This is a genomic window from Pseudomonas sp. DF5 (assembly GCF_058148225.1).
Map to the genome: position 1 here is coordinate 57672 of NZ_JBYVYM010000017.1, position 57671 is coordinate 115342.

Consider the following 57671-nt stretch of genomic DNA (forward strand, 5'->3'; position numbering starts at 1 on the left):
AGGTACGGCAGGGTCTGGAAATAGTTGGCGTCCAGACGCTTCTGGTCGACCTGCACGTTCGGCTGAACGTAGTCGGTGAAGACTTTGATCTCCAGGTCCACGCCTTCTTTGGCGAGGGTTGGCTTGATCAGTTCAAGAATCTCGGCATGTGGAATCGGCGTCGCCGCAACCACCAGTTTCTCGCCGGCCTGGGCCAGGCCCGCGGTCAGGGCAGCCGCCAATGCGGTGAACAACAGAACCTTTTTCATGCAGTGTCCTTATCGAAAATCACGGTCGTCATCGACGACGGCTAAATGTTTAGGTGCCAGTGAAGTGCTATCGCTGGCGTGACGCGGACAATACCGGGATTTTTTATTCCCGAACAATATCTTTTATTCACTTTCATATTCCATTTTGTTCATACAGTCCAATCCACGAACGACCCTGTAGGAGCGAGGCTTGCCCGCGAAGAGGGAGTGTCAGCCGACATCAATATTGCCTGGCACACCGCTGTCGCGAGCAAGCTTCGCTCCTACAGAAGCCCCGTGGTTTTGAGCAGGTCTTTCAAGGCCTCTTTTTCGGCGGCGGAGCCGCTGCCGAGGATTTTTTTCAGTTGCTGCTCGATCTGTAGCAACGATGCCGGCGCCTCGGGCAGATTCAAATGCTCCGGCAAAATCTCATCGCCAGTACTCACTAACAGCGCAAAGTGAATGACGTTCTCCAGCTCCCGGGTGTTGCCCGGCCAACTGTGCTGTTCCAGCAGCTGCTGCGCGGCTTCGCTGATCAGTGGCACCGGCAGGTCGAGGCGTTGGCTGTAGATGCCAAGAAAATATTCAGCCAGCGACAAAATATCACCCACCCGTTCACGCAATGCCGGCAGTTCGAGCTGGCCCTCGCTGAGGTAGTGATAAAGCCGCTCATGGAATTTTCCGGCCGCCACCGCCTGGGCCAGATCGATGCTGGTGGCCGCCACCAGACGCACGTCCACCGGGCTCGGCTGGTGCGCACCGACACGAGTGACTTCGTGGTTTTCCAGGGCCGCGAGCAATTTGATCTGAATCGGCAGCGGCAAGTCGCCGATCTCGTCCAGGTACAGAGTGCCGCCGTTGGCCGAGCCGAACCAGCCGGCACGACTGCTGGCCGAACCGCTGTAACTGCCGGCGGCATAGCCGAACAATTCAGCATCGGCGTAAGTCGGGCTGATCGCCCCGCAATTGACAGACACGAACAACCCGCCACGATCACTGGCGCGATGGATGTGCCGTGCCAGCAGTTCCTTGCCGCTGCCGGTTTCACCGCGAATCAACACCGAGATCGACCGTGGCGCCAGTTGTTCCAGCTCCTGACGCAACTGCCGGGAACGTGGATCGACAAACACCAGCGCCTTGGCACGGATGCTCAGCGGGCTTTTTTCCGCGTCGGGAAAGGTCAGCAATGGCTGACCGAAAGTTTCATGCAAACTCATGGCAGACTCCCGCCCAAAACCGCCGGGAGACGGGGGGCGACTCTATGAAAGGAAAGGGTTCAAGCGCGACGCAGGGCGTGTTGTTCCATGCGATTCTGCAACCGATAAAGGTAGGCAAAACCCTGCTCCCAGCGCCGGTGACCGGACTTCACATTGATGTGCCCGGCCCCCGATAAAATCCCCGCCTCGGCGCCCCACTGACGCGCCAGTTCAAGCGCACGTGGCGCGCTGACGGCGGCGTCATTGTCGGAGCTGACGACCTGGCTCGGGAACGGCAGCAAATGGCTCGGGATCGGCGCAAAGTTGCGCAGGGCCGGCGCACAGGCCGGGCGCTCGACGTCCGCCGGCGCGACCAGCAAGGCGCCGCGCACTTGACGCAAGAATTGCAGCGGCGCAGTAGCTGCCCAATGCGCGACGGTGATGCAACCCAGGCTATGGGCGATCAGGATTACAGGCGTGCTGTCGGCGGCAATTGCCTCGGCCAACGCCGCGACCCAATCTTCACGACGGGGTGTCAGCCAGTCGGCCTGCTCCACCCGCGCGCTGTTTGGCAGGCTGTTCTGCCAGTGGGTTTGCCAATGATCTTCTGGCGATCCTTGCCAGCCCGGCACAATCAGATAGCGAATTGATTCGTTGCGCATGGGGAGCTCTCCTGCTGCGTGTCTGTTCGTGATCGAGTATAGGGAGGAGAGCTATGCACGTTAAGGAATAAGAAGCTATTTATTAAGATCTATATCGAATATAAAACAGATCCCCTGTGGGCGCGGGCTTGCTCACGAAGAGGGCCGCACATCCAACATCTATGTCGACTGCCACGCCGCCTTCGCGAGCAAGCCCGCTCCCACAGGGGATTGGTGTTTGACACCCGAAATAAAAAAGGAGCCGCACCCTGCCAAGGAGACGGCCCCGGAAACTCAAAATCTGTTTGCGCTGATCAACAATCCTGAAGCCGATGATTGGCGAAATCGGTTATCCAATAAAGGAATATTTAATTACTTTATTAGGCCTAAATCGCATATACGAATCATCTTCGACAATCGCCGAACCCTCGCTGCTTGCGTCACAACGTAGCGTCCCTTTGGGTCAAATTGATGACGAGCGTTTTTCACCTTTGAGTTTCCGGGTGCATTGCTCAAACCTGAGCGGCATGTACCTGTCGGGGTTCTGTGGTCGCCTTGTGCGCAAATCGGTTCGCCCGTGCAAACGTCCCGAAATCATTGAACCGAACCCCCATCTCACGCATCACCTCATGCGCCACCGGCACGGTCATCTGGCGGATGTAAAACGGTTCCTTCACCACAAAATGATGGATCCCGTGGCTGCTGCCGAAGTTGAAGCAGAACGCCTGCAACGGCCACATCCACCACGGGTTCAACACTTGGGTCTGCTGAATCACATTCCCCGGCTCGACGTCACCGTAGTAGTGCATGTTCGAGCTGACAAAGTGCAGGCAGAACGTGCGCAACACGTTCGGGCCGATGATCACCACGGCGGCGATGTCGATCACTTGCATCATCGCCAATGTCGTCGCCGACCATTCGATGGGCACCCCCGATAGATGCGCGATGCCGTTGGCGGCGTGAAAACCGAGGAACACATACCACGCCCCCCAATGCATCAGCGCCAGCGGTGCGTAAACTTTCAGGGAGCGCTTGAGGATGCTGAACTTGTGCGCCCAGGTCTTGGCACGCAGCATGCGGATAAGCGCCGACATCACGTTGTCGCCAACCATCAACAGCCGCGCAAAACCCCAGCGCTCACCGTTGGTGATCGCCCGTTCTTCCATGTCGGCTTCGGTGCCGGACACCTTATGGTGGTTGAGGTGCAAATGACGGCGGATCCACGGGTTGATCGTGCTCGGTCGCGCCAGCCACACCAGGCCCATCATCAGGTTGTGCGGCACTCGTTGTTTACGAAAGTACATGCTGTGGATCAGGTCGTGTTCGAGTTCATGGGTCAGCGAGGCGAAAAATGCGTTGAGCAACAGGCATACCCACCAAGCCATATAGCCGGTGATGTACAGCGCCGCCGAACCGATCATCCCGGCCAGGGCGAAGGCCAGAATGCCGGCGCCCAAGGCGTCCTGATGGTTGAGAATCGGGTAGCGCCGACGCAATTCAGCGCCCTTGGCCAATACCACTTGGCGAATATGCGCTGATCGCTGTGCTGCATTCAGTCGCTGGGGACTTGCAGAAGTACCGTCCATGCTTCCATCCTCTGGTTATTGATGTTCGCATCCTGCCCTGTGATGCTGCACACAGCGGTAGCCGTGAACGCCAACCTGTTGACCGGACGCGCCAATCGACATGACTGAACCGACCTCCCTCGCCAGCTGGACCCGCGCCCTGCGCAAGCAGCTCGATGCGCTGGGCCTCGACAGCACCGCCCTGTGCCAACAGGCGGGGCTCGACCCACGGTTGATGGACGACCCGAACGCCCGTTACCCGTTGTCCGCCACCACGCGCCTGTGGGAAATCGCGGTGCAGGTCAGCGGCGACCCGGCGATTGGCTTGCGGGTGTCGCGGTTTGTCAGCCCGACCACGTTTCATGCGCTCGGTTATGCGTTGGTGGCCAGCGGCAGCTTGCGGGAAGTGTTCGAGCGCATCGTGCGTTATCACCAGGTGGTCAGCGATGCGCTGGACCTGGAGTTGACCCGCGCCGAGGATCGCTACCGCTTCCGCCTGAAAATCCCCCAGGGCAACCCCGCGCCAGCCTTCGAAGCCATCGACGCCTTCGCGGCAATTTACGTGCGCACCTGCCGGAACCGGCTGGGCCGTGACTACGCGCCGCTGGCGGTTTATCTGCGCCGTCCGGAACCTGCCGACCCGCATCAATGGCACAAAGTGTTCCGTTCGCCGGTGTATTTCGCCGCCGAGGAAGATCGACTGGAATTCGCCCTGTCGGACTTCGACAGTCACCTGGACGACGCCAATCCGGAACTGGCCGAACACAACGAAACCGTGCTCAAACGCACCCTGGCGCAACTCAAGCCCCTGACCTGGGAGCGCAAGGTTCGCGACGCCATTGAAGAGCAACTGCCTGAGGGCGAACCGTCGGCCGATCGCATCGCCGAAGCCCTGCACTTGAGCTTGCGCAGCCTGCAACGGCACCTGGCGGACGAAGGTTGTCGGTTCGATACGCTGCTCAACGAAAGTCGGGAAAACCTGGCGCTGCTGCACCTGCGCGACCCGCAATGCTCGTTGAGCGAGGTCAGTTATCTATTGGGATTCGCCGACACCAGCAGCTTCAGCCGCGCGTTCAAGCGCTGGACGGGGATGACGCCGGGGCAGTTTCGGGATGGGTTGCGGTAATAGATCCGCAAGGAGCGTTGAGATTTCTGGCCCCATCGCAATTTCTCAAGCACCACTGAAACCGCTACTGCTACCGCCCCCGATCTCGCCGCAACAGCTTGCGCACCCGCTTCACCAGCTCGCTGACGGTAAACGGCTTGAGCAGGTAATCATCCTCATGCAGCTCCAACCCGCGCAGCCGGTCCTCGATGCCGTCCGTGGTGGTGAGCAACAGCACCGGCGTATCGCCGAGCTTGCGGATTTGCTGCAGCAACTGCCAGCCGTTGAGCCCCGGCAGCATCACATCGAGGATGATCAATTCATATTCGCCAGATTCGATAAAGCGCCGGCCGTCCATGCCATTGAGCGCTACATCCACCGCATAACTCGCTTCGCTCAGGCCTTTGGCCAGGAGGCTGGCGGTCTCGGGCTCGTCTTCCACTAACAGCACACGCATGGCACACCTCGATTGTCGTCTTCACAGGCTAGGCGCGTTCGTGGACAAAGCCCATCAATAAAATCGACAGCGCCTGCAGGTGCACGTCAAACAACCGCCAACGCCCGCAACCGCTGCGCATCCAGAATCTCGATCTCGCCATACCTGAGATTCAGAATCCCCTGCCCCTGCAAGTCCTTGAGGATCTGGTTGGTGGTCTGGCGCGACAGCGACAGCATCGACGCCAGTTGCTCCTGCGGCAGTTGCAGAACACGGCGCGGCAGGTCGATTTCACCATAGCCCTCGGCAATCATCAGCAAGCGATGGGCCAGGCGCGCCGGGGCCGGCATCAGGCTCAGCTGCTCGAGGTTGATAAAGGTCAGGCGCAATTTGTGGCTCATCAACAACGCCAGTTGCCGCCAGTACGCCGGGTGTTCGTCGAGCAATGCCAGCAGCGCCGTTTGCGGGATGTGCAACAGGATGCAATGACCTGTGCCGAACGCGTCGTGGGTTCGCGGCTGACCATCGAACAGGCAGATTTCGCCGAACCAGTGCGGCGGTTCCACCAGACTCAGCAGCGCCTCCTTGCCCTGCTCGCTCACTGCGCCAATGCGCACCGAACCTTCAAGCACCGCATACAACCCGCACGGCGGATCGCCGCGCTTGAACAGCCGCTGCCCCGGCGATAGGCGCCGAATCCGGGCGATTGCCAGCAGACTATCCTGTAAGGAAACAGGTACATGACTGAACCATTGCCCCGTATCCAGGCGCGAACGCCAAACCTGCATGTCCATGAAAACTCCTGGAGATTGTCGCCTGGCTGACAGAGCGAGAGATGAACCCGGGGCATCATCAATCACCCTACAGGAGGAATAACAATGAAAAGCCTCGTTGACCATCTCAGTCAATACGCCGCTTACCACCGCGACCCGCGCAATATCGCCAGCCACTTCGTGGGCATTCCGCTGATCGTGGTGGCGGTGGCCGTGCTGCTGTCGCGTCCGCAATGGGCCGGGGGCTGGCTGTCACCGGCAGTTCTGGTGTCACTGGTGTCGGCCTGGTTTTACCTGCGCCTGGAACTGCGGCTGGGGGTGCTGATGACGGTATTGCTGGGCCTGTCGGTCTGGCTGGGGCATGAGCTTGCACTGCAGAGCACCCTCGCCTGGCTTAGCACCGGCCTCGGGATGTTTGTGGTGGGCTGGGCGATTCAGTTTGTCGGTCATCATTACGAGGGGCGCAAACCGGCGTTTGTCGATGATGTGACGGGGTTGATTGTCGGGCCATTGTTTGTGGTGGCTGAGTTGGCGTTTTTGCTCGGGATGCGGCATGAACTCAAAGAACAGATCGAGGCGCGGGTGGGTGGTGTGCGTTTGCGTCAGAAAAACGCAGCAGCGTAGGACGCCATCGCGGGCGAGCCCGCTCCCACAGTGATCTGTGTCGTTCACAAATCCCCTGTGGGAGCGGGCTTGCCCGCGATGCTTTTGCTTTAGAGGTTGGCGACTTTCTGCCAGACCTTCGGTTTGAAGAACAACGTCTCACCCTTCGCCAATCCAACCAGGCTGTCGTGATCCTTCACCACTTCAGCTTCGATCAGTTCACTCTGGCCTTCGACTTTCAATGTCACCCGAGTCGTCGCGCCCAACGGACGAATATCCCGCACTTCAGCGGCGTGGTGGTCTTCCAGTTCATGCCGCGACAGCGACACTTCGTGTGGACGGAACAGTACGTGCCGGTCTTCGCCCAAATGCAGACGGTTCGAATCGCCGAGGAAGTGATAGACGAAATCGCTGGCCGGATTTTCGTAGACGTCGCCCGGTGAACCGATCTGCTCGATCACACCCTTGTTCATCACCACGATCCGGTCGGCAACTTCCATCGCCTCTTCCTGGTCGTGGGTCACGAATACCGAGGTCAGGTTGATGTCCTCGTGCAACCGCGCGAGCCAGCGACGCAGTTCTTTACGGACCTTGGCGTCGAGCGCGCCAAAAGGCTCGTCGAGCAGCAGCACTTTCGGCTCCACCGCCAGGGCGCGGGCCAACGCGATACGCTGACGCTGGCCGCCGGAGAGTTGTTCCGGGTAGCGATCGGCCAACCAGTCCAGTTGCACCATGTTCAGCAGTTCGTGGACTTTCGCCGCGATCTGGCTTTCGTTCGGACGCTGGTTTTTCGGCTTCATACGCAAGCCGAACGCAACGTTGTCGAACACCGTCATATGGCGGAACAAGGCGTAGTGCTGGAACACGAAACCGACGTTGCGATCACGCACGTCGTGGCCGGAAACGTCTTCGCCGTGGAACACGATGTTGCCCTGATCCGGGGTTTCCAGGCCGGCGATGATTCGCAGCAACGTGGTCTTGCCGCAGCCGGACGGCCCCAGCAGCGCCACGAGTTCGCCGCTTTGAATGTCCAGGCTGATGTTGTCCAGCGCCTTGAACGCGTGGAAGTTCTTGCTGACGTTACGCACTTCGATCGACATGACTTATTCCTCCGCGGCGCTGGCGCGCAGGCGGTTAATACGGTTTTCGCTCCACTGCTTGAGCAGCAGGATGAAGAGCGCCAGGATCAGCAACAGGCTCGCCACGGCGAACGCGGCCACGTGGTTGTATTCGTTGTAGAGAATCTCGACGTGCAGCGGCAAGGTGTTGGTCACCCCGCGAATGTGCCCGGACACCACCGACACCGCCCCGAACTCACCCATGGCCCGCGCGGTACACAGCACCACGCCGTAGATCAGGCCCCATTTGATATTGGGCACGGTGACGTGCCAGAACATCTGCCAACCATTGGCGCCGAGCAGGCGCGCGGCCTCCTCTTCCTGGGTGCCTTGTTCCTGCATCAGCGGGATCAGTTCACGGGCCACGAACGGCACAGTGACGAAAATCGTCGCCAACACGATGCCCGGCAACGCGAAGACGATCTGGATGTCGTGGTCCTGCAACCACGGGCCGAACAGCCCCTGGGCGCCGAACATCAGCACATAGACCAGACCTGCGATCACCGGCGACACCGAGAACGGCAGGTCGATCAGGGTCACCAGCATGCTCTTGCCACGGAACGAGTATTTGCTCACGCACCACGCTGCGCTGACACCGAACACCAGGTTCAGCGGCACCGAAATCAGCACTGCAATCACCGTGAGTTTCAGGGCCGACAACGCGTCCGGCTCAAAGATCGCGGTGAAGAACGCACCCAGGCCCAGCTTCAGACCCTGGGACACCACGATGAACAGCGGCAACAACAGAAACAGCGCAAAAATCAGCCAGCCGAGACCGATGAGGATTCGCCGCGAAGCGGCACTGCCACGGCGGGCAGCGTTCGAGGAGGCCGCTGCAATAGACGATTGGGACATTTTTCGCGCCTCCTTATGGGGTTTCGATGCGCCGCTGCAACAAGTTGATCAGCAGCAACAGGACAAAGGAAACCACCAGCATCAGTACACCAATGGAGGTGGCGCCGGTGTAATCGTACTGGTCGAGTTTGACCATGATCAGCAGCGGCAGAATTTCGGTTTTCATCGGCATATTGCCGGCGATGAAAATCACCGAACCGTACTCGCCGACCCCACGGGCAAAGGCCAAGGCGAAACCGGTCAACCAGGCCGGGAGCAGTGCCGGCATCAGAATATGGCGGAAAACCTGCAACGGATTTGCCCCCAGGCACGCCGCCGCCTCCTCCACTTCACGGGGGATATCGGCCAGTACAGGCTGTACCGTACGTACTACGAATGGAAGTGTTACAAAAGTCAGCGCCAGGGTGATGCCGAGGGGGGTATACGCGATCTTGAAACCCAGGTCCGCCGCGAACTGACCCACCAGGCCGGTGGGGGTGTACAGCGCGGTCAACGCGATACCGGCCACGGCAGTGGGCAATGCGAAGGGCAGATCGATCATCGCATCGATGACTTTGCGCCCCGGGAAGGTGTAGCGCACCAGCACCCAGGCCAGCAGCGTGCCGATCACGCCGTTGATGATCGCGGCGTACAACGCGGTGCCGAAGCTCAGCTTCAACGCGGCCAGCACCCGAGGTGCCGAGATGATTGCCCAGAACTGGTCCCAGGTCAGTTGAGCGGCATGCACAAACATCGCCGCCAGTGGAATGAGCACAATCAGGCTGAGGTACACCAAGGTGTAGCCCAGCGTCAGCCCGAAGCCGGGTATGACGGGGGAGATACGACGCGACATAAAAGTCCTTGGTTGAGAAGGCGCTAAGCCCCGACGGTGAAATCGGGGCCCGTTGGCCAATGCCCGTCAGTTAAGCGAGCAAACCGCTCTTCGTAGGAGCCAGGCTTGCCGGCGAAGGCGTCCTTAAGTGCGCTTTCGCCGGCAAGCCTGGCTCCTACAGATCCGATTTATCCTTAACTGACTGGCATTAGCCCCGTTGGCTGATCTATTTCAGGCTACTGCGCCTGGTAAATCTGGTCGAACACGCCACCGTCATTGAAGAACTTCGGCTGGGCGGTTTTCCAGCCGCCGAAGTCCTTGTCGATGGTCACCAGTTCCAGGGTCGGGAACTGTTTGGCGTACTTGGCGGCTACGTCCTTGTCACGTGGACGATAGAAGTTTTTCGCCGCAATTTCCTGGCCGGCCGGGCTGTACAGGTGCTTGAGGTACGCTTCGGCGATTTCGGTGTTGCCCTTTTTCTCGGCGTTCTTGTCGACCACGGCCACCGGTGGCTCGGCAAGGATCGATAGCGAAGGCACGACGATGTCGAACTTGTCGGCGCCGCCGTCTTCTTTCAAGGCCAGGAAAGCTTCGTTTTCCCAGGCCAGCAACACGTCGCCCTGGCCGTTGTTGACGAAGGTGATGGTCGAACCACGAGCACCGGTGTCCAGCACTGGCACGTGTTTGAACAGGGTCTGCACATACTCTTTGGCCTTGGCTTCGTTACCGCCATTGGCTTTCAGGCCATAGGCCCAGGCCGCGAGGAAGTTCCAGCGTGCACCGCCGGAGGTTTTCGGGTTCGGGGTGATGACTTCCACGCCATTCTTGGTCAAGTCGCCCCAGTCCTTGATGCCTTTCGGGTTGCCCTTGCGCACCAGGAACACGATGGTCGAGGTGTAAGGCGTGCTCGCTTCCGGCAGACGGTTCTGCCAGTCAGCCGGCAGACTCTTGCCGAGCTTGGCGATTTCGTCGATGTCACCGGCCAGGGCCAGGGTCACCACGTCGGCCCGCAGACCGTCGATCACCGCACGGCCCTGCTTGCCTGAACCACCGTGGGACTGCTGGATCTTCACGTTGTCGCCAGCGTGGTCTTTCTTCCAGAAGTTGATGAACTCGGCGTTGTAGTCCTGATACAGCTCGCGGGTCGGGTCATACGACACGTTGAGCAGTTCGTAATCCTTGGCAACCGCAGAACCAGCAAAAAGGGCACTGGCCAGGGCGGCCAACGCAAAATGGCGAATCGACGACATGGTGAAAGCTCCTGGAATTCTTGGTGTGGTGGCTTTTTCTTATGGTCTGGAACGGGTTGCCCGTACAAAAGATCGCAGCCTTCGGCAGCTTCTACGGGAGATTGCGTGCTTCTGTCGGAGCCGCCGCAGGCTGCGATCTTTTAGCTCGACTTATTGGCCGGATGCTGCAAACGGAATTTCTCTTTGCGTTCGATCTGGACCACCTGTGCGTTGTGCACGGTGATCTCCACAGCGCCAAAGCGCAGATCGCGCAGGGCACTCTGGATTTCACGCAAAATGGTGGCTTCGTCCTGCCCGTCAACACTGCGTAGGGATGCGCTCATGGTGCTGCTCCTTTAATGAGATATGCCTGGCAGTGGCGGGCACTGCTTAAGGCGTGGAGCAATAGTAGATAGGCGCACATATTCTTAAAAATACTATTTAAGAATGTTTATATAACCAGAAGAATGATCATTCCCATGCTCCGCATGGGAACGATCAGCGCGGGAGAATCACCGGCGCCCGAACCCAATCCAAGGAAGCCGCCGGTACAGGCCGCCCAAACCAGTAGCCCTGCCCCAGATCGCAGTCGTGCTCGAGCAGGAAAGCCGCCTGCTCGACCTGTTCAATCCCCTCGGCATGCACTTGCATCCCCATGCTCTGCGCCAGCGCAACGATCACCCGTGCGATTGCCGCGTCATCCTCGTCACCCGGCAAGCCTGCGACGAATCCCTGATCGATCTTGAGCTTTTGCACCGGCAAACGCTTGAGCCGCAGCAACGACGAATAGCCCGTGCCGAAGTCATCGATGGCCAGCCGCACGCCCAACTCGCGCAACCGATGCATTTGCTCCAACGCCACTTCCGGATCCTCCATCACCGCGCTTTCAGTGACTTCCAGCTCCAGATACGCCGGATCCAACCCGGTGTCGTGCAGCACCTGAGCTACCTGCTGATACAACTCACGACGGGCGAACAGGCGCGAGGAAACGTTCACCGCGACAAACGACAACACCACGCCCGCCGCTTGCCACAGACACATCTGCTGACAGGCCTGGCGCATGACCCAGGCATCGATCTCGGCAATCAGCCCGGTGCGTTCGGCAATGGGGATGAATTCAGCCGGCGACACCAACCCGCGCTGTGGATGCTCCCAGCGCACCAGCGCCTCGACGCCGATCAGGCGGCTGGTCTTGAGGTCGTGCACGGGCTGGTAATAAACCCGCAGCTCCTGCTGCTCCAGTGCTCGGCGCAACTCGAACGCAATTCCTACGCGTTGCTGGGCGTGTGCGGTCAACTCTTCGGTATAGAGGGCATAACCGTCGCGGCCGGCGCTCTTGGCCTTGAACAGCGCCGAGTCGGCGTTGCGCAACAGTTGCTCGGCGCTCAAGGCGTCGCTGGGGAACAGGCTGATGCCGACACTGGCGTTGATGAATAACGAATGCCCATCGATCTGGAACGGCTCCTTGAGCCCATCGACGACCCGCTGTGCCAATGCTGCAGCGTGCCCCGGTTGCGGGCAATTTTCAGCCAACACCGCAAATTCGTCGCCACTGAGCCGCGCCAGGGTAATGCCCGCGCCGAACAAGGCTCCCAAGCGTTCAGCCACAGCCTTGAGCAATTGGTCACCAACGCTGTGGCCAAGACTGTCGTTGATCAATTTGAAGTGATCGAGGTCGATCATCAGCAACGCACAACCGCGCTTATGCGCCTGCGCCGAGGCCACGGCCTGCCCGGCACGGTCGGTCAACAGCAGGCGATTGGGCAGATCGGTGAGCGGGTCGTGATGGGCCAGGTGCGTCAGCTCATGCTCGGAGTTCTTGATCGCGCTGATATCGGAAAACACCGCAACGTACTGGCTGAACCGCCCCTCATCGTCGTGAACGAGGCGGATCGTCTGCCATTGCGGATAAATCTCGCCGCTTTTGCGACGGTTCCAGATTTCCCCGCTCCACTCACCCAGGCTGTCGAGTGTGGCGAACATCGTCTGGTAGAAACCCGGCGGGTGATGGCCCGACTTGAACATGTTCGGTCGCTGCCCCAGCACTTCCTCGCGCTGGTAACCGGTGATGTCCATGAACGCCCGGTTCACATGGACGATCAGCCCGTCGCTGTTGGTGACCAGCACCCCTTCGCGGGTGCAATCGAACACCGCAGCCGCCTGACGCAAACGCTCCCGCTCAGCATTACGTTGCCGCAATTTGGCGCCGACGCCCAAGCAGCGAAACAAACGTGCCCGCGCGATGAAAATCAGCCCGGCACTGAAGGCCACCCAAGCATAACCGTTGATCAGTTGCCAGCGCAACAGGTCGGTGGAGTTATCGAAGAAACTGTTCAATAAATAACCACTGAACTGAAGCCAGACTACGGAAAGCACCAGGTAAAGCAGCGCTGCACGCAAGGCATCGCGATATGTGGCTGACATTCGAGCGTCCATGTCCCTACAAAAAAGGCTGGAATTATAGTTTAAAGAAATATCCGGCCACTCTTATCTGAAAGGGCGACTGGTTTTATCTGTGGGCTTAGTGATAATGCAACGGCTGTTTTTTCTTTATCGAGGGCCCTATAGCCTATGTGGTACGAAGGTTTTCTTGGCTTATCGCCCTGGTCACTGGTGGCAGTCACCCTGCTGATGACCCACGTGACGATCGTCGGCGTCACGGTCTATCTGCATCGCTATTCAGCCCACCGCTCGCTTGAGCTCAATGGCGGCCTGAAACATTTCTTCCGCTTCTGGCTGTGGTTGACCACGGCGCAGAACACCCGCGAGTGGACCGCTATCCACCGCAAGCATCACGCCAAATGCGAAACCGTCGATGACCCGCACAGCCCGGTCATCAAAGGGTTGTCCACCGTTCTGCGCAAAGGCGCCGAGCTGTACCGCGCCGAAGCGGAAAACCCCGAGACCCTGCGCATCTACGGCAAGAACTGCCCCGAAGACTGGATCGAGCGCAACCTCTACAGCCGCTTCCCGTTGCTGGGCGTGGCGATCATGGGCGTCGTCGACCTGCTGCTGTTCGGCACTATCGGCATCACCATCTGGGCCATCCAGATGATGTGGATCCCGGTCTGGGCCGCCGGCGTGGTCAATGGCCTGGGCCATGCCATCGGCTACCGCAACTTCGAATGCCGCGATGCGGCGACCAATCTGGTGCCTTGGGGCATCCTGATCGGCGGTGAAGAACTGCATAACAACCATCACACCTACCCTAACTCGGCCAAACTGTCGGTGAAGAAGTGGGAATTCGACCTCGGCTGGGCCTGGATCCAGGTCTTCAGTTTCCTGCGTCTTGCCAAGGTCCAGCGGGTGGCACCGATTGCTCACCGTGTCGAAGGCAAAGGCAGCCTGGACATGGACACCGCCATGGCGATCCTCAACAACCGTTTCCAGATCATGGCCCAGTACCGCAAGCTGGTCATCGCGCCGCTGGTCAAGCAAGAGCTGGAAAAGGTCGATCACTCGGTCCGCCACCAGTTCCACCGGGCCAAACGCCTGCTCTCGCGGGAAACCAGCCTGCTGGATGACAAGCACCATGTCCGCATCCAGACCATGCTCGAACACAGCCAGGCGCTGAAGGTAATTTACGAGAAACGCCTGGCCTTGCAGCAGATCTGGGTCAAGACCAGCTCAAATGGTCACGACATGCTGGCCGCCATCAAGGATTGGGTACACGAGGCCGAGGCCAGCGGGATTCAATCCCTGCGTGATTTCGCCGACCAGCTGAAAACCTACTCCCTGCGCCCCGCCACTGCCTGACCCTGAATCAAGGGCACACCTGTGGCGAGGGAGCTTGCCTCATCGCCGCACCGCCCCGCTCGGCTGCGCAGCCGCCGCAATACCTGACGACGCGTTTTAGCTGAAAAACGCGTCGCCGGTGCCGCCCAGCGGGAGCAAGCTCTAATCAAACAAAAAGCGGGAACTTCGCCCCGAATCCCCTATCTCAAAGACAATTCGCCACCCCGGCGGGCTTTGTGTTGGCCGCTGTCGAAATAGCGGCACGCCCTTTGAGATTTGTGCCGATGGTCAATAAAAATCTACAAGACACATCCCTTGAGCAGTGGCCCGAGGCCGCGCAAACGTTGATGGCGCTGATGCATGCGCAAGGTGAAGTGGCGCGCCTGAGCGAACGCGAACAGCTGTTCAGCTCGCTGCTGGTCAGCGTCAACGCCGTGCTTTGGGCATTCAACTGGGAAACCCGTCAGGTGCTCTACGTCAGCCCGGCCTATGACCGGATCTTCGGCCGCCCCGCCGGCCTGTTGCTGTCCGACTACAACCACTGGCGCGACAGCGTTTATCCCGACGATCTGGACTACGCCGAGCGCAGCCTGGCGCGAGTGCTGGTCAACGGCGCCGTCGAAGACCGCGAGTACCGCATCATCGCCGCCGACGGCCAAGTGCGATGGCTCAGCGACAAGTGCTTCATCAACCGCCAGGCCGAACCGGGCCAACCGGTGATCATCGTCGGCATCGCCGAAGACATCACCGAAAAGAAGCAGATGGAAACCGAGCTCCACCGCTTGGCCACCACCGACGTGCTGACCCAAAGCAGCAACCGTCGACACTTCTTCGAATGCGCCAATCGCGAATTCGAGCAGGCGCGCTCGCAAGGCAAGCCGCTGGCCTTCCTGCTGCTGGACATCGATGACTTCAAAGTGATCAACGACACCTACGGCCATCCGGAGGGCGACAAGGTGCTGCAACGCATCGCCGAGAGCGGTCGTGCGGCCCTGCGCCGTGGTGATCTGTTCGGGCGGATTGGCGGTGAGGAGTTCGCCGCTGTGTTCCCTGGCTGTGCACCGGACATGGCCATGCAAGTGGCCGAGCGCCTGCAACGGGAGATTCAGCGGTTGAGCTTCAGCCATGACGACCAGACGTTCGGCATCACTGTCAGCCAGGGCCTGACCAGCCTCACGCCCGAGGATGAAAACCTCGACAGCCTGTTCGCCCGCGCCGATGCGGCGATGTACCAGGCCAAGCGCCAGGGCAAGAACCGGATAATCTCTGGCTGACAGGCCCGGCACAGACCTAATGTGGGAGCGGGCTTGCTCGCTCCCACGGGGTTCGGTGTCAGCTTCACTTCTTGCGCAAGCGCATCAACTCCGGCAATCCGATCTTGAGCAACCGCGCCGTGCGGCTCTTGGCCAATGCCTCGAGCCCCTCATGCTCGGTCAGGCGCGCCAGTTGCGCGGCCATGTTCATCACCAGTGCTTCGCGGGAGTAAACCCCGCCACCGAGCTGGTACACCGCCGCAATCAGTTCACGCAGCTCCAGCGGCAGCCGCCAGCGGGTGCGCAGCGCCGAACCGTAGGCCGCGCCGAATTCCGCCAGGGCATCGCCGACCTCCTCCCATTCATCCAGCTCACCGCCGGCCTGCTTCCACTCCTGCAAACAGCGCAGCAACGCCAGATCGCCGAGGCGATGCAGCATGCCCGCGCAATAACAACGCTCCTGATCCAGATCCAGCAAACGCGCCAGCGTTCGTGCATATTCGGCGGTGTGCAGGGACAATTCCCAATAGCGCTCGGCATAGTCCGCCAGTTGCGGATCACTGAGCCGGGCACTGCGCTTGAGGGCAAGGCCCAGAATCAGGTTCATGCTTTGCCCGGTGCCCAATCGATGCAGTGCCTGCGACAGCGTTTGCACGGCGGCGCCATGATGCTGGGCCGCGCTGTTGGCGGCAGCGATCAAGACAGCGGTGACTTGCGGATCGGTGCGGATCTCGTCTTCAAGCCGCGTCAAATCGAGGCCATCAGGATTGAGGCTACGCTTGATCGCCACCTGCACGTCGGTCATCAGCGGTGCACCGTCCGCCAGTTCACGCCGCCGCTCCAGATACACCGACAAGGTCATGCCCGGCGCCAATGACGGCACTTCGCAGGACACCTCTTCACCCGCGCTCAGCAGCAAATCCTGCAGGCGCTGGGTCAGGTTTTCCATGTTCAGGGGCTTGGTCAGGTACGCCGTGGGCGCCAGGGGCAAGGCTTCACGCACGCTGGCGCTGTCGTTGCGGCTGCTCATCAGAATGAACGGCAACGGCGGATTACGTTTGCGCTGGCGAACGCTGCGCAACACATTCAGGCCATCGACGCCGGGTAACTCCCAGTCGACGATCACCAGGTCATAAGGATTTTCCGCCAACAGCTGCAGGGTCTCCTGGCCATCGGCACACAGGTCCAGCCGCGCGTCGCAGCGCACATTCAACAACACCTGCTTGAGCAGGTCGCGGGACCAAGGGTCCGCTTCGGCAATCAGCACTCGCGGTACAGCGGGTAACACCACAGCAGTCATCTGCACACTCCAACGGCAATGCTTGCACCTTAGTCAATGCTGGCCATTCGATACAGCCCAATTGCTCCTGATGTGTTTCAAGGGACATAAAAAAACCCGCCGAAGCGGGTTTTTTGTCGATCAGTTCACAAACGGATCAGAGCTCGGCGAAGCACTCTTCGATGATCGCCAGGCCTTTGTCCAGTTGCTCGTCCGGCGCGGTCAGCGGTACCAGCACACGCAGAACGTTGCCGTAGGTGCCGCACGACAGCAGGATCAGACCCTTGTCGCGAGCCTTGGCCACAACGGCGGCTACAGCAGCCGGGTTCGGCTTGTGGCTGTCGCCGTTTTCAAACAGCTCGACAGCGATCATCGCACCCAGTGCACGCACGTCACCGATCACCGGGTATTTGGCCTGAATGGCTTTCAGACCAGTCACCAGACGCTCGCCAACCGCTTTGCAACGGTCCAGCAGGTGCTCTTCTTCGAAAACCTCCATCACGGCCAGGGCCGCGGCGCAAGCGATCGGGCTACCGGCGTAAGTGCCGCCCAGGCCGCCTGGAGCGATGGCGTCCATGTATTCGGCCTTGCCGCACACACCGGCCAGCGGGAAGCCGCCAGCGATGGATTTGGCGAAGGTGGTCAGGTCGGCGGCAACGCCCATCTGTTCCATGGCGAAGAAGGTGCCGGTACGGCCAGCGCCCGTCTGCACTTCGTCAGCGATCAACAGAATGCCGTGCTGGTCGCACAAAGCGCGCAGACGCTTCATGAACTCTTTAGGCGCGACGTAGAAACCACCTTCGCCCTGCACCGGCTCGATGATGATCGCAGCGATGTCACGCGGCTCGGCGTCGTTCTTGAAGATGCGCTCGATGCTGGCGATCGAATCGTCGATGCTCACACCGTGCAGTTCGTTCGGGTACAGCGCGCGGAAGATGCCGCCTGGCATCAGGCCCATGCCGGCCGAGTAAGGCACGACTTTACCGGTCAGGCCAAGGGTCATCATGGTGCGACCGTGGTAAGCGCCGGTGAACGCGATCACGCCGGCACGGCCAGTGGCGGCGCGGGCGATCTTGATGGAGTTTTCCACGGCTTCGGAGCCAGTGGTCACCAGCAGGGTTTTCTTGGCGAAATCACCCGGCACCTTGGCGTTTATTTTTTCGCACACTTCCACGTACGGCTCGTAGGCCAGTACCTGGAAGCAGGTGTGGGTCAGCTTGTTCAGCTGCGCAGTCACGGCGGCGATGACTTTCGGGTGCAGGTGACCGGTGTTCAGCACGGCGATACCGCCGGCGAAGTCGATGAACTCACGACCTTCAACGTCGGTCACGGTGGCGTTCTTCGCGTGGTCGGCGAAGATCGGGTGAATCTGACCAACACCACGGGGTACAGCAGCGGTGCGGCGGGCCATCAACTCAGCGTTAGTCTTGCTCATACATTCCTCATTCGCCGCTCATCGGTCGGCGTGGTTCAAGGATTAAGCGGCGGGGAAGCAACTACGGCAGCATGCGATGATCGACTGCCACAGCGTTCCCGGCCACAGAGAAAATTCCGTTTGTTGCACGCAAAGGGACAGCGCTCTCGTGCCCTTTGCGTTTGAAGCAATGCCTTGCCGGGCTTATCCCTTCGGGCTTAGATGCCCAGGCAGAGGTATTTGATTTCCAGGTAATCTTCGATGCCGTACTTGGAGCCTTCACGGCCCAGGCCCGACGCCTTGATGCCGCCGAACGGCGCGACCTCGTTGGAGATCAACCCGGTGTTGACGCCGACCATGCCGTATTCCAGGGCTTCAGCCACACGGAACACACGACCCAGGTCACGCGCATAGAAGTACGAGGCCAGACCGAATTCGGTGTCGTTGGACATCGCAATCACGTCTGCTTCGTCTTTGAAGCGGAACAGTGGCGCCAATGGACCGAAGGTTTCTTCCTTGGCCACGGCAGCGTTGTTCGGCACGTTGGTCAGAATGGTCGGCTCGAAGAAGTTGCCTTGCATGCTCTTGCCGCCCGCCAGGACGGTAGCGCCTTTGCCGACGGCGTCAGCAATGTGCTCTTGAACCTTGGCCACGGCTTTCTCGTCGATCAGCGGGCCAGTGGTGGTGCCGTCTTCCAGACCGTTGCCGATCTTGAGTTTGGCCACGGCCACTTTCAGTTTTTCGGCGAACGCGTCGTAGACCGAATCCTGAATGTACAGGCGGTTGGCGCAGACGCAGGTCTGGCCGTTGTTGCGGTACTTGGAAATGATCGCGCCTTCGACGGCCTTATCCAGGTCCGCGTCGTCGAACACGATGAATGGCGCGTTGCCGCCCAGCTCCAGCGAGACTTTCTTGATGTCCTTGGCGCACTCGGTCATCAACTGACGACCGATTTCGGTCGAACCGGTGAACGACAGTTTGCGCACGATCGGGTTGCCGGTCAGCTCGCTGCCGATGTCGCCGGCGCTGCCGGTCACCACACTGAACACGCCGTTCGGAATACCGGCACGCTGGGCCAGTTCAGCCAGGGCAAATGCCGAGAACGGGGTTTGCGAAGCAGGCTTGAGCACCATGGTGCAACCGGCGGCCAGGGCCGGGCCGGCTTTACGGGTGATCATCGCGGCCGGGAAGTTCCACGGAGTGATCGCTGCGGTCACGCCGATTGGCTGCTTGATCACGATCAGACGCTTGTCTGGCTGGTGGCCCGGAATCACGTCACCGTAGACGCGCTTGGCTTCTTCGGCGAACCACTCAATAAAGGAAGCGGCGTAAACGATCTCGCCCTTGGCTTCAGCCAATGGTTTGCCCTGCTCCAGGGTCATCAGACGAGCCAGGTCGTCCTGGTTCTCGATGATCAGCTCGAACCAGCGACGCAGCTTGTTCGCGCGCTCCTTGGCGGTCAGTCCACGCCAGGCCGGCAGCGCCTTGTCAGCGGCTTCAATCGCACGGCGGGTTTCGGTAGCGCCCATTTTCGGCACAGTACCCAGAATTTCGCCCGTTGCCGGGTTATTGACCTTGATCGTCTGACCGTTGTCCGCATCGACCCAAGCGCCATCGATAAAGGCTTGCTGGCGGAACAACTGGGTGTCTTTAAGCTGCATGTCGGCTTTCCTTAACAGCACCGCGGCCAGCGCGGAGCGAATTATGATTGTAGAAAGGCGCCTTATAGGCTGCCGTCAGGGAAATCATTCACCGGGCTGAAGCACATAAATAGCGCACTGATCGAACTCGTGCGGTTCAGCACCCAGACAAGAGCGTTTGAAATCTCAAACGAATCCTAGGATCAAAGGGGGTAAAGGACAATAGCCTGTTCGAAAAAAAGAACGAAAACGCCGCATTTGCCTATTTTTTCGGATCAGCGTAGCAACCGTAGGTTACGCTTTGGAAAAACGCAGACGATTCAGCAGCATGGACGCCCGCAGCGCATATGAGTATCATGGCGCCCGCATTGCACCAGTAGCTCAGCTGGATAGAGTACTGCCCTCCGAAGGCAGGGGTCGTGGGTTCGAATCCCGCCTGGTGCACCATATGTAGAAGCGAGAAAGCCTCAGGTCTTAGGGTCTGGGGCTTTTTTGTGGGTAAGCCATTTTCAATGGTTTGGGTCTAGTGATCAGCGCTGCCTGATTCGAATAGACGTCCAACGTCCCTTGCGGCATGCAGGACACGCTCAATCTGAACATCGCCCTCGAAAAGACTATAAAAGATCAAATATCGGCCGTGGGAAATCATTCGCAGCCCTCTGGCATAGTCATCTCGGGGAATACCTTGATTAGGCTGATCCAGCAGCCGAGCACAGCACACTCGTAGCTCACCAACAAAAGTCCGAGCTCGACCCGGATTGTCACGGGCAATGTAGCGGGCGATTTGCTGCAGATCCTCTCGTGCCAGTGCGGAGAAAAACAGTTGTCTCATGGGCGCTTCTGCTCTGCTTCGACCTCATCAATGAGCGCATCAAGCTCGGCAAACACGGTATCGGCAGCAATAGCCGGACGTGGGTCATTGCGGCTGGTCGCAATAGCTACACATATTTCTGCGGCTCGTAATCTATCCAGGAGCTGCTGATAAGCGGCGTGCGGCAAAAGGTAGGCAGCAGGACGATTGTGGTTGAGAACGGCAACTGGCTCTGAGCCTGCTTGCTCAATCACAGTACTTGGGCTGCGTTTCAGCTCGGTAATACTGACCGACCGACTCGCAAGTAATTGCTCCATGACGGCTCCAAAGGTACAAAAAATAGTACCTTATAGTGCTCGATTTTCCGAACAACGGTCAACGTGCAACTGACCGGGGCCATCTGCCCCACAAAAAACCATCGAAACGGGTTTCCTTTGCTGTCGTTAAATCGAGATTCGCTAGTCAAATGACCGGCAAATGAGCGGCACGAACAAAGGCGGCTGAAACCGCACCTTGGCCAGTTGCTGTGGCGCAGGCGTCCGACCTGTTGTTCCTGGCCAAGTCGTTTGCTGAGGATGCAGCCTACGCAAAAGACACCGATCGCCACGCGTGGGCCGCGCATTATCTGACTGCGATGAGTAAGGCAGTGATTGATGATGTGGTGAAAGTGTTGACGCAACCACCGCAGACGGCGACGCAACAAGCCGCAGAATAGCGGCAACTCACCCTTTAAATGCGCCCCGATTATTCGGGGCCTCCACAATTGCGTGTAGATGCTGACTTCTGCCGTCCTACCACTCATGCAACTGCATAACCGTGCAATAGCAGTGGTCAGGCATGCGCTCGATCTTCGTCAGAGCTTGGCGCAAGTTTCCAGATAATCAGTGACGGCCTCTTCAAATGCGTTTCGAAGTTCCTGTACCGACTCGCCATGAAACCCAACGACATCTCTAATACCAGCGATATGGCCGACAAACAGGCCGTCTTCCTCGCTGTATTCAATTCGGGCGGCATAGCCTTTGTAATTCATTACGTTCATGGGGTGACTCCTGCTTGTTCAAGGAAAGCCCGCGCACCACGAACCTGGTAGGACTTTGCTTTTTTGTCCGGGTGTGGTCGATGAAAGGTGCCAACCACACCGTTGAGCTCAAAACGTACCCGGAACCCAACATGATTGGTAAGGCGGAAAAATCCCAGGCAATAAAAAACCCCTGAGCAGTCTCAGCACCGAAGCGCATCAACCGACAGGGGCCATCAACATTTCTTTAATGGCAAAAAACCGCCAAAGCGGTTTTTTCATTCTGTCGTCCAGTCAAACTCGTCGTATTCATCATCGTCTTCTTCGTCCTCGATCAACTCATCATCAAGAACGTCTTCCTCAAGATCATCTTCTGCCTGCTTCGCCAGAAGAAACTCCTTACGACTCTCAGTCACTGCTCGCCGCAGTTCCTCACCCTTCACCGGGCAGTTGAGCATTTGGGCGATGCGGTCGATTTTTTGGGCCACGGCATCCTCCAACGCATCGGCTATGGGCTGATAGTGCGCGCTTTCGGGGGTTGTTGCCAAATCGGCGACCGCTGTTCAGCTCATTTTTTCTGCATTTCCTTGAGTTTGGCCGCAAGGTTTTCCTTGGGAAAGCGCTTGTGCAATGTCGTCATCAGCGCTTCGGCTGCTTGGGTTTGTCCGGCGTCTTGCAGGAGTATCACTTCACGTAATTGATCATCCAGTGACTTGGCCGGCGCGGCGGCGCGTTTGCTGAGTTTGGCTTCGTCGGCCATTTCGCTGTTGATCGACTCTCGTTGCATCGGTGCAGCAAAATCCGCCATCGGCGCAGCCGGGGCGGGCGTAGCCTGGAAGCGGGCAGCGGCTTCCGGTTTAGCAGTCGGTGCGGACGCTTTCGGCGCAGGAGCGAAGTCGTAACTCGGCAATTGCTCGGGCGTGCGTTGCACCAGCGCCAGCATCAGCGCAACCCCGACCAGGCTTGCGAACGCGACTTGCCAACGGGGCTGTTGGCAGGCGCGGAGCCAGCGTTGCCACAGGTTCGGCTTCGGCGCGGGGGCTTCGCGGTGGACAGTGGCGAGGATGAAGGCGTCGAGGTGCGCCGGTGGTTCGCCGCTGCTGTGGTCGCGGAAATGCTTGAGCATTTCATCGTCGGGCGATGACGGTGTTTGTTTGGCGTCAGTCATGTCAGTACCTCCTCGGCCAGCAGCCGACGCAGTTTTTGCTGGGCGTAGCGCAAGCGGCTTTTAACGGTTTCCAGCGGTGTTTCGGTGAGGGTGGCGATCTGCGGCAGGTCGAGGTCGCCGTGGGCGCGCAGCAGGAACACTTCGCGCTGGTCGGCGGGCAGGGTTTGCAGAGCGGTTTCGAGGCGTTGACCGTCGCGGCTCAGGCTCAGCAGTTGTTCAGGGTCGGCTGCGTCGTCGATCAGGGCGTGGGCCTGTTCGTCGTAGCTGTCGTGCAAGGGGTTGTGAATGCCATGTTTGCGCCAGTGATCGATCAGTCGGTTGCGGGCAATCTGGTAGAGCCAGGTACGAAAGTTCGCCCGGCCTTGTGGCTGACTGGTGCTGCGGATCAGGCTCAGCCAGGTTTCCTGGTACACCTCTTCGGCCAGTTCGGGTTTGCCGCTGAGGCCGAGGAGGAATCGATACAGGCCCTGGCGGTGGCGAGCGTACAAAACTTCGAACGCCGGCCCGTCGCCAGAGCGGTAGCGCGCCAGCAGCGATTCATCGCTGCTGGCGGTTGAGCTGATTGCAGGATCGGACATGTCAGCTTTCACTCTATCCGGTTGTCGTTGGGCGGTTGATTCGAGGCGGTGGAGGCTCGCAGGCTCTGCGCCAATTCCACCAATTGCACAAACTCACCGCGCAGGCCGAATTGATCGTCACCCCGTGCGCCACGGGCCAGGGTTTCGGTGTCTTTCAAGCTGAAATCACCGGTGTAGCGCCCGTCCTTGAGCTGCTGGGAAAACGCAGCGACGGCGGCGGCAAAGCGCAGGTCATCGCTGGCGGCCGAGATTTTGCCGGCCTCACTCTTCAGGATTGGTCGTTCGATCAAGCGACTGTTCCCACCTTCCGGCAACTGATAACGCACCCGCAGCATCGCCATTTCTCCGTTTTTTGCGGAAACATCGGTCGCCGATTTGCCATAGCGCAACGGTTCCAGCCAGCCCTTCTCGCCCTTGGGCACAATTTCGTACAGCGCCGTCACCGTGTGCCCTGCGCCGATTTCTCCGGCGTCGACTTTGTCGTTGCTGAAATCCTCACGCTTCAAGGCGCGGTTCTCATAACCCAACAGCCGATATTCGCTGACCTGAGCCGGGTTGAACTCCACCTGCAGCTTCACATTCTTCGCCACCACCGCCAGGGTCGAGCCGAGTTGATCCACCAGCACTTTGCGCGCTTCGCGCAGGTTGTCGATGTAGGCGTAGTTACCGTCGCCGGCGTCGGCCAGTTGTTCCATCAGGTGTTCATTGTAGTTATCCACACCAAAACCCAGGGTGGTCAGGGACACGCCAGTCTTGCGTTTATCCACAGCCATTTGCTTGAGGCTGTCGAAGTCGCTGATGCCGACGTTGAAGTCACCGTCGGTGGCTAGCAGGATGCGGTTGATGCCTTTGGGGATAAACGCCTGTTGCGCCATTTGGTAAGCCAGTTCGATACCCGACGCGCCGGCGGTCGAGCCGCCCGCCGTCAATTGCTCGATGGCGGTACGAATTTTCGCTTTTTCCCGTCCGGAAGTCGGCTCCAGCACCACACGGGATTCTCCGGCATAGACCACCAGCGAAACCCGGTCCTGCTCGCGCAATTGATCGACCAGCAATTTCAGGGTGCTTTTGACCAGAGGCAGGCCTTCGCGACGGTCCATGGAGCCGGACACGTCCACCAGAAACACCAGGTTCGCTGGGGCCAGCGTTGCCACCGCGCGATCGGAGGCCTTGATGCCGATACGCAGCAATCGGGTATGCGGGTTCCAGGGTGACGGCGCCAGTTCGGTGGTCACGCCAAATGGCGAGCCGTCGGTGGGCAAGGCGTAATCGTAGGGGAAGTAATTGACCATTTCTTCCAGCCGCACCGCCCCTTCCGGCGGTAAACGCCCCTGATTGAGCAAGCGCCGGACATTGGCGTACGCGCCGGTATCGACATCGGCGCTGAAGGTCGAGACCGGCGCTTCGGCCACGCTGTGAATCGGGTTATCGACCAGCGCCTGATATTGCTCGCGCTGCTCATCCCGGTAGCCCTGTGGATAAGTTTCACCTGCGGGCACTGGCGCGAAAGCGACCAGCGGCGCCGGTCGTGCGCTGTGCTTGGCCATCGCGGTGTCCGCCATTGTGGCGGCCTCGCGACGCACTAACGCTTCAGTTTTCGGCGCATTTTGAGCTGGGGGCGCAACCGCTGCCGGGTTGCCCGTCTCAGAGGGTGGTGTGGATGAACCGCCGCAACCGGCAACGGCCAGCAGCAACCCGGCGGCGAAACCCTGGGCGGCCGGGCGGAGGAAGTGCAGAGGGACGGACATGGGGGCTGACCTCAGGAGGAAATTGACTCATTCATCCTCTGAGACGGACAGCCCGCCGGGTTCGGGTTAAGCCGACGTGAAAAATCTTCAGCGGTGATAACGCCGCACCACGCTGCTGTTTTTCAACACATGGCCTTTGATCTGCTCCAGCAGCTGCGCGCGGGTCAGGCCGGCGGGCAAGGCTTCTGGCGCCAGGTCCAGGGCGTAGATCTGGATGACGTAGTGATGGATGCTGTCACCGATGGGTGGGCACGGGCCAACATAGTTAGTGGTGCCTTTGATGTTGGTGCCACCCACGCCTTCGAGGGTGGATTTAGTGCCGACACCGGCCGGGATCTGCCGCGTCGTGGCCTTGATGCCGTAACGAATCCAGTGATCGACGCCCAGGCCTTTCTGGCCGTCCGGGTCGTGCATGACGATGGCGTAGCTGAGGGTGCCCGGAGGGCCGGCGTTCCAGCTCAGGGCCGGGGACTGGTTCTTGCCGCCGCAACCGCTGGCATCGCTGGCCTCCGCCGACGTGAACAGCCGATTGTCCGAAACGCCGGGGATGCTGAGGGTGAAACGCTCCTGGGCCTGCGCCGGCAATTGCACGCAAAGGGCGACTGCAACGGCCGCCAGCCAAGGGTTCAAAGAGGTCAATCGGGTCATACCGGAGCACCTTGTGCGGGGTGGGGCCGTCGTCGGCACGCAAACTATAGCCGGACCGTTCGTGCGGTGGCAGTGGGAATTGGCTGAACCTGGGAATAAGCGCCAAACTCCTAAGTGAAACACCTGCCTGGAGATCGATCATGGCACTGCACCGCGTCGCCCGTTTCGCCGATGTGCCCCTCGACCGTGGCCTTGAAGTCCGGATCGACAAGATGAAAATCGTCTTGCTGCGGGTCGGCGATCAATTGCGCGCCTATCAGGGTAGATGTCCCCACGCCGGGGCTCCCTTGGCCAAAGGTGCGCTGTGTGAGGGCCGGCTGATCTGCCCGTGGCACAAGGCGGCTTATCGTCTCGAAGACGGCGCGCTGTGCGAGCCACCGTCCCTGGACAGTCTGCGGCGCTATCCGCTGGAGTTGCGCGACGATGAGGTCTGGGTCGACGACCAGCCGATGCCCGGCCCCAGCACACCGCCGGAGGATGATAAGCGGACCTTTGCGATCATCGGCGCCGGTGCAGCGGGGACGGCCTGCGCGGCGGCGCTGCGGGAGAAAGGCTTCGGCGGTCGGGTGCTACTGATCGACCGCGAGCCCGAAGCCGGATACGACCGTACGGCATTGAGCAAATTCGTGATTGCCGGGGAAATGCCACCGGACGAAGTTCCGCCGCTGCGCGATGAAGACTTTTATCGTGAACAACGCATTGAACGGATAAACAGCGATGTGATGGGCCTGGATGCACCGAACCGGACTCTGCGCCTGGCCGATGGTCAATCGTTGAGCTATGACGCCGCGGTGATTGCGACCGGTGGCATACCAAAATCCCTGTCGCTGCCAGGCGCCGATCTGCCGCAGGTGTTCGTGTTGCGCTCGAAGGCGCAGGCGCAGCAGATTCTGACCACCGCAAAACCGGGTCAAAGGGCAGTGATTGTCGGCGGCAGCTTCATTGGTCTGGAATCCGCTTCATCCCTGCGTCAGTACGGCTTGGATGTCACCGTCCTGACCCGCCATGCCATCCCTTTCGAGGCGCAATTCGGCGAGGCCGTCGGCAAGGCGATTCGTGCCCTGCACGAGGCCAATGGTGTGGTGTTTCATACCGATGGCGAAGCGGCGAAGATCGAAGGCACAGGCAAAGTCGAAGCGGTGCTGCTGGACAACGGCCAGCGCTTGCCGGCGGATCTGGTGCTGGTCGGCATTGGCGTCACCCCGGCGACCACTCCGTTTACCGATCTGCCGAAGGAAAAAGATCAGTCATTGAGGGTCGACGGCGGCATGCGCGTGACCGACGGGCTCTGGGCCGTCGGCGATATCGCGACCTTCCCGCTCAATGGCCAGCCCCAACGGATCGAACACTGGCGCCTGGCCCAGCAACAGGCGCGGATTGCGGCGGCGAATATGCTCGGCGGCGACGAGCGCTACCTCGACGTGCCGTATTTCTGGACCTGGCACTTCGGCAAAAACTACGACTATCTCGGACACGCCGAGACCTGGGACGAGGTTGAGTTCAAAGGCGACCCAGAAAATCCGCCGTTTATTGGCCTGTTCGGTAAAAACGGCGTGGTGGCGGCAGCGGTTGCGTGTGATCAGGAACGGGCGATGGCAATGCTCGCCGAACGGATGAAACAACCGCTGTCGGTGGACGAGGCGTGGCGCCTGATCCGGGATTTTGCCTGACGCACTTTTTCAAGGCGTCAGGTTCAGACGTGGCTCATCGGCTCGCGGTTGTCGTCATCTTCGGCCGGCAGGCGGATCACCAATGGATGCTCCAATGGCGCCAAGGGCGGCGGCAGTTGGGACGGGTCGACCGGGGTGAAGTGCGTAACGACATGGCTGACATCGCCTTCCTGATCGTTGTGAATGGTCATTGAGCCCGGCGTGCGCAGTTTCGCCAGTCGGTCGCCGGTCAACTTGAAGCTTTTGCTCAGCCCCTGATCGTCCACCACCGGCGCCGGCAAACGGCGCTGGGCGAAGCTCTTGCTTTTGCGTTGTTGATAACGCGCCCAACCAATCAGGATCACCGCGTTCACCAGCGCCACCCACAGGTAAATCTGCAACGTACCGAGGGCGTCGAAAAAAGATGCATCGATGCGCGGCCCGTCATGGGTATCGATCAACGGCCACAGACCCCGCGCCAGTAAATACAGCAGCCCGATCCAGGCCAGCACGGTGAAGAAAACATCGAGAACGACCAAAAAGGGCCGCTGCCGGGTTCTGATGATTTTCATTTGATGACCTCCTCTTCATCGTCATCCAGCGGCTTGATGCCCCGGTCCGGACTGACCCAGCGCGCGCGCTTCTGATGTTGGCCAAACAGCACTTTGGGGAAGCTGACCAGGGTGGTGAGCAGGCTGATGAACCAGAACACCAGCGGGTACCAGACCACCCAGAACATGGTCCTGCCGAGTCCCTTTTCGTAACGTCGGTCGATCATGATGCTGACCGCGAATTGCACCAGGCAGACCACCGCCAACAGCAGCCCGGTAAAGGCCGGCGGCATCAGGTGATGGACAGCAATGGCAGGCGGCATTTCGACGAACTTTCCGACGCCCCAGAAGATCACCGACAACAGGAAGGTGAAGGCCCAACCGGTGGACAGGCAGTATTCGAACAGCAACGGCCAGAGGTAACGATGGCGGTATTGCCAGATGCCCCGGATGTTCTTGAACAACACCTCGGCGCCGCCCTGGGCCCAGCGCAAGCGCTGCTTCCACAGGCCGCCGAGGGTTTCGGGCATGAGGATCCAGCACAACGCGCGGGGCTCGTAGAAAATGCTCCAGTGATCCAGTTGCAGCTTCCAACTGATGTCGATGTCTTCGGTGATCATGTCCGGGCTCCAGTAGCCGACCCGGTTCAGGGCCGTACGACGGAAGGCGACGATCACCCCGGAGACGGTGAAGATCCGCCCGAACACCCGCTGGGTACGCTTGATCAGGCCGATGATCGAGGAGAACTCGCCGACCTGTACCCGGCCGATCAGGGTCGAACGGGTGCGGATTCGCGGGTTGCCGGTCACAGCGCCCAGTCGTGCGTTGTCGAGCATCGGCGCCACCAGATAGGCCGCGGTATTCGGCGCCAACAGCGCGTCACCGTCGATGCACACCAGGTACTCGCTGCGCGCCGCGATGGCGCCCATGCGCAGGGCCACGGCTTTGCCCTGGTTTTCCGCCAGGTGCAGCACCCGCAAACGCGGATCCTGCGCCGCCAGTGCGTCGAGCACCGCGGCGGTGTTGTCCTTGGAGCCGTCGTTGATCGCGATCACTTCGATGTTCGGGTAATGCTGGGCCAGCGCCGCGTGGATGGTATCGGCGGCGTTGTCGCCTTCGTTGTAGCAAGGGATCAGGATCGAGATCAGCGGTTCGCCGGCCAATGGTGGCGGCAAGGTGTCGTCCTGCCACGGCCAGTGCCGCTCCCAGTGCAGCCAGAAATACAGGCCGCCGGCGATCCACAGCCCCGACATGAACAGTGGGTAGAAGAATACGAAGTCCATCAGGAATTGCCCGGTGACCAGAAAGATCAGCCCGAGGGGAACCCCCAGGACGATCGCCAGAACCAACAGGGCCAGAAGTCTGTCCAGCATGTTATGGATTCCACTTGTTGGAGAGCGCGGGCCGCACGGCTTTCAGGTCCGGCTGGTTCTCGAGGAAGTTGTCTGGGTAGTAGCCGAAACTGGTGGCGCCCTGACGCTTGAGGCGGCCCATCCAGTCAGCCAACTGCCCGCCGTCGATGTCGGCGTGTTTATTTTTCGTCCAGTCGCGGGCCTGCAATTCGAACACCGTGCGGTCGAGTGCGCCGGGGCGCGATTTGACCGTCGCCACCAGTGCTTCGAGCCACGGTCCGGATTGCTGGCGGCTCTGTTTTTCCATCAGCGGCATGGCCATCGGTGCCGTCCAGTCGTAGGCGCCCAGGAAGTCGTCGAGGTTCTGTGCAAACCAGGCTTCGCTCTCGGGGTTGAGCATCGGCTCGGCGAAAATATTGCGCGCCGTCTTCACTTGCGGGCCGCGAATGGCGCGAACCTTGGCGGTCAGCTCATGGGTGAAATCGATCAGGTAGCGGCTCTTGAACCGCGTCCAGCGTTGCAGGGTGGCCGGATCCTCGCGCAGGGCGGCTATCGAACCGGGCAGGCCGTTGGCGGCATAGACTTTCAGGGCTTCGGGGCCGGCGTCTTCGAAGTCCGACAGCACCGCGTCATCGTGATAGAGGATGCCGTCGACCGAGGTCAGGCGTGCCACGTCTTCGTAGATTTCACCGATGATGCGCCGCACGTTCGGATCGAACGGTGACAAGCGCTTGTACTGGTCCGGATCGATCGATGCGGTACCGGTTTTCGGGTCCCAGCGAGTGACTCGCGGCAGCTTCGAATCCAGGGCAAAACTCAGTACCGGCATCCAGGCATAGACTTTGACGTGAGCCCGGGTGCGCAACTGCCAGGCCACGCGATCGAAGATATCGGCGCGCATCGGCAGATGACGGTTGGGGAAGTACAGCGAATGCACCAGGCCATCGCCCGCGGGATCCGCGAAGGCTTGCAGGAACACCGTGTTGGCACCCATGTCGGCCATGCGCTGGATCAGTTTGCCGAGGTTGATTTCCTGTTGGGCCGGGTCCGGGTCGTAGACGTTGTCCAGATCCACATGCACCACGCGCATCGGCGATTCGGCCTGCACCGCGACGACGCTGTTGGCGAAGTGTTCGCCATCCGGGTCCGAGGCCACCAGAAAGCGCGGGCCGCTCATCAGGTTGTCGAGGGCATCGAGGCCGTCGTCCAGAGTCAGGGCCATCTGATAACCCTGGTCGTTGATCACTTGCAGCGAGGTGCCATCCGCCACGCCGTACGGCCACACCCAGACTCGCGGTTTGTAGCCAGTGACCTTGCGGATTTTCTCCGAGATGGCCGCTACGTCAGCGCGCATCCGGGCCTGGAATTGGGCTTCAGTTTCGTAGCGACCGGTGGCGGCGTCATAGCGCCGGGTCGCGGCTGCCGGTTGCAGGTTGCCTTGCGGGTTGGCCAACACGCCTTTGTGGCTGGCGTCGGTGTGGGCGGCGATTTCCACCAGGCCGGACCGGGAAATCTCGCGGATCTGCTCCCAGGTCAGGAAATCCGATCGCTTGCGCGGTGTACCGGCGAAATCCACTGGCTGGTTCTGCGGCGTGTCGATCCACACCCCGACCGGCGCCAGCAAGGCGTGCCAGTTATAGGCTCGCAGCACCGGCAACACGCGGGTGTAGAAACTCGAATAGCCGTCGTCGAAACTCAGCACGATCGCCCGTGGTGGCAGCTCGGGGCCGCCGCTGCGAGCGGCCATGATCTGGTCGATGGTGACGGGTGTGTAGTTGTTCTCCCGCAGCCACGCCAGTTGCTCGAGCAGGCGCTCGGTGCGCACGGCCACCACCGCCTGATCGGGGTCGCGGTCTTCGACATCGTGGTATGCGATCCCCAGCACATGGTTTTTCGGCCACGGCTTTTCATTGGCCGGCATCGGGCGTTCGGACGGCGGCGCGAAGGCTGGGGCTTGCTGGGCACAGGCGCTGATCAACAGCACTCCCAGCAGGAGGATGAAACGCGAAATAAAAGGCATCTTCAAACTCTTCTAGAAGCGGTAAGTAAGGTCGACGAGCAGGCGCAGATCGGTTTCCCGGTCACCGTCAAATGGCCGGTTGATCACGCTCAGCAGGCCGCCCACCTCGAACACGTCGTTCCAGCTGTAGCGCTGGCCATAACCCAGCAGGGCGATACCGCCGGTGCCGTGATCGCGCTGGCTGTAGGTGCCCGCACCGGCCTGGAACTGCTGGCTCCAGGAGGTTTCGTAGCGGTGGTAGAGCACGTGATTGACGTTCATCGTCGGCAGCACGCTGAAGTCGGATTTGGGGTTGAAGTACGGCACGTCGTCGGACTTGGAGTTATGGCTGCTGCCGACTTCCAGACCGAGGTCGACTTGCAGCCCCGGCGCGCGATAAACGCCCTCGCGACCGGTGAGCACGGCTTCGATACGGTTGTTGCCGTCGCTGAAATGCGAGGGGCTGACCGCCAGTCTCCACTCACGGCTTTCATTGGCACGCCAGCGGATAAAGCCGCTGCCGCCGTTGGCCGTGATGTCGCTGTTCAACGCTCGCAACGGCGTTTGTGCCGACAGATATTCGAGGCTGCCGCCGTACTGCCAGTGATCGTCGATGTCTCGGGCAATCGCCAGGCGCGCGCCCTGTTTATCGCCAAAGCCGTAGGAATGGTTGGAGACTTCCGCTTCCAGGGACATGTCGCGAGTCCGACGTTCGAGCCCGACACGCTGGAAGCGATGGTGACCAGTACCTTCCTGGAAATCGCCAGTGGCGTAGCCGGCACCGGCGAACAGGCGCCAGTCTTCATCGATGGGCGGGCTGTACAGCGTGGTTTCGATGCCGAAATCGCGGCTGCCGTTGACCGCCCCGACATCGCCGTTGCCGCCGCCATAACTCTTGCCGCCGTAGGCCTGAACTCGCAGCTCGGCCATGTCATGGACCGCACGCTGACGCTGCAAACGCTGCACCTGACGGTTGTCCGGAAAACGCGCGACCACATCGTCGGTCAGCGCATCCATCTGCCGCCATTCCTGCAGATCCATGGCAGTGTGGCCCTGAGCGACTTCCAGCCCGATATCCCGCGGGGCCATGCTCTCGGTTTCCTTGAGCTGATTCTCGGCGCGTCGTGGCCAATCCCGGGCCAGGTACAGATCGGCCTGGGCCAGACGCAAGCCGACGTTGCCCGGTGCCTGATCGACCAACGTCTGCAAACGCTGCTCGCCCGACGGCAGATCGGCGCCGTAGGTGCCGGCCTGGGCGGCAAGTTGCTGCGCGTCCATCCATTCATCGTTGGGATTGCCCACCGGCAGGCCCTTGAGCTCGACCCGTGGCTTTTGGGTCTTGGCCAGGTCCTCGGCGACCTTGCGCGCGTCATCGGCCTTGTCGCTTTCGAGTAGGGCGTAATAGAGCGCGGTGCTGTCTTCCAGGCGATCGCCGACATCGGCATCCGGCGCTACCAGCACCTGGCGATACAAATCGGTGGCGATTTCCGGCTGACGCTGATCCAGATAGGACGACGCCACCCAACGTAGGGCATAGGTCGGAATCTTCACGCCTTCGGCGAGCAGCTTCTGGTATTCGGTGATCACATCGGCGGTGCGTGCACGGGCCTTGAGGGCGCCCATGCGGTCGATTCGCCAGCGGATGACGTCATCGTGGGCCGCAGGGTCCGGCGTCCAGGTCGCCAGCAACTGGTCGTAATCGGCCAGGGCCCGATCGGCGATCACATAACGTTCTTTTTCGCTGCGGGTGGCGAGTTCGGCCAGGCGCACGCGTTCGGCGGCCAGGTCACCTTCGAGACGGCGTTGCGTGACCGGATCAATCAACCCCGGCCGCTGACGCGCCAGGCGCAAGGCCGGCTCCGGCAAACGAGCGCGTTGCAGGGCAATCACGTATTCCCGAGCGACTTCGGGTTTGCTGCCGGCGCGGGTGAAGGCCTGGTCGTACTCAAACAACGCATCGTAAGTGGCACCGGCGCGGGTCAAGGCGTAGGCCAAAGCCAGACGGCGGCCAGGATCATCCGGTTTCGCCGCCACCAGAGCCCTGGCGCGGGCAACCGCCTCGTCAGGTTTACCGGCGTCGGCCTGGGTCATCGCCAGGCCCAGCTGCAGGTCGGCATTTTGCGGTTCAAGAGCCAGGGCCTTGTTGTACACCTGGGTCGCCGAGTCCCAACGCTTGAGGTTGCGATAGGCCCGCGCGGTGGCAGTCAGGGCCTGGACCGGCAACGCTCGATCACGTCCCTGGGTTTCATAGACCTGTACCACTTCGGCATCCAGACCGGCCCAACTGGCGATCTGCAAGTGATCGCTGATCTGGCCAGTGGAGGCCTGGCTTACCGGCACCTGGCGCAACACCGTCAGCGCAGGCGTGTAGTTGCCGGCCCGCGCATCGCGAACCATTTGATCGTAAGGGGTATCGGCGAGCGCCAGCACCGGCCACAACAATTGGCCGCACAGCGCAACGCGAAACAAGGGGCGCAGCCCACGATGAATAAAGGGACCAGCAATACGCGGCATTCGTCAGCATCCTTACATGGCCAGCCGGGTCGCAATGCCCCTTGCCCACTCGTAACGGAAAGCCGGATCGAAAAACCCGGCCAAGCTTTATCGAAACAGTCTTGCATGCAAGCGTAGTCAATAATTCAAGACACAATATTTCTTCAGATTCGTGGCCGGCCTCCCCTCACCCCGTTTCGGAACCCCAGACAGCAAAACGCCCGGCGTCTGCGTGTTGCAGAGGCCGGGCGTTGCGCTGAAGCCTGCGGTTTTACTGGATGGTGACGTCGCCAGTGCCGCCGAGCTTACTCATCACAAAACCGACAAACTCTTCGAGGGTCATTTTCTGGCCGTTGAAGTCCACCTGATTGTTGGCGTAATGCAGCTTGGTGACGACGTTGTTACCGTCCAGTTTCGCCAGTTGCGTTCCAACCGCCATGCTGCTGAACATGTCGGCGGTTGCGTTCGCCTGATCGGCGATGAGCTTGGCATCGGTCTGGCCGTCGATCTGCGACTGCACGGTGAGCAAATCAACGAGCATTGGCTTGGACACCAATACGTTGAATTCCAGCAACGCGATCAACTGCTTGACCAATTGGTCTGGTGGCAGGTCCATGGATTGCGGTTTGGTCAGGTCCAGCACCAGGTTGGCGCGGCTTTCGCCATTGCTGGTGTTGAACGACAGATTTTCCAGTGCCACCTGAGGACTTGCGGCCAGCAGTTTCTCCAGCCCGGTCTTGACCTGTGCTTCTTCGGCCGGGGTCAGGTTCAGTTGCGGCGCCGGCAGACCGGCGGCAGTGGCTTCGGCGGCGGCCCTTTCGTACGGCTGCAGTTTGGTCTGGTAGATCTGCATCAGCGACATCGTCGACGGGATGTCGAGGTTTTTCAGGCTCATGGCCATCTGCGCAGAGCCGATAACCTTACCGTTCAAGGACACTTCACCGACCTTGTAATCGGCACGCCCAGAAGCGTTGGTGCCTGATTCCCCGGTCTGGTTCTTCATTTCAAAGTTCTTGAAACCGAGTACCGATTGCTTGGGGCCAAAGGTGGTTTTGCTGTTTGTCAGCTCGAGGGTGTTGTCACCGACGTAATAGCCGTAGGTGCTTTTGTTCAGATTACTGGCCAGGGTCAAACCGTTGAGCTCAACCTGCACCGGCGTCTGGTCTTCAGCCACCGTGGTCAGCTTCAGGCTGTCCATGTACCCGTCGGCCTTGACCTTTTGCGCCTGGGCGCTGGCGGCCACGTCGAGTTTCAACCCGGAGAACGTCAGGTTGGACTTGTCATCCAGTGCCGCTTCCAGCGGCAGGAATTCGAGCGAGCCCTTGGTGGAGTTGTCGTAGCCGATGTTGACCACGCCTTTGACCGGGGATTTGTCCTTGGCGGCGGCGAACCACTTTTCGGTCAGCGGGGTTTTTTCCAGCTCGTAGTGACTGGTGGCCAGGACTGGCAACCACTTGAACGATACCAGGCGCGAGAACGGCAGCGGGCCGTGTTCGATGCGGTCGACGAACAGCATCTCCATCGGCGCTTCACCAAACATCTCGCCCTCGCCCTTGAGGCGGTAGTGCGCGGTGCTGCTGAACACATGACGCTCCAGCGACACCAGTTCCAGCGACGCCGTGCCGTTGGAGCCTGCCAGCGCGGCTTGCAGTTCTTTGTTGGCGTCGGCGATCGAGCTGTTCAGCACCCCATCGAGTTTGCTGCCGGTGTACCAGGCGCCGCCCGCGCTGATTGCACCGATGGCCACGACAATTCCTAGAAGCACGCCTGCTGATTTATTCATGAAGTACCCGATCAATGTCCATTGTTGAAAGTGTGGTCGTCTTCCCTGAACCCATAACGGGTCGCGGTCACGACTGCGCTGAAAGTGGCGAGGAGATTAGCATTTGCGCCGCAAAGCGGCCCAATGATTAAAGGTGAAAGAGTGTCTATGGACCGCGCAGAAGAAGCGAGAGTTTCGGCGGCTGTAAGATTGCCATCGCGGGCAAGCCCGCTCCCACAAGGATCGCGCTGAACCTGTGGGAGCGGGCTTGCCCGCGATGGCGTCAGTCCAGCCAACCTCAATTCACGAATACTGCACTTCAATTTCATCAAGCTGATGATCGAAGCTTTTCAGCCGTGCCGTCCACGTATACACCAGCACTTCAAAATCCCGATTGATCACCGCTCCGCCAGTCACTTCCGCGCGCGGATCGCAGAAATCCAGTTGATAGCGTTCGCGGGCCATGGCGTTGGCGACATCGGACAGTTCTCGGGCATTGTTGAGCCAGTGCCAGCCCTCGTCGGCCACTTGCTTGTCCAGCGCCTGGCATTGCTTCTTCAAGGTTTCGAGGCTTTTTTCCAGTGGCGTGCCGGTAAGTTCGCCCATGACTTCCTGAAACGTGCGCCCCGGTTGCCAGTAACTGCCCCAGAAATACCGGTCGAACACCGTTTCTACCCGGCGCAAAGCCACCTTGGTGTCCCAGATCAGTACCAGGGTTTTGCCTTGTTCGAGTTGTCGTTTCTTGATGCGCTGGTTCTGGAGGGAAGCCCAGGCGACCACCACGATGGCCATCACGGCGATCAGTGCCGCCGCGCTGTCGAGGAAGATCAGCGCCTTGTCGATCTGGTGGGCCAGCATGACGCCATAGAAATAGGTGGCCGACAGCAAAACCAATGCCGCAATGGCGCACCAGAAGCCGGGAGCGTAAGGGTTTTTCATTATTAGATCCCCATGACCAACGCAAGCCTTGATCGACGGGTTCGCCGCGCGACCCCATCAAATCAAAGCATAGCAACGGCCTCAGGGTTTGCCGGGTTGTGAGCCTTGCGTTCGTCCGCTTTCCCAGCCGCCGCCCAAGGCGAGGAACAAATCGATTTGGCTCATGGCGACCTGGGTGTTGGCCGAGGCCAGTTGCGCCCGTGCATCGGTGTAGGTGCGGGTGGCTTGCAAGTCCGCCAGGAACGACGCGCGACCGGCCTGGAAGAAGCGGTGGGTCTGCTCTGCCGCCAATTGCGCCGACTGTTCGGCGTCCGCCAACGCATCGCGACGCTGAAGTTGCGCGGAATATTGCGCCAGGCCGGTCTGAGTCTCGCGAATGGCGTTGAGCACCACGCCATCGAAATGCGCCAACGCGCCTTGGGTTGCGAACTCGGCCTCATGGATTCGCGCGCGGGAGCCGTTGGAGGGTACGGTCCAGATCAGCAACGGCCCGAAGCCCCAGCGATTGGTCGACGGCTTGCCGAGGTTTTCCAGAATCCCGACCGTGCCCACGGTAGCGCCGATGCTGATGTCCGGGTACAACTCGCCGGTGGCAATCCCGATGCCAGCGGTTGCAGCCGCCAATTTGCGCTCAGCCTGGCGTACATCGGGGCGACGCTTGAGCAGCGCAGCGCCGTCACCCACCGGCAACAATTGGGTAACTTTCGGCAGCTCGGCACAGTCGCTGGTGCCCGCTGGCAGTTGCTCGACCGGTTTGGCCAGCAGCATCGACAAGCGGAACAACCCGGCCTGACGTGCGGCTTCATAACGCGGCAATTCGGCGCGCAAGGATTTGAATTGGGTTTGCGAACGGGTGACCTGGGTTTCATCGCCGCGTCCGGCATCGCGCAAGCGCTGGGTCAGGGAGGTGCTCTGGGCTTGCAGGTCGAGGGAATGCTGCGCGATCTCCCGCTCTTCGTTGGCCGCACAAACCTGGGTGTAAGCCCGCACCACATCGGCCACCAGAGTGATGCGCGCGGTATCCGCTGCCGCCTGAGTCGCATCGGCATTGGCTTTAGCCGCTTCGATGCCGCGCTGCAAGGTGCCGAACAAGTCGAACTGATACGAGGTCGTGATGCCGATATCGCCGACGTTGGCCACGGGCACTTTTTCCGGTATCAAGAACGCTTCGCCGGACTCCTGCAAACGCTGGGCGCCGACCTTCACGCCGCCGCTCCAACCGCCCGCCGCCTGCGCTTCGTCGACCTGAGCGCGAGCCCGCGAAAGATTCGCCGCCACCACCCGCAAATCCGTGTTGGAGGCCATGGCCTGCTGCACCAATTGGTCCAGACGCGGATCCTGATACAACCGCCACCAATCGGCGGGCACCGGTGCCGAGACGACATGTTTGCCGTTCACCGCCAGATCGCCCTGAAAGTCTTCACGGTGCACGGCGGCCTCGTCCGGCAAGTGATAATCCGGCCCCACTACCTGACAGGCCGACAGCAACAAGCCCAATCCGGCAACCGCCAAACCCGAGGCCCTGCTCATTTCGCCGGCCCCCCGGTTTGATCGTCGATGATCGACACGGTGGCCGTACGCCCGGCAATCATGCGGAAATCTTCCGGCACCTCATCGAAAGCGATTCGCACCGGAATCCGCTGGGCCAACCGCACCCAACTGAACGCCGGGTTGACGTTGGGCAACAGGTTGCTGCCGCTGCTGCGGTCACGGTCTTCGATGCCGGCGACGATGCTTTCGACATGCCCGCGCAGGCGCGCACGGTCGCCGATCACCCGAATGTCGACGCTCTGGCCGACATGAATGCCGTCCAGTTTGGTTTCTTCGAAATAGCCGTCGATGTGGAAGGAATTACTGTCGACCACCGACAACACCGGGCGCCCGGCGCTGACGAACTCCTGAGAGCGCGGCGCCCGGTCGTTGACGTAGCCATCCACCGGGCTGCGGATCACCGAGCGGTCGAGGTTGAGCTGGGCGCTGTCCACCGTCACTTGCGCTTCCATCAACGCCACTTCGGCGCGCGCCACCCGGGACTGGCTTTCTTCCAGTTGCTCGGCCGGGACCAGATTGCCCAAGCCACGGTTACGCTTGGCCTCGCGCTGGGCCTGGGCCAAGGTTTCCTGACGGTCGGCGACCGCCGCTTTGGCTTGGCGCAGGGCCAGCTTGAAGCGGTCCTGATCGATGCTGAACAGCACCTGGCCACGTTTCACCCACTGGTTGTCGCGCACCTCCACTTGCTGGATCAGCCCCGATACATCCGGGGCGATCTGCACGATGTCGGCACGGATGTGCCCGTCCCGGGTCCAGGGCGCGAACATGTAATACATGACCATGCGCCAGACCACGACAATCGCGAAGCTCACGATCAACAATGTCAGGACCACACGGCCGAGGGTCAAAAAAGGTTTTTTCATGTCATCAGGTATCGACTGAGTGAGTCCACGGCGCCGAGCAGCACAGCGTAGAGAGCCACGTTGAACAATGCCCGGTGCCAGACCAGACGGTAAAAGTGCAGGCGCGTCAGCACCCCGTGCACCAACAGGAACAACACATAGGTAATGCCCATCAGCACCAGCAGCGTGGGCAGGAACACCCCGCTGATATCCAGATCACCGATCATAAAGGCGCTCCATCGATGCCATGGGGAAGCGGTTCTTCGAGTTCGCCCGTGCCGACAAACTCGACGCCCGGCAACAGCGCCAGACGCAGGCCGCTCAAGGCGTGCAGCAAATGCAGACGGGTTTCGTCATCACCTTGGCCGCCGAGGGCGCGGCGGGTGCGATCGAGGGTCATCAGCAACGGGCCAGGCGCGGGCAGACGCTCACCGGCCTTGAGGCAGGCCTTGAAGTACTCGCCGACTTCAGCCACCACCTGGCGCAGCAGCGCTTGCGGCGCACCGGGCACTCGCGGCGAATAGGCGAGCAGGTCCAGCAGATTCAGGGCCACGCGCACTTCGCGCAGGGCGATGCCAGTGTCCTGGCCGGTCATGGCCAGTCGCGGCAAATGCTGCATCAGGCGATCGAGCATCTGCACGCCCATGTGCCGGTGTTCGGCCAGCGTGGCCGGCTCGGTCAGGCCGACGATATCGCGCCAGCTGAAACGGGTCAGGCGCTTGGCCGCCAGTTCCGCCCCGAATGGCCGGGCGATCAGGGTCCAGATGAACGCGAACAGTAACCCCACGGGCCCGGCCAGGTTGGAGTTGGTGAAACTGAGAAAATCCGCGTCGTAGGCGCCCTGAATGCTGATGAACGACGAGGTGTTGACGATGGTCAGCAACATCCCCAGATAAAAACGCGGCTGCACTGTCAGGGTGCCGACGCAAATGAACGGGATGGCGAACGCCAGCACCAGCATCGGGAAGTCATGCAGGTTCGGCAGGATCAGAAACAGATAAAGGCCGGCGAACAGCACCGACATCGCGGTCCAGAAAAAGAACCGGTAGATCTGCGGCGCCGGGTCGTCCATCGACGCAAAGAAACTGCACGCCACCGCCGCCAGAATCACCGCGCTGCCGCCGTCGGTCCAGCCGAGCAGAATCCACAACACCGAGGCGACGATGATCGCGGTGACCGTAGAAGCCGCCGAATAGAGCATCAAGCCACGGTCGAGAAACGGTGACAGTCGCCCCAGGCGCCAGTGCCGATACACCGCGCGCCAGTTGTCCTGACTCTCGCACTGAATGGCGTACTGCAGGCTGCGACAGTCTTGCCACAGGTCGATCCACTCGCCGAGGCGATACAGCGCGTTGGAAAACAGCAACTGCTTGCGATCGTCCAGCGCCTCGGCACTGGGTTGCAGCGCTTCGAGCCGGTTTTTCAGGGTCTGCCAACGGTCAAGATCAGCGCCTTTGTGGTCAAGCCATTCGCTGGTCGCGGTCAGCAGTGGCGCGAACTTATCCACAAGCTCCGGCGTGCGCCGCTCGAGGGCATAAAGCGCATCGTCGAGGGCGTCGATCACCGGCAACAGATGAATCATCCGACCGCGCAGCTCCTTGGTGTTGCGCACCGTTTGCGCTCGCGCGCCCTCGTGCGGCAGCTGACCGATCATCAATTCCAGGCTGTTGAAGTTCGCCACCATCGATGAACGCAAGGCGCTGACTTCCTCCGGCTGCACATTGCGGCGAAGGAAACGCAGGCTGTAGGTCGAGGCATCGGCAAACCATTTGTTCACCGAGTCGTTGAACACCGGCGCCAGCCGCCGTGGCCAGAACATGGCGCCGACGACCGCTGCGCAGGCGATGCCGAGAAAGATCTCTTCGGTCCGCGCCTCGGCCACGTCCCACACCGCCAAAGGGTTAGCCACCACCGGCAAGGCGATCAGCGGCAAGGTGTAACCGGCGAGCATCAAGGCGTAGTTGTTGGCGGTGCGCAGGTGCAAGGACAGGAACAGCAAAATCCCGGTCCACAGCGCGATGACCACCACCAGCACATAAGGGCTCTGAACGAACATCGGCACAAAAAACACCGCCGCCGCCGCACCGAGCAAGGTACCCGCCGCGCGATACAACGCCTTGGAGCTGGTAGGGCCGAGGAACGGGCTGGAAACGATGTACACCGTGGCCATCGCCCAATACGGACGAGGCATTTGCATGAGCATGGCGATGTACAGCGCAATCATCGAGGCCGCGAACGTGCGCACACCGTAGAACCAGTCCCGCGCCGGGGGCACGCCGGTGAAAAAACCGCTCAAGGCTGAACCACCGGCAGATGATTGGCCGCTTCGAAGGCTTTGAGTACCCGTAGCGCCGCTTCCAGATCACTCTGGTCAATGCCTTCGAGCACCTCCTGGCGCAAACGCACCAACTCGGCTTCGACCGCCTGCACCAACTCGCGACCGGTCGCGGTCAGGCTCAGGCATTTGGCGCGTCGGTCATGAATGTCTTCGGTACGGCAGACGTAACCTGCATGACACAGCTGATCCAGCAGCCGCACCAGCGACGGACTCTCCATCCCCGCCGCCTGCGCAACCGTCACCTGCCGCACACCCTCGCCCAAACGCCCGATCATCAATAGCGGGGCGGCGCAGGCTTCGGAGATCCCATAGTTGACCAGCGTGGTCTGGCAGATCTTGCGCCAATGCCTGGCGGCCACCACCATGGAGCTGCTGATGTTCATCTGGAGAGCGGCGAGGTTCTTTGGCACGAGGGAATGCACACACTGTTAGTTTGCTAACTATCAATATGGCATTCGAGGGGAAAGTTGGTCAAGTTTTGAAACAAATTGGCGAGCAACGGCCAGACGCGGAAAAAGCTAACAAACTCAGTTTCTGCCCAGTTTTTTTTACCACTCACCAGTTTTTTTACATTTCACCATTTCTCTCCAGATTTTTTTACACCCCCCGCCCCTTCCTCAGCATTACATCCAACTGATCCACCACCTCCGCCCAATCCGCGTCATCCAGAATTTCCTCACGCAGTAACTCTGCCTGGCTCTCGCTCCAGAAGAACGCGTCCGCGAGGTGCAGTTCGGGTTTTAGCGGTGAATGGGTGGCGATGAATTTATCGATGCTTTCGGCGTCGTCAGGCAGGCCGAGTTGTTTGAACAGGGCCGGGAGGCTGTGGGTGGGGGATTCCATGTCGGGCTCCTTTGTGATCGCGTATTGGATGGGTGACTGTGGCGCGGCCATTCGCGGGCAAGCCCGCTTCCACAGGTTTTTCGCAATTCCTGCGGAGGTGGGCTTGCCCGCGATGACGGCGGTTACGCTGACTGACTCAACTCGCAAACCTCGGCATGCGGCACCATTTTCAGATATTCAGGCACGCTCATGTGTACCAGGTTGTTGTGGTTGCCGGCTTCGAGGTAGATGTCTTGCTGCCGGGTCAGCAATGGGTCGATGACCATGTCCAGGCCATAGGATTCGCCCAATGCAGGCACGGCGCCGCGTTCGCAATCGTCGAACAGGTGCGGCAGGTTGCTTTCCCGGGTGACTTGCCATTCGCTGCTGCCACGGACTTTGCTCAGGTCCAGGTGACGGCTGGCGGGCAGCACGGCCATCAAGTAATGCCCGTGGCGATCGTCGAGGATCACCGATTTGGCCACCCGTTCAGCAGGAATGCCTGCGAGCCGCGCCGTTTCAAGGCTGCTGGCCGAGTGCGGATGGGAAACGATGTCATATTCGCAGTGCGCCTTGTCCAGGCTGGTCTGCACGGTTTTTGCCATACGCATGATGCACCTCGGTGTCCGCAACAACGAATGGCGGACGATGGTTAGAATTTTTTCTCTCCATTAAAAGTCTAGGCCCGCGGGTGGAATTCGGCGGGAAATCCGCCCGTCGGATGCGGTCAACAACTGGTCAAAATTCATACAATCACAGGCTCAACTAGACTTGTACACAGAGCCACGAACGGCTCGCGGACGGATGACTCTCCCGGAGGGTCAAGTGAACATTCGTTGCTGTGTAATTGCGCTGCTGCTGGCCCTGAGCGGACCGGTTTTCGCAGCGGATACCGTTGTAGTGCTGGTTCCCGACCCCATCGGGATCTGGCTGATCACCTTCGGCATTGTGTTTATGATCGCCGAGGCGGCCTTGCCCAATTTCGGCGTGGTCGGATTGGGCGGCATTGTGATGTTTGTGATCGGCGCGGTGATTCTGACCAATGCCGAAGTGCCTGTTCCCTTGATCATCGGCCTGGGGCTGATCAGTGGGCTTCTGTTGATTTTCCTGCTGATCCGCGCCTTGAAAACCCGACCGCGCCGCAACTTCAGCGGCGACGCCGAATTACTGGGCAGCGTGACGCCGATAACGTCGTTGCAGGCTGGCAATGCTTATGTCGGCTGGGTGCACCTGCAAGGCGAACAATGGCAAGTCATGAGTGCCACACCGCTGAAACCGGGACAACAGGTCCGGGTGGTGGCACGCAAGGGTCTACTGCTGCAAGTGGCCGCGACTGACGCGGCACCGGGTGGAGAATAGTCATGGGTCTGCAATTGGGTTTTGCCGCGCTGCTGTTATTGCTGATTGCACTGGCGGGGTCGACTTTCCGCATTCTGCGCGAATACGAACGCGGCGTGGTGTTCCAGCTCGGACGCTTCTGGCAGGTCAAGGGCCCGGGTCTGATCCTGCTGATTCCGGCGGTTCAACAAATGGTTCGTGTCGACCTGCGGACCGTGGTGCTCGACATACCGCCACAAGACGTGATCACCCGCGACAACGTCTCGGTCAAGGTTAATGCAGTGCTGTATTTCCGCGTGCTCGACCCGCAACGGGCGATCATTCAGGTCGAGGACTTTCTCATGGCCACCAGCCAACTGGCCCAGACCACGTTGCGGGCGGTGCTCGGCAAACATGAACTCGATGAGTTGCTGGCCGAACGGGAACGGCTGAACGTCGACGTCCAGCAAGTGCTCGATGCCCAGACCGATGCCTGGGGCATCAAGGTGGCCACCGTCGAGATCAAGCACGTGGACCTCAACGAATCGATGATTCGCGCCATCGCCAAACAGGCCGAAGCCGAACGGGAACGCCGGGCCAAGGTGATCCACGCCGAAGGCGAATTGCAGGCCTCGGAAAAACTCATGCAGGCTGCCGAAATGCTCGGGCGTCAGCCGGGGGCCATGCAGTTGCGCTACATGCAGACGCTGAGTTCGATTGCCGGTGACAAGAGTTCGACCATCGTCTTCCCGCTGCCGATCGAATTGCTCAAGGGGATGGCGGATTTGTCGTCAAAATCCTGATCCACCGATAACCTGTGGCGAGGGAGCTTGCTCCCGCTGGGTCGCGAAGCGGCCCCAACATCTGCGACTTCTACGCAGCCGAGCGGGAGCAAGCTCTCTCGCCACAAAAAGATTATATTTTGCGCAATTGTTCCAACGCCTCATACGGTTCCCGCACCCAACGTTCCACATGCTCACGAAGCAACGCCGAGGCTTCGCGATGCTTGTCATCGCTGTCGCCGACAAACACCTGCGACGGCTGCTTGGCATGTTGCCCCACCGCTGCAAACACTTGCCGGCGCTGCTCGATGTCCAACGCAAAGAACGCTGCCAACCGCCCCGCCATCGCCTGCGGCAGTTCGCTGTAATTCACCGCCCAGCCGCCAAATGCCTGGCATTGCGCCAACCCCGTTGCCAGCAACCGCCCCAACCGCCGAGCGATGTAATCCTCACGGCCGCTGAACGGGAATTCGTCATCCAGCACACTGGCGCCAATCATCCCCGGCACCATGTGCACGCCCGGGCGACGCAGATGCGAGACAGCAATCTCCAGCGGATCGCGATAAAGAAACAGCCACGGTGTTTCAGGGAAGCACTCGCGCAGCAACGGCAGCTCACCGATGTTCCAGGCGTCGAGTTTGATAACCAGCCGTTGCTCCACGCCGCGCCGACATTGTCCGTAGGCCGACAGCAATCCTTCGATCGCGGCACGGCGTTCGACAGCAGGCAAATCGCTGCGTAGCAACGCGTCCAGTGGCGGGGGTTCGCTGATGACAATGTGGTTGTCGAGTTGCGCCAGCATCTGGCTGACCAGGGTTGAGCCACAGCGGGAGGCGTGAAAAATAAAGGCGCTCGGCGTCAGACCGGGACTGCAAACCTGCCAGTGCGAGAGGGTCGACAATGCCGTTTTTCGGCGAAATGCCTGATTGAACGGCAGTCGCAGCGCATCCTCCACGGCGTCACGAAAAAACGGCTGATGCAGCCGCGTGTCACCGAACCAGCACCAGTCGACTTGCCATTGCCCGGCCTCTTGCCACACGCGAATCGGCAACCAGCCATCGAGGTTCAGGCGCTCCATTGTTCAGTCCACTGGCGGCGACCATCGCGCATCGCCGCACGCAGTTCTTCGCGGGTGAACACAAGGCCATGCTCGGTAGCCAGCTCCAGAGTGCGGGCGACAAAGGCTTCACTGTCCCGCAATCCCTGCAAGGTCTTGCACAGCTGCGGATCGCTGGCCAGCAGTGCCTTGAATTGCTCTAGAGCTTGATCACCGATTAGCGGCGACGGCGTGGTTGCCACCCCATCGATAATCGCCTGCTCCAGCCAGGCACCGGGCCGGCAATCGAGCACCAGGTGAATCCGTGCCTGGGTGTCGTGGTTGTCCACGCGATGAGGTCGCGCCAGGTCGAGGTACCAGCATTCGCCAGCGGCCATCGGCATGCGCTGGCCGTCCAGCATGAAGTCCACTTGAGGGGGGCTGAGCAGCGGGATGTGCAGACGCAAGTCCGCATCCGGTTCGCCCAGGTCATAGTCACGATGCTCGTGGATACGCCCGCCCGGGCCGAGCCGCAACAGGCGCGCGCAGACAATCTCCAGCGGCAGATCCCGCAGCCCTTGCTGCCATCGACCATCCCGTCGCCAGGGTTCGCGCAATCGAGGCTCACCGATTCCGGGTGCCAGCTCGGTCAAGGCATCGGCCGCGGAAATCAGCGCCACGCCGCTCCAGTCGCCGGTGTAGTAAGCGCTGTTGAAGTGACCGTGCCAGTCGTCCTCACCGATCGCCCCCAGCGCCTGCAACAGCAACGGCAAATCCACCGTCACCGGCAATCGGGAGAATGCCGGTCGGCTCATCGTTTTGGCAGCACCGCACATTCGCCGAGCCAGGTCAGCAAACGGTCAAGACAGGCCTCGACCGATTGCGCGCCCGTATCGAGCACCAGCGACGCACACGGCGGTGGTTCGTAAGGCGCGGAGACACCAGTGAACCCAGCCAACTCCCCCCGTCGAGCCCTGGCGTAATGACCTTTGGGATCACGCTGTTCACACACCGTCAAAGAGGCGCTGCACCAGACTTCGCGGTAATCCTCACCCAGCCGTCGGGCAAACAGTTCGCGCAACTCCACCAAGGGCGCGATCATCGCGAGGATGACAATCTGCCCATTCTCGACCAACAGCGCCGCCAGTTCGCTGGCGCGGCGGATGTTTTCCAGGCGATCACTGTCGGTGAACCCCAGATCGCGATTGAGCCCGACCCGCAGTCCATCGCCATCGAGCACCACACTCTGCACGCCATGTTCGAACAGCTCGGCATGCAGTGCCTGGGCCAATGTCGACTTGCCCGCCGCCGGTAAACCGGTCAGCAGAATCGCCGTGCCGCGATGGCCGTTGCGGGCCTCCCGTTGGGCACGGCTGATGCTCGCCGTCGGCGCCAGCAGGTTAGTGGACCGGGGCATGGGCCACCGGCGGTACTGAGATGTTGCCCGCCGCCCACGCCGCTTCGCGATTGGCCAGTGCGGTGGCGATGGACTGGACTTCGGTAGATTGCACTTCGTCCGGCAGCGGATCGAGACCGGCGCTGGCGAAGATTTGCCCGTAAGCGTTGCGCAGGTCAGCGTAGGACAGGTCGCGACGCAGATCGGCCTGCAACGTGTTCAGCTCGCCCTGGATCAGATCCAGTTCGCCCAGCCCGGCCGCCTGATAGCGGTTGCGCAGCTGGCCGATGATTTGCCCGTCGATGTTCGACAACTGCTGATTGGTCTGGAACTGCCGCAGTGCTTCGCGGTAGTTGGCGTTGGCCACGTAGAGCTGGGCCAACACTGCGATGGACATCGCCTGACGACGTGCCGTGGCGACTTCTTCGCCGGCCTTGGCGACGTCGATCGCGGCGGGTGCGGAAATCACATTGAACAGGTTCCAGGTGACTTTCACCCCGTAATCCGCCCAGCTCTGTTCCACCAAAAACGAGTTGCTGTCGTAATGCCCGCCAGCGGAGAACTCCAGCCCTGGTAACAAGCGCAGCATGGCTTTGCGGGTTTCGGCGGCGCTGATGCGGGTCTGGTAATCCTGCTCGCGCAACTCTGGCCGACTGGTCAGGGCTTCCTGCTCCAGGCTGGCGAGGTCGACCTTGAGTTCCGGAATGACGTAATCGTCCTGGGTCGCCAGCGTCAGCTCGGTATTCAGTGGCAGGTTGATCAGGGTCGCCAACTCGGTTTTTGCCAGCGACAGCGCGCGGCGTTGCTCTTCCAGTTGCCGGGTGGCTTCGATCAGCGAGCGCTGATAAGCCAACGACTGGATCGGATCGCCGATACGCTGTTGGCTCATGCTCTGGCTATTCTCACGGGCGGTATCGACCCGGGCCATGAGGCTGTCGATTTGCTTGAGCAAACGTTCGGCGGCCACGGCTCGCCAATAGGCCGAGCGCACGTCCTGGACGATGGTGTTGATCACCTTGCGCCGACGTTCCTGCACGATCAGCCGCTGATCGCCCTGCTGCTTGGCGCTGATGTAGCTGACACCGAAGTCGAGCACGTTCCAGACCATGGTCAGGTCTGCCACGTCACGGTCGCGGTCCTGGGAGGTCGACGGTTCCAGAGACTGGGTGCCGGTGCGCACGCTCTGGCTGCTGGAGGCGTTGACGTTGTTGCGCCCCACGTAACCGGCATCCAGCGCCATGCGCGGCAGCATGTCGAAACTGGCGAGGTCGAGTTGGCGCTTGGCCAGGGCCTCTTCCATGATCTTGAGCCGGCCTTCGAGGTTGTATTTCACCGCGCGGGCCATGGCCTGGTGCAGAGTCAGCGGGCCACTGAGGGGCTCCTGACCCTTGTACATGTTTTGCAGATCGCTTTTGGCGCGCTGTTGGCTAACGCTGCGTTCGATCGGTTGACTGGTGACTGCACATCCGCTGATCGCCAGCGCCAGCAGGCTGGCGCCGAACAACTTCTGACTTTTTTTCATCCCTGTATTGCCCCCGGTGCCGCACTGCCTTAATGGTTTTTTCAAGCCTGCATTTCACTGATGCCGACTTGTTGCAAAGCTGCGGCCAGGCTGTCGACCTGCCGTTGCTCGGTGTCTTTGAGCTGTTGTAATTGCTGGCCAAGACTCGGTGCGCCAAACACGCCGCGCAGCCCTTGGGAAGCATCCCCCGCTTTGATTGACTGATTACCAAAGGTGTTCAGCGAATCCCCCTCGCTACTGGTGGCCTGATTGAACAGGCTCGACAGCGTGCTGCTGCCGAAGACCCCGCCATCGCCCCCGCCAAAGCCGAGGAAGCCGTGGCCTGAGCCATCGCCACCGTTGTCGCTGCTGGTGAATACCTGGGCAATAAAACTCGGCGTCAGCGCCCCGTGGTTTATGAAAATGTCACCCAGAGGCCGAATGCCATTGCCCATCACCCGTTGTTCAAACAACGGGGCAAAGGTCAGTGGCGAGCCGAGATCGCCAGTGGGTGGGGTGAAGATGATCGGTTGCAATGGCACGTTCGGTGGATCGGCCACGACCACCGGTGTCAACACCAAGGGCGGCGGCGTCGGTACGGTGTCGATCGTGTAGTTGTTGGACACCGCGACGCTGGCGCCCAGGTTGCCCGCCAGGTCCGTCACATTGCTGGTGTCCAGCGCAATGAAGTTACTCGAGTCGGTAATGTTCGCGGTGGGCGTGAAAGTGCCGGTCCAGGTCTTGCCGCCGTCGCTGCTGGCCAGATTGGTCAGTTCACCGTTGGTCACGCTCAGGTCCGACAAGTCGAAGTTGCTGACCGCTTCGCTGAACGTGAAGGTCACCAGTGTCGTCTGGCCAATTCCCAACACCGGATTGGCAACCACGATGGTGGCGGTCGGGCGGGTCGCATCGAGCGCATAGTTGTTGGAGATAGCGATGCTGGCGCCGGCATTGCCCGCGGCGTCGAGCACATTGCCGGTGTCGAGCAGGATCAAGTTGGTCGTATCGTTGATACTCGCGGTCGGCGTGAGTGTCGCGGTCCAGGTCACACCACCGTCGCTGCTGGCCAGGTTGGACAACACGCCGTTGGCCACGCTGAGGTCGGACAGGTCGAAACCGGATACCGCTTCACTGAAGGTAAAGGTCACCGTGGTCGTCTCGCCGATACCCAGTTTATTGTCCGCGACCACAATGGTCGCGGTCGGGCGCACGGTGTCGATGGCGTAGTTGTTGGAGTCGGTCACACCGACACCGCTGTTGCCCGACACGTTGGTCACACCGCTGTTGTCCAGGCGGATCAGGTTAGTGGTGTCCGTGATGCTGGCGGCAGGCGTGAAAGTCGCCGTCCAGGTCACGCCGCCATCGCTGGAAGAAACGCTGCTGAGGGTGCCGTTGGCAATCGTCAGGTCAGCATTGGTGAAACCGCTCACCGCTTCGCTGAAGGTAATGGTCACCAGCGATGTTTCACCGGCCTTGAGGGCACTGTCGGCAACTACGATGGTGGCGGTCGGCACCTGGGTTTCCACCACATAGTTGGCCGAGTTGGTGGTGCCCGCCCCGGTATTGCCGGCCACGTCCGACACGCCGCTGTTGTTGAGGGTAATGATGTTGCTGGCGTCGGTAATCCCGGTAGTCGGGGTGAAGGTCGCGGTCCAGGTGATGCCACCGTCGCTACTGCTCACCCCGCTCAGGGTACCGTTGGCGACGCTCAAGTCACTGTTGTCGAACCCCGTTACGGCTTCGCTGAAGGTGATGGTCACCAGGGCGGTTTCACCCGGTTTCAGGGTCGAATCGCTCAACACGATGGTCGCCGTCGGACGCTGGCTGTCGATGGCGTAATTGTTGGAATCAGTGGTGCCGCTGCCGGCGTTACCCGCCAGGTCGCTGACCCCGGTGTTGTCCAGGGTGATCAGGTTGGTGGTGTCGTTGATGCTCGCCGAAGGCGTGAAGGTTGCGGTCCAGGTGATGCCGCCGTCGCTGCTGCTCACCGCGCTCAACGTACCGTTAGCGATGGTCAGGTCGGCGTTGGTGAAACCACTCACCGCTTCGCTGAAGGTGATGGTCACCAGCGAGGTTTCGCCGATTTGCAGCGCCGTATCCGCGACCACGATGGTAGCCGTCGGGCGCACAGTGTCGATGGCATAGTTGTTGGAATCGGTGGTGCCGGTGCCCACGTTACCGCTGGCGGCCGCCTGCACGCCGGTGTTGTCCAGGGTGATCAGGTTGGTCGCATCGGTGATGCTGGCGGTCGGGGTGAACGTGGCCGTCCAGGTGATGCCGCCGTCGCTGCTGCTCACCGCTGTAAGCGTACCGTTGGCGATGGTCAGATCGGCATTGCTGAAACCGCTCACCGCTTCACTGAAGGTAATGGTCACCAGCGACGATTCACCGATTTTCAGCGCGTTGTCGGCTACCACGATGGTGGCCGTTGGCAGCACCGTATCGATGGTGTAGTTGCCTGAGTTGGTGGTGCCACTGCCGGTGTTGCCGGCCACATCGCTCACACCGGTATTGTTCAGGGTGATGACGTTGCTCGTGTCATTCACGCCGGCGGTCGGGGTGAACGTCGCGGTCCAGGTAATGCCGCCGTCGCTGCTGCTGACTGCGCTCAGCGTGCCGTTGGCGATGCTCAAGTCACTGTTGTCGAAGCCGGTCACCGCCTCGGAGAAAGTGATCGTCACCAACGACGTTTCTCCGGCACTCAGGGTGGCGTCCGCCAGGACGATGGTGGCCGTCGGGCGTTGGCTGTCGATGGCGTAGTTGTTGGAATCGGTGGTGCCGCTACCAGTATTGCCGGCCCCATCAGTCACCCCGGTGTTGTCCAGGGTAATCAGGTTGGTCGCATCGGTGATGCTCGCCGTCGGTGTCAGGGTGGCGGTATAGGTGATGTTATCGCTGGTGCTCAGACTGCTCAGGGTACCGTTGTTCACTGTCAGGTCGGCCGTGGTAAAACCGGTCACTGCCTCGGAGAACGTGATAGTCACCACCGATGTCTGGCCCACCGCCAGTGCCGAGTCCGCAACCACGATGGTGGCCGTCGGACGCACGGTATCGATGGCGTAGTTGTTGGAGTCGGTGGTGCCGCTACCGGCGTTGCCTGAGCCATTTTGCACACCGCTGTTATCCAGAGTAATGACGTTGGTGGTGTCGGTGATGGCGCTGGTCGGGGTGAACGTGGCCGTCCAGGTGATGCCGCCGTCGCTGCTGCTCACCGCGCTCAGTGTACCGTTGGCGATGGTCAGGTCGGCGTTGGTGAACCCGGTCACCGCTTCGCTGAAGGTGATCGTCACCAGTGAGGTTTCACCGATTTTCAGCGCATTGTCGGCCACCACGATGGTCGCCGTCGGCGCCACCGTATCAATGGTGTAGTTACCGGAGTTGGTGGTGCCGCTCCCAGAGTTGCCCGCCAGATCGCTGACCCCGGTGTTGTTCAGGGTGATCAGGTTGGTCGGGTCATTCACACCGACGGTCGGGGTGAAGGTCGCGGTCCAGGTGAGGCCACCGTCGCTGCTGCTCACCGCCGTGAGCGTACCGTTGGCGATGGTCAGGTCGGCATTGGTAAAACCGCTCACCGCTTCGCTGAAGGTAATGGTCACCAGCGAGGTTTCGCCCGCGGTCAGCGTCGTATCGGCCAGCACAATCGTGGCGGTCGGGCGCACCGTATCGACGGCGTAGTTGTTGGAGTCGGTGGTGCCGCTGCCGGCGTTGCCCGCCAAATCGCTGATCCCGGTGTTGTCCAGGGTGATCAGGTTGGTGGTGTCGTTGATGCTCGCCGAAGGCGTGAAGGTCGCGGTCCAGGTGATGCCGCCGTCGCTGCTGCTCACCGAGGTCAACGTGCCGTTGGCGATCGTCAGGTCGGCGTTGGTGAAACCGCTCACCGCCTCGGAGAAGGTGATGGTCACCAGCGAGGTTTCGCCGATTTTCAACGCCGTGTCCGCGACCACGATCGTGGCCGTCGGGCGCACGGTGTCGATGGCATAGTTGTTGGAGTCGGTCGTGCCAATGCCCACGTTACCGCTGGCGGCCGCCTGCACGCCAGAGTTGTCCAGGGTGATCAGGTTGGTCGCGTCGGTGATGCTGGCGGTCGGGGTGAAGGTCGCCGTCCAGGTAATGCCGCCGTCGCTGCTGCTCACCGCCGTGAGTGTACCGTTGGCGATGCTCAGGTCCGCGTTGGTGAAACCGCTCACCGCCTGATCGAAGGTGATGGTCACCAGTGAGGTTTCGCCGATTTTCAGTGCGTTGTCGGCGACCACGATGGTCGCGGTCGGCGGGACGGTGTCGATCACGTAGTTGTTCGAGTTGGTGGTGCCGCTGCCGGTGTTGCCCGCCAGATCACTGACCCCGGTATTGTTCAGGGTGATCAGGTTGGTCGTGTCATTGACGCTGGCCGAAGGCGTGAAGGTCGCCGTCCAGGTGATGCCGCCGTCGCTGCTGCTCACCGCGCTCAGCGTGCCGTTGGCGATGGTCAGGTCGGCGTTGGTGAAACCACTCACCGCTTCGCTGAACGTAATGGTCACCAGCGAGGTTTCACCCGCGGTCAGCGTCGTATCGGCCAGCACAATCGTGGCGGTCGGGCGCACCGTATCGACGGCGTAGTTGTTGGAGTCGGTGGTGCCGCTGCCGGCGTTGCCCGCCAGGTCGCTGATCCCGGTGTTGTCCAGGGTGATCAGGTTGGTGGTGTCGCTGATGCTCGCCGAAGGCGTGAAGGTCGCCGTCCAGGTGATGCCGCCGTCGCTGCTGCTCACCGCCGTGAGCGTACCGTTGGCGATGGTCAGGTCGGCGTTGGTGAAACCGCTCACCGCCTCGGAGAAGGTGATGGTCACCAGCGAGGTTTCGCCGATTTTCAACGCCGTGTCCGCGACCACGATCGTGGCCGTCGGGCGCACGGTGTCGATGGCATAGTTGTTGGAGTCGGTCGTGCCAATGCCCACGTTACCGCTGGCGGCCGCCTGCACGCCAGAGTTGTCCAGGGTGATCAGGTTGGTCGCGTCGGTGATGCTGGCGGTCGGGGTGAAGGTCGCCGTCCAGGTAATGCCGCCGTCGCTGCTGCTCACCGCCGTGAGTGTACCGTTGGCGATGCTCAGGTCCGCGTTGGTGAAACCGCTCACCGCCTGATCGAAGGTGATGGTCACCAGTGAGGTTTCGCCGATTTTCAGTGCGTTGTCGGCGACCACGATGGTCGCGGTCGGCGGGACGGTGTCGATCACGTAGTTGTTCGAGTTGGTGGTGCCGCTGCCGGTGTTGCCCGCCAGATCACTGACCCCGGTATTGTTCAGGGTGATCAGGTTGGTGGTGTCATTGACGCTGGCCGACGGCGTGAAGGTCGCCGTCCAGGTGAGGCCGCCGTCGCTGCTGCTCACCGCGCTCAGCGTGCCGTTGGCGATGGTCAGGTCGGCGTTGGTGAAACCACTCACCGCTTCGCTGAACGTAATGGTCACCAGCGAGGTTTCACTCGCGGTCAGCGTTGTATCGGCCACCACAATCGTGGCGGTCGGGCGCACCGTATCGACGGCGTAGTTGTTGGAGTCGGTGGTGCCGCTGCCGGCGTTGCCCGCCAGGTCGCTGACTCCGGTGTCGTCCAGGGTGATGAGGTTAGTCGTATCGGTGATGCTGGCGGTTGGGGTGAAGGTTCCCGTCCAGGTGATGCCGCCATCGCTACTGCTCACCGAGGTCAACGTACCGTTGGCAATCGTCAGGTCCGCGTTGGTGAAACCACTCACCGCTTCGTTGAAGGTGATGGTCACCAGCGAGGTTTCGCCGACTTTCAGCGCATTGTCCGCCACCACGATGGTCGCGGTCGGGCGTACGGTGTCGACCGTGTAGTTATTGGAGTTGGTGGTGCCGACGCCGGCGGTGCCCAGGCCGTTTATCACGCCGGTGTTGTCCAGGGTGATGACGTTGGTCGTATCGGCAATACTGGCGGACGGGGTGAACGTTGCCGTCCAGGTGATGCCGCCATCGCTGCTGCTGACGGAGCTCAGGGTGCCGTTGGGGATAGTCAGGTCCGCGTTGGTGAAACCGGTCACTGCCTCGGAAAAGGTGATCGTCACCAAGGACGTTTCGCCGATGCTCAGTGTGGTGTCGGCGACCACAATGGTCGCGGTCGGCGGTGGCGAATACGCGGTATTGAGTACGCCACCGTCGTTGTAGATAGTCGAGAAAGAGGTCGGCGAGGTGCCGGTTGAACCTCCGCCCTGCGCGGTACCGCCTGCGCCACTGGCTGCGGCATTGCCGGCCAGGGCCGCGAAGTTGGCGGCCGTCATCAGCAACGTGCCTTTGTTCCAGATCGCACCGACGCCCCTGCCGCCAATGCCGCCATTACTGGCATTGCTGCCTTGGCCACCACCACCGCCACCGCCGCCACCGGCGCCGATGTTGTTGCTGATGGTCGACGTGCCGATGACGGTGATGGTGCCGCTGCTGGCGTTGTAGATCCCGCCCACAGCGTTGCCGCCGGCGCCACCTACCTTGTCCCAACCGGCCCCGCCGCCGCCACCGCCAATGGAAATCGTGCCATTGGTGGCCGTCGCACCGTTACCGCCATTGCTGTAATAGGAAACGCCCACCCCGCCAGCACCGCCAGTGGTGGAACCACCGCGACCGCCCATGTGGGTGGCGTCATAACCGCCGCCATAACCACCGACACCGGCGCTGCCCGCCTGGCCGCCCAATGTGCCGGTGCCCGGCCCTGCCGAACCGCCGTGCCCGCCGCCCTGGCCGCCTAAACCGCCACCGCCACCGCCGCCACCGCCGTAAAAAGCGCCCGTGACACCGCCGCCGCCACCGCCACCGGAAGCGGCGTTGGAGGTCACGGTAACGTTTTTCAGGGTCAGAATCCCTGCGTTGAAAATCCCCCCGGCCATTGCGCCCGTGGCGCCGTAGCCACCGTTGCCACCGTTGCCCGCCACCAGGCCACGGGTGATCACCAGGCCATCGAGTGTCACCGTGCTGCCAGACGCCACTTCAACCACTCGGGTCTTGTACTGACCATCGAGAGTCACATCTGCCACACCGTCGTTGTTCAAGTCGCCGTCAACGTAGACGCTCTTGTTGATCAGCAACTCGGAGGTCAACTGCACCGTCATGCCGGTGCTGAATGTGACGATATCGCCGTTCTGCGCCGAGGCGAGGGCGGCGCGCAACGATCCGACGCCCGTGTTGGCGTTGTTGGTGGCGGTCCAGGTGGCCAGGCCCCAGTGATAGTCGTTCATGGCCGTGGTCGAGAGCACGTTGGTGCTTTCGATGTTGCCGGTGGCAATTTCCAGATTCCAGTCGCCACCGACCCCGGTGCGGTTGCTGGAAGCGGCGATATCACGACCGGTCAGTTGCGCCAGCGAGTCGACGAAACTCAAACCACGCTCGCCTTCGGCGGTGTAGCAGCCGTAGATCATGATGTCGCCGCCGACGTTCATGTCCTTGCCGATTTCCGCCAGCACGGCGCTGCGGGCCGCGACGTTATCGGCCGACAGATAACTGTTACCCAGCCACAGATCGCCTGCGTTGCCGTGGGCGATGATCTGCACCGAACTGATGCCTTGATGGGTATCGAGGTAGTCGGCAATCTGCTGCAAGCCGTCCTTGCTCGCGTCCAGCTGAACCACCTGAGTGCCAGGTGCGACGCCTTTAAGCAGGCTGTCGGCGTCCTTGACCCGCGAATCGACGAACACCACGCTTTGTCCCGGTACTGCGACAGGCGTCGGGGTTGGCGTGGCATCGGCCTGGCCGTGGGTATCCTTGCTGGCGACCGGCTGATCGGCGGTCGGTGCCTTGACCGCGTCGGCCGTGGCATGGGTGTCAGCCTGGGCGGTATCGGCCACCGTGGCGGCTACCGCGCCGTCGAACAGCATGCGGGGCTCCAATGACATGATCATTGGCGAGGCCAGCGCTCGTGCGCCTTCGGTAACCCGCGACTTGCCTTTGCTCCACCACATGCTGCTCACCCGGACTCGAACTTTTGACAGATCAATGAAAACGCCGCGATCAACTGATCGCGGCGTCGGCTTTCATACGAATGACATTGGCGGCGCTGGCTGAACCATCGAGCCAAAAGGACAACTCGGCGTATTGCTTGAACAAATCCGGCGGCAGGATCGTGCGCCTGGACTGCAATTGGACCTTGGCCTTCACCTTGTGCAACCCCGAGAGGCCAAGGGCCTGGTCGAATTCCGGCGCGTCGTAGGCCAAATGATCGAAATCATGTTCGAACCAGGGTTCGCCGATGAAGTCGTAGACCAGCCGCATTACCCGCTCCGGTGCCTGGCTCAGCAGGTCGTAATCGATGATCAGCAGCGAGTCGGCGTGTTCGCCGTAATAGGCTTCCTTGAGGGCGGCCCAGGAAAACCCCACCAACCGATTGCGTTGGGCCAGGGTTTCGCAGCGGCTGTAGACCGTGTTGCGTTCGACTGCATCGCCGAACAACTTGGTGTTTTCAAAGGGATTGGCGCGGTACAGGCGCTCGATGCTGTCCATGACCCAGGCGACATTGCGCACACAGGCAATGATCTTGGCTTGAGGGAACAGATCGCTGATCGCCGGCAGGCGTGAACTCCACAGGCGGTTGGTGTCGAACACCACCGGTTTGTCGGCCTTGTCGGCGTAGAAAGAGTCGAACAGGCCGCGCAACAGGCGGCGACGCATATCGGTGTCGATCACCGCACCGAATTCGCTGCCGGCGCTGCATTGCTCCAGAACGCCGGAAAAGAGTGCGCCCACGGGGCTGGTCATGCCGGCATGGAAACGCGGATTCTGCAAAAGAATGGCAGAAAGCAGGGTCGAGCCCGAGCGCGGCAAGCCGGAGATAAAGTGAAATTGCTGCAATCCATTCACCCGTCATTCAGTCCTTTGTACGACGGAGCGTAGACCATGAATGGCCTTACAGCTAGTGGTGTTTTGATATCAAATCGGAGCTAAATCGACTGGAAAATGAAATTTATATAACTGTTTAAAAGTTGAATCGTTTAAGCCCTGAAACCACGAATTACTTCAGCACATACAAGCGTGCCACGGCGCCTCCCCCCCGGGCTTCGTCGACGCGTCGCCAGCCCGCGGGCAACGGAGCGAACTCGTCCGCCCCCTCGAGGGTACCGACCAGCCATACCCGACCAGTGCCTTTGGGCAAGGCATCGAGGCTATCCAGGTAGATGTCATTGGTCACCAGCGTACCGAAACCGTAGGCGTTCGGCCGGCTCGACCGGCCATCGGCCAATGGTGGCGTGTACAGCATCAGTTTGGCGTTGGTCTGGTTGTAATAGACGTAACTCAGGTACCAGAGCATGTCGCTGGTGACGATTCGATCGCCGGGCATGAAGTGCTGGTTCACGTGGTTGACCATGACGCTGATCTGATCCTCAGTATCCACCGTGGCATTGTTCTTCAGCCCCACCATCTCGACGCCGGCAAACAGCAGCAGCACTGCCAGCGCCAAGACCTTGAAGTCTGCGTACAAGCGATCGACGGCCAGCGCGACAACCATCGGCAGACCCAAGGCGTA

49 protein-coding genes, 1 tRNA gene and 3 pseudogenes (2 of these 53 cut by a window edge) are annotated in these 57671 nt (G+C 60.8%); 9 read left to right on the forward strand and 44 right to left on the reverse strand.

The annotated features are described in order from the left end of the window. From AC30D7_RS16995 to AC30D7_RS17010, 4 genes are all read right to left on the reverse strand, one after another. Nucleotides 1–248: the beginning of a MetQ/NlpA family ABC transporter substrate-binding protein gene (locus AC30D7_RS16995; protein ID WP_490134840.1), read on the reverse strand. 535 nt of this gene lie to the left of the window's left edge; 248 of the gene's 783 nt are visible here — the first part of the coding sequence; it begins with the start codon at nt 246–248; its stop codon lies beyond the left edge, outside the window. A 263-nt stretch (nt 249–511) separates the two neighbouring features. Continuing rightward, nucleotides 512–1444 (reverse strand): sigma 54-interacting transcriptional regulator, encoded by a 933-nt coding sequence (locus AC30D7_RS17000; protein WP_490134841.1) that lies wholly within the window; start codon nt 1442–1444, stop codon nt 512–514. Nucleotides 1445–1503: 59 nt separating this feature from the next. Further along, complete coding sequence (locus AC30D7_RS17005; RefSeq protein WP_007941042.1) at nt 1504–2085, reverse strand: alpha/beta hydrolase; 582 nt, start codon at nt 2083–2085, stop codon at nt 1504–1506. A gap of 491 nt (nt 2086–2576) precedes the next feature. Continuing rightward, nucleotides 2577–3650: a fatty acid desaturase gene (locus AC30D7_RS17010; RefSeq protein WP_490134842.1), complete on the reverse strand. Its 1074-nt coding sequence runs from the start codon at nt 3648–3650 to the stop codon at nt 2577–2579. A gap of 100 nt (nt 3651–3750) precedes the next feature. Here AC30D7_RS17010 and AC30D7_RS17015 point away from each other — a divergent pair, with 100 nt between their 5' ends. Beyond that, on the forward strand, nt 3751–4755 hold the full coding sequence (locus AC30D7_RS17015) for an AraC family transcriptional regulator (protein WP_490134843.1): 1005 nt from the start codon (nt 3751–3753) through the stop codon (nt 4753–4755). Nucleotides 4756–4825: 70 nt separating this feature from the next. Here AC30D7_RS17015 and AC30D7_RS17020 read toward each other — a convergent pair whose 3' ends face one another. Both AC30D7_RS17020 and AC30D7_RS17025 read right to left on the reverse strand, forming a co-directional pair. Further along, nucleotides 4826–5191 carry a response regulator gene (locus AC30D7_RS17020; protein ID WP_019581708.1) on the reverse strand — a complete coding sequence of 122 codons (366 nt, stop codon included), beginning with the start codon at nt 5189–5191 and terminating at the stop codon, nt 4826–4828. An 86-nt stretch (nt 5192–5277) separates the two neighbouring features. Beyond that, entirely contained in the window at nt 5278–5964 is a 687-nt protein-coding gene (locus AC30D7_RS17025) for a Crp/Fnr family transcriptional regulator (protein ID WP_490134844.1), read from the reverse strand. Between the two features lie 84 nt (nt 5965–6048). Between AC30D7_RS17025 and AC30D7_RS17030 the strand changes: the two genes are divergently transcribed. Continuing rightward, nucleotides 6049–6567 (forward strand): Mpo1 family 2-hydroxy fatty acid dioxygenase, encoded by a 519-nt coding sequence (locus AC30D7_RS17030; protein ID WP_490134845.1) that lies wholly within the window; start codon nt 6049–6051, stop codon nt 6565–6567. Between the two features lie 89 nt (nt 6568–6656). On the opposite strand, the gene AC30D7_RS17035 is transcribed toward AC30D7_RS17030, so the two are convergent. The 6 genes from AC30D7_RS17035 to dibA form a co-directional block, all read right to left on the reverse strand. Further along, complete coding sequence (locus AC30D7_RS17035; protein WP_253417299.1) at nt 6657–7646, reverse strand: sulfate/molybdate ABC transporter ATP-binding protein; 990 nt, start codon at nt 7644–7646, stop codon at nt 6657–6659. A 3-nt stretch (nt 7647–7649) separates the two neighbouring features. After that, nucleotides 7650–8519, reverse strand: a complete 870-nt coding sequence (gene cysW, locus AC30D7_RS17040) for a sulfate ABC transporter permease subunit CysW (RefSeq protein ID WP_007941037.1) — start codon at nt 8517–8519, stop codon at nt 7650–7652. A gap of 13 nt (nt 8520–8532) precedes the next feature. Continuing rightward, a complete protein-coding gene (gene cysT / locus AC30D7_RS17045) occupies nt 8533–9351 on the reverse strand; it encodes a sulfate ABC transporter permease subunit CysT (protein ID WP_018929362.1) in 819 nt (272 codons plus the stop codon). 215 nt (nt 9352–9566) lie between these two features. Beyond that, nucleotides 9567–10580: a sulfate ABC transporter substrate-binding protein gene (locus tag AC30D7_RS17050; protein ID WP_490134846.1), complete on the reverse strand. Its 1014-nt coding sequence runs from the start codon at nt 10578–10580 to the stop codon at nt 9567–9569. Nucleotides 10581–10720: 140 nt separating this feature from the next. Further along, nucleotides 10721–10903: a sulfur starvation response protein OscA gene (oscA, locus tag AC30D7_RS17055; protein WP_205887037.1), complete on the reverse strand. Its 183-nt coding sequence runs from the start codon at nt 10901–10903 to the stop codon at nt 10721–10723. A 154-nt stretch (nt 10904–11057) separates the two neighbouring features. Then, nucleotides 11058–12983, reverse strand: a complete 1926-nt coding sequence (gene dibA, locus AC30D7_RS17060; RefSeq protein WP_490134847.1) for a phosphodiesterase DibA — start codon at nt 12981–12983, stop codon at nt 11058–11060. Nucleotides 12984–13130: 147 nt separating this feature from the next. Here dibA and desA point away from each other — a divergent pair, with 147 nt between their 5' ends. Then, entirely contained in the window at nt 13131–14315 is a 1185-nt protein-coding gene (gene desA / locus AC30D7_RS17065) for a delta-9 fatty acid desaturase DesA (protein WP_490134848.1), read from the forward strand. Between the two features lie 263 nt (nt 14316–14578). Beyond that, the gene (locus AC30D7_RS17070) at nt 14579–15568 is read left to right on the forward strand and encodes a GGDEF domain-containing protein (protein ID WP_490134849.1); all 990 of its coding nucleotides are present in this window, start codon (nt 14579–14581) and stop codon (nt 15566–15568) included. A gap of 64 nt (nt 15569–15632) precedes the next feature. On the opposite strand, the gene AC30D7_RS17075 is transcribed toward AC30D7_RS17070, so the two are convergent. From AC30D7_RS17075 to gabD, 3 genes are all read right to left on the reverse strand, one after another. Continuing rightward, complete coding sequence (locus tag AC30D7_RS17075) at nt 15633–16847, reverse strand: HDOD domain-containing protein (protein ID WP_490134850.1); 1215 nt, start codon at nt 16845–16847, stop codon at nt 15633–15635. Between the two features lie 136 nt (nt 16848–16983). After that, entirely contained in the window at nt 16984–18261 is a 1278-nt protein-coding gene (gene gabT / locus AC30D7_RS17080) for a 4-aminobutyrate--2-oxoglutarate transaminase (protein ID WP_018929369.1), read from the reverse strand. A gap of 197 nt (nt 18262–18458) precedes the next feature. Beyond that, nucleotides 18459–19901 carry an NADP-dependent succinate-semialdehyde dehydrogenase gene (gene gabD, locus AC30D7_RS17085; RefSeq protein ID WP_490134851.1) on the reverse strand — a complete coding sequence of 481 codons (1443 nt, stop codon included), beginning with the start codon at nt 19899–19901 and terminating at the stop codon, nt 18459–18461. A gap of 349 nt (nt 19902–20250) precedes the next feature. On the opposite strand from gabD, the gene AC30D7_RS17090 reads away from it, so the two are divergent. Next, nucleotides 20251–20327 (forward strand) — tRNA-Arg (locus AC30D7_RS17090). A 76-nt stretch (nt 20328–20403) separates the two neighbouring features. Here AC30D7_RS17090 and AC30D7_RS17095 read toward each other — a convergent pair. Both AC30D7_RS17095 and AC30D7_RS17100 read right to left on the reverse strand, forming a co-directional pair. Continuing rightward, on the reverse strand, nt 20404–20712 hold the full coding sequence (locus tag AC30D7_RS17095) for a type II toxin-antitoxin system RelE/ParE family toxin (protein ID WP_081625773.1): 309 nt from the start codon (nt 20710–20712) through the stop codon (nt 20404–20406). Further along, nucleotides 20709–21008 (reverse strand): type II toxin-antitoxin system prevent-host-death family antitoxin, encoded by a 300-nt coding sequence (locus AC30D7_RS17100; RefSeq protein ID WP_019581695.1) that lies wholly within the window; start codon nt 21006–21008, stop codon nt 20709–20711. The genes AC30D7_RS17095 and AC30D7_RS17100 overlap by 4 nt, the downstream gene beginning before the upstream one ends. 206 nt (nt 21009–21214) lie before the next feature. On the opposite strand from AC30D7_RS17100, the pseudogene AC30D7_RS17105 reads away from it, so the two are divergent. Next, nucleotides 21215–21406: pseudogene (locus AC30D7_RS17105) on the forward strand (DUF3077 domain-containing protein); the annotation flags it as partial. A 141-nt stretch (nt 21407–21547) separates the two neighbouring features. Here the strand turns inward: AC30D7_RS17105 and AC30D7_RS17110 are convergent. The 7 genes and pseudogenes from AC30D7_RS17110 to AC30D7_RS17140 all read right to left on the reverse strand — a co-directional run. Beyond that, a pseudogene (locus AC30D7_RS17110) lies at nt 21548–21730 on the reverse strand (type II toxin-antitoxin system HicB family antitoxin); the annotation flags it as partial. Continuing rightward, nucleotides 21727–21858: pseudogene (locus AC30D7_RS17115) on the reverse strand (type II toxin-antitoxin system HicA family toxin); the annotation flags it as partial. The pseudogenes AC30D7_RS17115 and AC30D7_RS17110, both read right to left, overlap by 4 nt. A 129-nt stretch (nt 21859–21987) precedes the next feature. Beyond that, complete coding sequence (locus AC30D7_RS17120; RefSeq protein WP_019581692.1) at nt 21988–22257, reverse strand: hypothetical protein; 270 nt, start codon at nt 22255–22257, stop codon at nt 21988–21990. A 20-nt stretch (nt 22258–22277) separates the two neighbouring features. Continuing rightward, on the reverse strand, nt 22278–22877 hold the full coding sequence (locus AC30D7_RS17125; RefSeq protein ID WP_490134852.1) for a hypothetical protein: 600 nt from the start codon (nt 22875–22877) through the stop codon (nt 22278–22280). Continuing rightward, complete coding sequence (locus AC30D7_RS17130) at nt 22874–23455, reverse strand: RNA polymerase sigma factor (protein WP_230174042.1); 582 nt, start codon at nt 23453–23455, stop codon at nt 22874–22876. The genes AC30D7_RS17125 and AC30D7_RS17130 overlap by 4 nt, the downstream gene beginning before the upstream one ends. Before the next feature lie 8 nt (nt 23456–23463). Beyond that, complete coding sequence (locus AC30D7_RS17135) at nt 23464–25203, reverse strand: vWA domain-containing protein (RefSeq protein ID WP_490134853.1); 1740 nt, start codon at nt 25201–25203, stop codon at nt 23464–23466. A gap of 87 nt (nt 25204–25290) precedes the next feature. Further along, the gene (locus tag AC30D7_RS17140; protein ID WP_490134854.1) at nt 25291–25851 is read right to left on the reverse strand and encodes a YbhB/YbcL family Raf kinase inhibitor-like protein; all 561 of its coding nucleotides are present in this window, start codon (nt 25849–25851) and stop codon (nt 25291–25293) included. Nucleotides 25852–25991: 140 nt separating this feature from the next. Between AC30D7_RS17140 and AC30D7_RS17145 the strand changes: the two genes are divergently transcribed. Beyond that, nucleotides 25992–27521 carry an FAD-dependent oxidoreductase gene (locus AC30D7_RS17145; RefSeq protein WP_490134855.1) on the forward strand — a complete coding sequence of 510 codons (1530 nt, stop codon included), beginning with the start codon at nt 25992–25994 and terminating at the stop codon, nt 27519–27521. A gap of 23 nt (nt 27522–27544) precedes the next feature. Here the strand turns inward: AC30D7_RS17145 and pgaD are convergent, their stop codons facing one another. From pgaD to AC30D7_RS17210, 13 genes are all read right to left on the reverse strand, one after another. Next, a complete protein-coding gene (pgaD, locus tag AC30D7_RS17150; RefSeq protein WP_019581686.1) occupies nt 27545–28072 on the reverse strand; it encodes a poly-beta-1,6-N-acetyl-D-glucosamine biosynthesis protein PgaD in 528 nt (175 codons plus the stop codon). Further along, complete coding sequence (gene pgaC / locus AC30D7_RS17155; RefSeq protein WP_019581685.1) at nt 28069–29424, reverse strand: poly-beta-1,6-N-acetyl-D-glucosamine synthase; 1356 nt, start codon at nt 29422–29424, stop codon at nt 28069–28071. Before pgaC ends, pgaD begins: the two co-directional genes overlap by 4 nt. Before the next feature lies 1 nt (nt 29425). Then, the gene (gene pgaB / locus AC30D7_RS17160; protein WP_490134856.1) at nt 29426–31423 is read right to left on the reverse strand and encodes a poly-beta-1,6-N-acetyl-D-glucosamine N-deacetylase PgaB; all 1998 of its coding nucleotides are present in this window, start codon (nt 31421–31423) and stop codon (nt 29426–29428) included. A gap of 12 nt (nt 31424–31435) precedes the next feature. Further along, nucleotides 31436–33916, reverse strand: a complete 2481-nt coding sequence (gene pgaA, locus AC30D7_RS17165; protein WP_096481493.1) for a poly-beta-1,6 N-acetyl-D-glucosamine export porin PgaA — start codon at nt 33914–33916, stop codon at nt 31436–31438. A gap of 250 nt (nt 33917–34166) precedes the next feature. Beyond that, complete coding sequence (locus AC30D7_RS17170; protein WP_490134857.1) at nt 34167–35678, reverse strand: YdgA family protein; 1512 nt, start codon at nt 35676–35678, stop codon at nt 34167–34169. A gap of 282 nt (nt 35679–35960) precedes the next feature. Then, on the reverse strand, nt 35961–36596 hold the full coding sequence (locus AC30D7_RS17175; RefSeq protein WP_019651562.1) for a hypothetical protein: 636 nt from the start codon (nt 36594–36596) through the stop codon (nt 35961–35963). Between the two features lie 81 nt (nt 36597–36677). Further along, nucleotides 36678–38126 (reverse strand): efflux transporter outer membrane subunit, encoded by a 1449-nt coding sequence (locus AC30D7_RS17180; RefSeq protein WP_490134858.1) that lies wholly within the window; start codon nt 38124–38126, stop codon nt 36678–36680. Then, entirely contained in the window at nt 38123–39010 is an 888-nt protein-coding gene (locus AC30D7_RS17185; protein ID WP_019581679.1) for an efflux RND transporter periplasmic adaptor subunit, read from the reverse strand. Before AC30D7_RS17185 ends, AC30D7_RS17180 begins: the two co-directional genes overlap by 4 nt. Next, nucleotides 39007–39216 carry a DUF1656 domain-containing protein gene (locus tag AC30D7_RS17190; RefSeq protein WP_018929385.1) on the reverse strand — a complete coding sequence of 70 codons (210 nt, stop codon included), beginning with the start codon at nt 39214–39216 and terminating at the stop codon, nt 39007–39009. Before AC30D7_RS17190 ends, AC30D7_RS17185 begins: the two co-directional genes overlap by 4 nt. Beyond that, the gene (locus AC30D7_RS17195) at nt 39213–41285 is read right to left on the reverse strand and encodes an FUSC family protein (RefSeq protein WP_490134859.1); all 2073 of its coding nucleotides are present in this window, start codon (nt 41283–41285) and stop codon (nt 39213–39215) included. Before AC30D7_RS17195 ends, AC30D7_RS17190 begins: the two co-directional genes overlap by 4 nt. After that, the gene (locus AC30D7_RS17200) at nt 41282–41710 is read right to left on the reverse strand and encodes a MarR family winged helix-turn-helix transcriptional regulator (RefSeq protein ID WP_305479619.1); all 429 of its coding nucleotides are present in this window, start codon (nt 41708–41710) and stop codon (nt 41282–41284) included. Before AC30D7_RS17200 ends, AC30D7_RS17195 begins: the two co-directional genes overlap by 4 nt. A 214-nt stretch (nt 41711–41924) precedes the next feature. Continuing rightward, nucleotides 41925–42170: a DUF2789 domain-containing protein gene (locus AC30D7_RS17205; RefSeq protein ID WP_007940999.1), complete on the reverse strand. Its 246-nt coding sequence runs from the start codon at nt 42168–42170 to the stop codon at nt 41925–41927. Nucleotides 42171–42292: 122 nt separating this feature from the next. Next, nucleotides 42293–42760: an aminoacyl-tRNA deacylase gene (locus tag AC30D7_RS17210; protein WP_111454003.1), complete on the reverse strand. Its 468-nt coding sequence runs from the start codon at nt 42758–42760 to the stop codon at nt 42293–42295. A gap of 214 nt (nt 42761–42974) precedes the next feature. Here AC30D7_RS17210 and AC30D7_RS17215 point away from each other — a divergent pair, with 214 nt between their 5' ends. Together AC30D7_RS17215 and AC30D7_RS17220 are read left to right on the forward strand one after the other, a co-directional pair. Further along, nucleotides 42975–43508, forward strand: coding sequence for an NfeD family protein (locus AC30D7_RS17215; protein ID WP_019581675.1), 534 nt, complete (start codon nt 42975–42977; stop codon nt 43506–43508). A 2-nt stretch (nt 43509–43510) separates the two neighbouring features. After that, entirely contained in the window at nt 43511–44269 is a 759-nt protein-coding gene (locus tag AC30D7_RS17220) for a slipin family protein (protein ID WP_018929390.1), read from the forward strand. A gap of 112 nt (nt 44270–44381) precedes the next feature. Here the strand turns inward: AC30D7_RS17220 and AC30D7_RS17225 are convergent, their stop codons facing one another. The 7 genes from AC30D7_RS17225 to AC30D7_RS17255 all read right to left on the reverse strand — a co-directional run. After that, on the reverse strand, nt 44382–45326 hold the full coding sequence (locus AC30D7_RS17225) for a sulfotransferase family protein (protein ID WP_490134860.1): 945 nt from the start codon (nt 45324–45326) through the stop codon (nt 44382–44384). Then, nucleotides 45314–46099, reverse strand: coding sequence for an aspartyl/asparaginyl beta-hydroxylase domain-containing protein (locus tag AC30D7_RS17230; protein WP_490134861.1), 786 nt, complete (start codon nt 46097–46099; stop codon nt 45314–45316). Before AC30D7_RS17230 ends, AC30D7_RS17225 begins: the two co-directional genes overlap by 13 nt. Further along, a complete protein-coding gene (gene cysC / locus AC30D7_RS17235) occupies nt 46096–46701 on the reverse strand; it encodes an adenylyl-sulfate kinase (protein ID WP_490134862.1) in 606 nt (201 codons plus the stop codon). The genes AC30D7_RS17230 and cysC overlap by 4 nt, the downstream gene beginning before the upstream one ends. Then, complete coding sequence (locus tag AC30D7_RS17240) at nt 46685–48202, reverse strand: TolC family protein (RefSeq protein ID WP_490134863.1); 1518 nt, start codon at nt 48200–48202, stop codon at nt 46685–46687. The genes cysC and AC30D7_RS17240 overlap by 17 nt, the downstream gene beginning before the upstream one ends. A gap of 41 nt (nt 48203–48243) precedes the next feature. After that, nucleotides 48244–56112, reverse strand: coding sequence for an Ig-like domain-containing protein (locus tag AC30D7_RS17245; protein ID WP_490134864.1), 7869 nt, complete (start codon nt 56110–56112; stop codon nt 48244–48246). A 49-nt stretch (nt 56113–56161) separates the two neighbouring features. Further along, nucleotides 56162–57007 (reverse strand): sulfotransferase family protein, encoded by an 846-nt coding sequence (locus tag AC30D7_RS17250; protein ID WP_096481498.1) that lies wholly within the window; start codon nt 57005–57007, stop codon nt 56162–56164. 151 nt (nt 57008–57158) lie between these two features. Then, on the reverse strand, nt 57159–57671 hold the end of the coding sequence (locus AC30D7_RS17255) for a glycosyltransferase family 39 protein (protein WP_490134865.1). Its footprint extends 1059 nt past the window's final position; the window shows 513 of its 1572 coding nt (coding positions 1060–1572); the start codon falls outside the window, past its right edge — the gene reads right to left on this strand; the stop codon is at nt 57159–57161.

Excerpts from the sequence above, each read along its gene's own strand:
- AC30D7_RS17000 (WP_490134841.1), bottom strand. The coding sequence starts at position 1,444 with ATGAGTTTGCATGAAACTTTCGGTCAGCCATTGCTGACCTTTCCCGAC.
- AC30D7_RS17005 (WP_007941042.1), bottom strand. The coding sequence starts at position 2,085 with ATGCGCAACGAATCAATTCGCTATCTGATTGTGCCGGGCTGGCAAGGA.
- AC30D7_RS17010 (WP_490134842.1), bottom strand. The coding sequence starts at position 3,650 with ATGGACGGTACTTCTGCAAGTCCCCAGCGACTGAATGCAGCACAGCGA.
- AC30D7_RS17015 (WP_490134843.1), top strand. The coding sequence starts at position 3,751 with ATGACTGAACCGACCTCCCTCGCCAGCTGGACCCGCGCCCTGCGCAAG.
- AC30D7_RS17020 (WP_019581708.1), bottom strand. The coding sequence starts at position 5,191 with ATGCGTGTGCTGTTAGTGGAAGACGAGCCCGAGACCGCCAGCCTCCTG.
- AC30D7_RS17025 (WP_490134844.1), bottom strand. The coding sequence starts at position 5,964 with ATGGACATGCAGGTTTGGCGTTCGCGCCTGGATACGGGGCAATGGTTC.
- AC30D7_RS17030 (WP_490134845.1), top strand. The coding sequence starts at position 6,049 with ATGAAAAGCCTCGTTGACCATCTCAGTCAATACGCCGCTTACCACCGC.
- AC30D7_RS17035 (WP_253417299.1), bottom strand. The coding sequence starts at position 7,646 with ATGTCGATCGAAGTGCGTAACGTCAGCAAGAACTTCCACGCGTTCAAG.
- cysW (WP_007941037.1), bottom strand. The coding sequence starts at position 8,519 with ATGTCCCAATCGTCTATTGCAGCGGCCTCCTCGAACGCTGCCCGCCGT.
- cysT (WP_018929362.1), bottom strand. The coding sequence starts at position 9,351 with ATGTCGCGTCGTATCTCCCCCGTCATACCCGGCTTCGGGCTGACGCTG.
- AC30D7_RS17050 (WP_490134846.1), bottom strand. The coding sequence starts at position 10,580 with ATGTCGTCGATTCGCCATTTTGCGTTGGCCGCCCTGGCCAGTGCCCTT.
- oscA (WP_205887037.1), bottom strand. The coding sequence starts at position 10,903 with ATGAGCGCATCCCTACGCAGTGTTGACGGGCAGGACGAAGCCACCATT.
- dibA (WP_490134847.1), bottom strand. The coding sequence starts at position 12,983 with ATGTCAGCCACATATCGCGATGCCTTGCGTGCAGCGCTGCTTTACCTG.
- desA (WP_490134848.1), top strand. The coding sequence starts at position 13,131 with ATGTGGTACGAAGGTTTTCTTGGCTTATCGCCCTGGTCACTGGTGGCA.
- AC30D7_RS17070 (WP_490134849.1), top strand. The coding sequence starts at position 14,579 with ATGGTCAATAAAAATCTACAAGACACATCCCTTGAGCAGTGGCCCGAG.
- AC30D7_RS17075 (WP_490134850.1), bottom strand. The coding sequence starts at position 16,847 with ATGACTGCTGTGGTGTTACCCGCTGTACCGCGAGTGCTGATTGCCGAA.
- gabT (WP_018929369.1), bottom strand. The coding sequence starts at position 18,261 with ATGAGCAAGACTAACGCTGAGTTGATGGCCCGCCGCACCGCTGCTGTA.
- gabD (WP_490134851.1), bottom strand. The coding sequence starts at position 19,901 with ATGCAGCTTAAAGACACCCAGTTGTTCCGCCAGCAAGCCTTTATCGAT.
- AC30D7_RS17095 (WP_081625773.1), bottom strand. The coding sequence starts at position 20,712 with ATGAGACAACTGTTTTTCTCCGCACTGGCACGAGAGGATCTGCAGCAA.
- AC30D7_RS17100 (WP_019581695.1), bottom strand. The coding sequence starts at position 21,008 with ATGGAGCAATTACTTGCGAGTCGGTCGGTCAGTATTACCGAGCTGAAA.
- AC30D7_RS17125 (WP_490134852.1), bottom strand. The coding sequence starts at position 22,877 with ATGACTGACGCCAAACAAACACCGTCATCGCCCGACGATGAAATGCTC.
- AC30D7_RS17130 (WP_230174042.1), bottom strand. The coding sequence starts at position 23,455 with ATGTCCGATCCTGCAATCAGCTCAACCGCCAGCAGCGATGAATCGCTG.
- AC30D7_RS17135 (WP_490134853.1), bottom strand. The coding sequence starts at position 25,203 with ATGTCCGTCCCTCTGCACTTCCTCCGCCCGGCCGCCCAGGGTTTCGCC.
- AC30D7_RS17140 (WP_490134854.1), bottom strand. The coding sequence starts at position 25,851 with ATGACCCGATTGACCTCTTTGAACCCTTGGCTGGCGGCCGTTGCAGTC.
- AC30D7_RS17145 (WP_490134855.1), top strand. The coding sequence starts at position 25,992 with ATGGCACTGCACCGCGTCGCCCGTTTCGCCGATGTGCCCCTCGACCGT.
- pgaD (WP_019581686.1), bottom strand. The coding sequence starts at position 28,072 with ATGAAAATCATCAGAACCCGGCAGCGGCCCTTTTTGGTCGTTCTCGAT.
- pgaC (WP_019581685.1), bottom strand. The coding sequence starts at position 29,424 with ATGCTGGACAGACTTCTGGCCCTGTTGGTTCTGGCGATCGTCCTGGGG.
- pgaB (WP_490134856.1), bottom strand. The coding sequence starts at position 31,423 with ATGCCTTTTATTTCGCGTTTCATCCTCCTGCTGGGAGTGCTGTTGATC.
- pgaA (WP_096481493.1), bottom strand. The coding sequence starts at position 33,916 with ATGCCGCGTATTGCTGGTCCCTTTATTCATCGTGGGCTGCGCCCCTTG.
- AC30D7_RS17170 (WP_490134857.1), bottom strand. The coding sequence starts at position 35,678 with ATGAATAAATCAGCAGGCGTGCTTCTAGGAATTGTCGTGGCCATCGGT.
- AC30D7_RS17175 (WP_019651562.1), bottom strand. The coding sequence starts at position 36,596 with ATGAAAAACCCTTACGCTCCCGGCTTCTGGTGCGCCATTGCGGCATTG.
- AC30D7_RS17180 (WP_490134858.1), bottom strand. The coding sequence starts at position 38,126 with ATGAGCAGGGCCTCGGGTTTGGCGGTTGCCGGATTGGGCTTGTTGCTG.
- AC30D7_RS17185 (WP_019581679.1), bottom strand. The coding sequence starts at position 39,010 with ATGAAAAAACCTTTTTTGACCCTCGGCCGTGTGGTCCTGACATTGTTG.
- AC30D7_RS17190 (WP_018929385.1), bottom strand. The coding sequence starts at position 39,216 with ATGATCGGTGATCTGGATATCAGCGGGGTGTTCCTGCCCACGCTGCTG.
- AC30D7_RS17200 (WP_305479619.1), bottom strand. The coding sequence starts at position 41,710 with ATGAACATCAGCAGCTCCATGGTGGTGGCCGCCAGGCATTGGCGCAAG.
- AC30D7_RS17205 (WP_007940999.1), bottom strand. The coding sequence starts at position 42,170 with ATGGAATCCCCCACCCACAGCCTCCCGGCCCTGTTCAAACAACTCGGC.
- AC30D7_RS17210 (WP_111454003.1), bottom strand. The coding sequence starts at position 42,760 with ATGCGTATGGCAAAAACCGTGCAGACCAGCCTGGACAAGGCGCACTGC.
- AC30D7_RS17220 (WP_018929390.1), top strand. The coding sequence starts at position 43,511 with ATGGGTCTGCAATTGGGTTTTGCCGCGCTGCTGTTATTGCTGATTGCA.
- AC30D7_RS17225 (WP_490134860.1), bottom strand. The coding sequence starts at position 45,326 with ATGGAGCGCCTGAACCTCGATGGCTGGTTGCCGATTCGCGTGTGGCAA.
- AC30D7_RS17230 (WP_490134861.1), bottom strand. The coding sequence starts at position 46,099 with ATGAGCCGACCGGCATTCTCCCGATTGCCGGTGACGGTGGATTTGCCG.
- cysC (WP_490134862.1), bottom strand. The coding sequence starts at position 46,701 with ATGCCCCGGTCCACTAACCTGCTGGCGCCGACGGCGAGCATCAGCCGT.
- AC30D7_RS17240 (WP_490134863.1), bottom strand. The coding sequence starts at position 48,202 with ATGAAAAAAAGTCAGAAGTTGTTCGGCGCCAGCCTGCTGGCGCTGGCG.
- AC30D7_RS17245 (WP_490134864.1), bottom strand. The coding sequence starts at position 56,112 with ATGTGGTGGAGCAAAGGCAAGTCGCGGGTTACCGAAGGCGCACGAGCG.